Origin of the sequence: Actinomadura rupiterrae (assembly GCF_024172125.1) — a bacterium.
Classification (GTDB): Bacteria; Actinomycetota; Actinomycetes; order Streptosporangiales; family Streptosporangiaceae; genus Spirillospora; species Spirillospora rupiterrae.
In genome coordinates this window covers 167270-224028 of the sequence record NZ_JAMZEA010000017.1, presented here as the reverse complement: position 1 = coordinate 224028, position 56759 = coordinate 167270, and the positions used below count along the sequence as shown (strand labels likewise).

52 protein-coding genes (2 of these 52 running past the window's edge) are annotated in these 56759 nt (G+C 74.6%); 26 read left to right on the top strand and 26 right to left on the bottom strand.

What is annotated here, in order from left to right:
- On the top strand, window positions 1–904 hold the 3' portion of the coding sequence (locus tag FHU30_RS42650) for a tyrosine-type recombinase/integrase (protein WP_253883434.1). The gene continues 215 nt to the left of window position 1, outside the view; only the last 904 of its 1119 coding nucleotides appear in the window; its start codon lies off the left edge, out of view; the stop codon is at window positions 902–904.
- A 288-nt stretch (window positions 905–1192) separates the two neighbouring features.
- Here FHU30_RS42650 and FHU30_RS42645 read toward each other — a convergent pair whose 3' ends face one another.
- From FHU30_RS42645 to FHU30_RS42635, 3 genes are all read right to left on the bottom strand, one after another.
- On the bottom strand, window positions 1193–2017 hold the full coding sequence (locus FHU30_RS42645) for a pentapeptide repeat-containing protein (protein ID WP_253883433.1): 825 nt from the start codon (window positions 2015–2017) through the stop codon (window positions 1193–1195).
- A gap of 136 nt (window positions 2018–2153) precedes the next feature.
- Window positions 2154–2786, bottom strand: coding sequence for an HAD family hydrolase (locus FHU30_RS42640; protein ID WP_301324442.1), 633 nt, complete (start codon window positions 2784–2786; stop codon window positions 2154–2156).
- Between the two features lie 147 nt (window positions 2787–2933).
- On the bottom strand, window positions 2934–3413 hold the full coding sequence (locus FHU30_RS42635; protein ID WP_253883431.1) for a DUF1707 SHOCT-like domain-containing protein: 480 nt from the start codon (window positions 3411–3413) through the stop codon (window positions 2934–2936).
- A 279-nt stretch (window positions 3414–3692) separates the two neighbouring features.
- Here FHU30_RS42635 and FHU30_RS46745 point away from each other — a divergent pair, with 279 nt between their 5' ends.
- Window positions 3693–4655 carry a phosphatase PAP2 family protein gene (locus FHU30_RS46745; RefSeq protein ID WP_301324441.1) on the top strand — a complete coding sequence of 321 codons (963 nt, stop codon included), beginning with the start codon at window positions 3693–3695 and terminating at the stop codon, window positions 4653–4655.
- A 52-nt stretch (window positions 4656–4707) separates the two neighbouring features.
- Here FHU30_RS46745 and FHU30_RS42625 read toward each other — a convergent pair whose 3' ends face one another.
- On the bottom strand, window positions 4708–5328 hold the full coding sequence (locus tag FHU30_RS42625) for an IMPACT family protein (protein ID WP_253883456.1): 621 nt from the start codon (window positions 5326–5328) through the stop codon (window positions 4708–4710).
- 31 nt (window positions 5329–5359) lie between these two features.
- Window positions 5360–6157 (bottom strand): HAD-IIA family hydrolase, encoded by a 798-nt coding sequence (locus FHU30_RS42620; RefSeq protein ID WP_253883430.1) that lies wholly within the window; start codon window positions 6155–6157, stop codon window positions 5360–5362.
- A gap of 123 nt (window positions 6158–6280) precedes the next feature.
- On the opposite strand from FHU30_RS42620, the gene FHU30_RS42615 reads away from it, so the two are divergent.
- On the top strand, window positions 6281–6709 hold the full coding sequence (locus FHU30_RS42615; protein ID WP_253883429.1) for a RidA family protein: 429 nt from the start codon (window positions 6281–6283) through the stop codon (window positions 6707–6709).
- Window positions 6710–6788: 79 nt separating this feature from the next.
- On the opposite strand, the gene FHU30_RS42610 is transcribed toward FHU30_RS42615, so the two are convergent.
- Together FHU30_RS42610 and FHU30_RS42605 are read right to left on the bottom strand one after the other, a co-directional pair.
- The gene (locus FHU30_RS42610; protein ID WP_253883428.1) at window positions 6789–8738 is read right to left on the bottom strand and encodes an acyl-CoA dehydrogenase family protein; all 1950 of its coding nucleotides are present in this window, start codon (window positions 8736–8738) and stop codon (window positions 6789–6791) included.
- 251 nt (window positions 8739–8989) lie between these two features.
- The gene (locus FHU30_RS42605; protein ID WP_253883427.1) at window positions 8990–10300 is read right to left on the bottom strand and encodes an ACP S-malonyltransferase; all 1311 of its coding nucleotides are present in this window, start codon (window positions 10298–10300) and stop codon (window positions 8990–8992) included.
- A gap of 277 nt (window positions 10301–10577) precedes the next feature.
- Here FHU30_RS42605 and FHU30_RS46740 point away from each other — a divergent pair, with 277 nt between their 5' ends.
- Entirely contained in the window at window positions 10578–11675 is a 1098-nt protein-coding gene (locus tag FHU30_RS46740; protein ID WP_308211495.1) for a 3-oxoacyl-ACP synthase III family protein, read from the top strand.
- A 230-nt stretch (window positions 11676–11905) separates the two neighbouring features.
- Here FHU30_RS46740 and FHU30_RS42590 read toward each other — a convergent pair whose 3' ends face one another.
- Window positions 11906–13147, bottom strand: coding sequence for a helix-turn-helix transcriptional regulator (locus FHU30_RS42590; RefSeq protein ID WP_253883426.1), 1242 nt, complete (start codon window positions 13145–13147; stop codon window positions 11906–11908).
- 62 nt (window positions 13148–13209) lie between these two features.
- Here FHU30_RS42590 and FHU30_RS46735 point away from each other — a divergent pair, with 62 nt between their 5' ends.
- Window positions 13210–15732, top strand: a complete 2523-nt coding sequence (locus FHU30_RS46735; protein WP_301324440.1) for an ATP-binding cassette domain-containing protein — start codon at window positions 13210–13212, stop codon at window positions 15730–15732.
- Window positions 15733–15753: 21 nt separating this feature from the next.
- Here the strand turns inward: FHU30_RS46735 and FHU30_RS42570 are convergent, their stop codons facing one another.
- Both FHU30_RS42570 and FHU30_RS46730 read right to left on the bottom strand, forming a co-directional pair.
- Window positions 15754–17124 (bottom strand): hypothetical protein, encoded by a 1371-nt coding sequence (locus FHU30_RS42570; protein ID WP_253883425.1) that lies wholly within the window; start codon window positions 17122–17124, stop codon window positions 15754–15756.
- A 3-nt stretch (window positions 17125–17127) separates the two neighbouring features.
- A complete protein-coding gene (locus FHU30_RS46730; RefSeq protein ID WP_301324439.1) occupies window positions 17128–17547 on the bottom strand; it encodes a cupredoxin domain-containing protein in 420 nt (139 codons plus the stop codon).
- Window positions 17548–17723: 176 nt separating this feature from the next.
- Here FHU30_RS46730 and FHU30_RS42560 point away from each other — a divergent pair, with 176 nt between their 5' ends.
- The 3 genes from FHU30_RS42560 to FHU30_RS42550 are packed head-to-tail and all read left to right on the top strand — an operon-like array spanning window position 17724 to window position 20800.
- Window positions 17724–19712 carry a hypothetical protein gene (locus FHU30_RS42560; RefSeq protein ID WP_253883424.1) on the top strand — a complete coding sequence of 663 codons (1989 nt, stop codon included), beginning with the start codon at window positions 17724–17726 and terminating at the stop codon, window positions 19710–19712.
- Window positions 19709–19975, top strand: coding sequence for a hypothetical protein (locus FHU30_RS42555; protein ID WP_253883423.1), 267 nt, complete (start codon window positions 19709–19711; stop codon window positions 19973–19975). Before FHU30_RS42560 ends, FHU30_RS42555 begins: the two co-directional genes overlap by 4 nt.
- Before the next feature lie 12 nt (window positions 19976–19987).
- A complete protein-coding gene (locus FHU30_RS42550; protein ID WP_253883422.1) occupies window positions 19988–20800 on the top strand; it encodes an SDR family NAD(P)-dependent oxidoreductase in 813 nt (270 codons plus the stop codon).
- 67 nt (window positions 20801–20867) lie between these two features.
- On the opposite strand, the gene FHU30_RS42545 is transcribed toward FHU30_RS42550, so the two are convergent.
- The 7 genes from FHU30_RS42545 to FHU30_RS42515 all read right to left on the bottom strand — a co-directional run bounded on the left by FHU30_RS42545 (window position 20868) and on the right by FHU30_RS42515 (window position 31307).
- On the bottom strand, window positions 20868–21167 hold the full coding sequence (locus tag FHU30_RS42545; protein WP_253883421.1) for a 4a-hydroxytetrahydrobiopterin dehydratase: 300 nt from the start codon (window positions 21165–21167) through the stop codon (window positions 20868–20870).
- A gap of 61 nt (window positions 21168–21228) precedes the next feature.
- Window positions 21229–23382 (bottom strand): mannosyltransferase YkcB-related protein, encoded by a 2154-nt coding sequence (locus FHU30_RS42540; RefSeq protein WP_253883419.1) that lies wholly within the window; start codon window positions 23380–23382, stop codon window positions 21229–21231.
- A gap of 88 nt (window positions 23383–23470) precedes the next feature.
- The gene (locus FHU30_RS42535; RefSeq protein WP_253883418.1) at window positions 23471–25684 is read right to left on the bottom strand and encodes a glycosyltransferase family 39 protein; all 2214 of its coding nucleotides are present in this window, start codon (window positions 25682–25684) and stop codon (window positions 23471–23473) included.
- Window positions 25681–27087, bottom strand: a complete 1407-nt coding sequence (locus FHU30_RS42530) for a bifunctional glycosyltransferase family 2/GtrA family protein (RefSeq protein ID WP_253883417.1) — start codon at window positions 27085–27087, stop codon at window positions 25681–25683. Before FHU30_RS42530 ends, FHU30_RS42535 begins: the two co-directional genes overlap by 4 nt.
- A gap of 155 nt (window positions 27088–27242) precedes the next feature.
- Window positions 27243–28691, bottom strand: a complete 1449-nt coding sequence (locus FHU30_RS42525) for a HAMP domain-containing sensor histidine kinase (RefSeq protein ID WP_253883416.1) — start codon at window positions 28689–28691, stop codon at window positions 27243–27245.
- A gap of 79 nt (window positions 28692–28770) precedes the next feature.
- Window positions 28771–29484: a response regulator transcription factor gene (locus FHU30_RS42520; protein WP_253883415.1), complete on the bottom strand. Its 714-nt coding sequence runs from the start codon at window positions 29482–29484 to the stop codon at window positions 28771–28773.
- 80 nt (window positions 29485–29564) lie between these two features.
- Window positions 29565–31307 carry a hypothetical protein gene (locus tag FHU30_RS42515; RefSeq protein WP_253883414.1) on the bottom strand — a complete coding sequence of 581 codons (1743 nt, stop codon included), beginning with the start codon at window positions 31305–31307 and terminating at the stop codon, window positions 29565–29567.
- Window positions 31308–31621: 314 nt separating this feature from the next.
- Here FHU30_RS42515 and FHU30_RS42510 point away from each other — a divergent pair, with 314 nt between their 5' ends.
- The 5 genes from FHU30_RS42510 (at window position 31622) to FHU30_RS42490 (ending at window position 36570) form a co-directional block, all read left to right on the top strand.
- The gene (locus tag FHU30_RS42510; RefSeq protein ID WP_253883413.1) at window positions 31622–32296 is read left to right on the top strand and encodes a PadR family transcriptional regulator; all 675 of its coding nucleotides are present in this window, start codon (window positions 31622–31624) and stop codon (window positions 32294–32296) included.
- Between the two features lie 176 nt (window positions 32297–32472).
- Window positions 32473–33552 carry an ABC transporter ATP-binding protein gene (locus FHU30_RS42505; protein WP_253883412.1) on the top strand — a complete coding sequence of 360 codons (1080 nt, stop codon included), beginning with the start codon at window positions 32473–32475 and terminating at the stop codon, window positions 33550–33552.
- Window positions 33549–34370, top strand: coding sequence for an ABC transporter permease (locus FHU30_RS42500; RefSeq protein ID WP_253883411.1), 822 nt, complete (start codon window positions 33549–33551; stop codon window positions 34368–34370). The genes FHU30_RS42505 and FHU30_RS42500 overlap by 4 nt, the downstream gene beginning before the upstream one ends.
- Before the next feature lie 108 nt (window positions 34371–34478).
- A complete protein-coding gene (gene murJ / locus FHU30_RS42495; RefSeq protein ID WP_253883410.1) occupies window positions 34479–36053 on the top strand; it encodes a murein biosynthesis integral membrane protein MurJ in 1575 nt (524 codons plus the stop codon).
- A 67-nt stretch (window positions 36054–36120) separates the two neighbouring features.
- Window positions 36121–36570, top strand: coding sequence for a DUF6221 family protein (locus tag FHU30_RS42490; protein WP_253883409.1), 450 nt, complete (start codon window positions 36121–36123; stop codon window positions 36568–36570).
- A gap of 12 nt (window positions 36571–36582) precedes the next feature.
- Here FHU30_RS42490 and FHU30_RS42485 read toward each other — a convergent pair whose 3' ends face one another.
- Window positions 36583–37260: a helix-turn-helix domain-containing protein gene (locus tag FHU30_RS42485; RefSeq protein WP_253883408.1), complete on the bottom strand. Its 678-nt coding sequence runs from the start codon at window positions 37258–37260 to the stop codon at window positions 36583–36585.
- Between the two features lie 114 nt (window positions 37261–37374).
- Between FHU30_RS42485 and FHU30_RS42480 the strand changes: the two genes are divergently transcribed.
- Window positions 37375–38328: an NAD(P)/FAD-dependent oxidoreductase gene (locus FHU30_RS42480; RefSeq protein ID WP_253883407.1), complete on the top strand. Its 954-nt coding sequence runs from the start codon at window positions 37375–37377 to the stop codon at window positions 38326–38328.
- Window positions 38329–38449: 121 nt separating this feature from the next.
- Window positions 38450–40840, top strand: a complete 2391-nt coding sequence (locus FHU30_RS42475) for an ATP-binding cassette domain-containing protein (RefSeq protein WP_253883406.1) — start codon at window positions 38450–38452, stop codon at window positions 40838–40840.
- Here the strand turns inward: FHU30_RS42475 and FHU30_RS42470 are convergent.
- Together FHU30_RS42470 and FHU30_RS42465 are read right to left on the bottom strand one after the other, a co-directional pair.
- Window positions 40785–41951 (bottom strand): tyrosine-type recombinase/integrase, encoded by a 1167-nt coding sequence (locus FHU30_RS42470; protein WP_253883405.1) that lies wholly within the window; start codon window positions 41949–41951, stop codon window positions 40785–40787. The genes FHU30_RS42475 and FHU30_RS42470 overlap by 56 nt on opposite strands.
- A gap of 28 nt (window positions 41952–41979) precedes the next feature.
- The gene (locus FHU30_RS42465; RefSeq protein WP_253883404.1) at window positions 41980–42705 is read right to left on the bottom strand and encodes a TioE family transcriptional regulator; all 726 of its coding nucleotides are present in this window, start codon (window positions 42703–42705) and stop codon (window positions 41980–41982) included.
- A 77-nt stretch (window positions 42706–42782) separates the two neighbouring features.
- Between FHU30_RS42465 and FHU30_RS42460 the strand changes: the two genes are divergently transcribed.
- Window positions 42783–43970: an erythromycin esterase family protein gene (locus FHU30_RS42460; RefSeq protein WP_253883403.1), complete on the top strand. Its 1188-nt coding sequence runs from the start codon at window positions 42783–42785 to the stop codon at window positions 43968–43970.
- Window positions 43971–43994: 24 nt separating this feature from the next.
- On the opposite strand, the gene FHU30_RS42455 is transcribed toward FHU30_RS42460, so the two are convergent.
- Entirely contained in the window at window positions 43995–45008 is a 1014-nt protein-coding gene (locus tag FHU30_RS42455; RefSeq protein WP_253883402.1) for an aldo/keto reductase, read from the bottom strand.
- A gap of 126 nt (window positions 45009–45134) precedes the next feature.
- Between FHU30_RS42455 and FHU30_RS42450 the strand changes: the two genes are divergently transcribed.
- Entirely contained in the window at window positions 45135–45755 is a 621-nt protein-coding gene (locus FHU30_RS42450) for a TetR/AcrR family transcriptional regulator (RefSeq protein WP_253883401.1), read from the top strand.
- Window positions 45756–45770: 15 nt separating this feature from the next.
- Here FHU30_RS42450 and FHU30_RS42445 read toward each other — a convergent pair whose 3' ends face one another.
- Window positions 45771–46661, bottom strand: coding sequence for a LysR family transcriptional regulator (locus FHU30_RS42445; RefSeq protein WP_253883400.1), 891 nt, complete (start codon window positions 46659–46661; stop codon window positions 45771–45773).
- Window positions 46662–46745: 84 nt separating this feature from the next.
- On the opposite strand from FHU30_RS42445, the gene FHU30_RS42440 reads away from it, so the two are divergent.
- Window positions 46746–47711, top strand: coding sequence for an SMP-30/gluconolactonase/LRE family protein (locus FHU30_RS42440; protein WP_253883454.1), 966 nt, complete (start codon window positions 46746–46748; stop codon window positions 47709–47711).
- Window positions 47712–47730: 19 nt separating this feature from the next.
- On the opposite strand, the gene FHU30_RS42435 is transcribed toward FHU30_RS42440, so the two are convergent.
- Entirely contained in the window at window positions 47731–48966 is a 1236-nt protein-coding gene (locus FHU30_RS42435; protein WP_253883399.1) for an MFS transporter, read from the bottom strand.
- Between the two features lie 94 nt (window positions 48967–49060).
- Between FHU30_RS42435 and FHU30_RS42430 the strand changes: the two genes are divergently transcribed.
- Window positions 49061–50002 carry an ArsR/SmtB family transcription factor gene (locus FHU30_RS42430; protein WP_253883398.1) on the top strand — a complete coding sequence of 314 codons (942 nt, stop codon included), beginning with the start codon at window positions 49061–49063 and terminating at the stop codon, window positions 50000–50002.
- Here FHU30_RS42430 and FHU30_RS47510 read toward each other — a convergent pair.
- A complete protein-coding gene (locus tag FHU30_RS47510; RefSeq protein ID WP_253883397.1) occupies window positions 49997–50632 on the bottom strand; it encodes a CGNR zinc finger domain-containing protein in 636 nt (211 codons plus the stop codon). The genes FHU30_RS42430 and FHU30_RS47510 overlap by 6 nt on opposite strands.
- Before the next feature lie 104 nt (window positions 50633–50736).
- Between FHU30_RS47510 and FHU30_RS42420 the strand changes: the two genes are divergently transcribed.
- The 5 genes from FHU30_RS42420 (at window position 50737) to FHU30_RS42400 (ending at window position 53390) form a co-directional block, all read left to right on the top strand.
- A complete protein-coding gene (locus FHU30_RS42420; protein WP_253883396.1) occupies window positions 50737–51480 on the top strand; it encodes an arginase family protein in 744 nt (247 codons plus the stop codon).
- Entirely contained in the window at window positions 51477–51992 is a 516-nt protein-coding gene (locus tag FHU30_RS42415) for a hypothetical protein (protein ID WP_253883395.1), read from the top strand. The genes FHU30_RS42420 and FHU30_RS42415 overlap by 4 nt, the downstream gene beginning before the upstream one ends.
- Window positions 51993–52200: 208 nt before the next feature.
- Window positions 52201–52362 carry a DUF1427 family protein gene (locus FHU30_RS42410; RefSeq protein ID WP_253883394.1) on the top strand — a complete coding sequence of 54 codons (162 nt, stop codon included), beginning with the start codon at window positions 52201–52203 and terminating at the stop codon, window positions 52360–52362.
- Window positions 52359–52577, top strand: coding sequence for a DUF1427 family protein (locus FHU30_RS42405; protein ID WP_253883393.1), 219 nt, complete (start codon window positions 52359–52361; stop codon window positions 52575–52577). Before FHU30_RS42410 ends, FHU30_RS42405 begins: the two co-directional genes overlap by 4 nt.
- Window positions 52578–52586: 9 nt before the next feature.
- Complete coding sequence (locus FHU30_RS42400) at window positions 52587–53390, top strand: DAPG hydrolase family protein (RefSeq protein ID WP_253883392.1); 804 nt, start codon at window positions 52587–52589, stop codon at window positions 53388–53390.
- A gap of 81 nt (window positions 53391–53471) precedes the next feature.
- On the opposite strand, the gene FHU30_RS42395 is transcribed toward FHU30_RS42400, so the two are convergent.
- Entirely contained in the window at window positions 53472–54212 is a 741-nt protein-coding gene (locus FHU30_RS42395; RefSeq protein ID WP_253883391.1) for an SDR family NAD(P)-dependent oxidoreductase, read from the bottom strand.
- Between the two features lie 96 nt (window positions 54213–54308).
- Here FHU30_RS42395 and FHU30_RS42390 point away from each other — a divergent pair, with 96 nt between their 5' ends.
- Window positions 54309–54677 carry a MerR family transcriptional regulator gene (locus FHU30_RS42390; protein WP_253883390.1) on the top strand — a complete coding sequence of 123 codons (369 nt, stop codon included), beginning with the start codon at window positions 54309–54311 and terminating at the stop codon, window positions 54675–54677.
- On the opposite strand, the gene FHU30_RS42385 is transcribed toward FHU30_RS42390, so the two are convergent.
- Window positions 54571–56004: an MFS transporter gene (locus FHU30_RS42385; RefSeq protein ID WP_253883389.1), complete on the bottom strand. Its 1434-nt coding sequence runs from the start codon at window positions 56002–56004 to the stop codon at window positions 54571–54573. The two genes, FHU30_RS42390 and FHU30_RS42385, sit on opposite strands and share 107 nt — an antisense overlap.
- A 47-nt stretch (window positions 56005–56051) precedes the next feature.
- Here FHU30_RS42385 and pdxR point away from each other — a divergent pair, with 47 nt between their 5' ends.
- A protein-coding gene (gene pdxR / locus FHU30_RS42380) for a MocR-like pyridoxine biosynthesis transcription factor PdxR (RefSeq protein ID WP_253883388.1) crosses the window boundary here: on the top strand, window positions 56052–56759 show its start. 714 nt of this gene lie beyond the right edge of the window; 708 of the gene's 1422 nt are visible here — the first part of the coding sequence; it begins with the start codon at window positions 56052–56054; its stop codon lies beyond the right edge, outside the window.

The following is a 56759-nucleotide window of genomic DNA, read 5'->3' as shown; positions in this document are numbered from 1 at the left end:
GCGCAAACCCGACGGACGCCGCACCACCGACCCCCGCACCGCCCCCCGCACGGGCGCCCCTCGACCCTCGCGCAGCGGCGGCGCCGGACCGTCCCAGGAGCGGCGGGCGGGGGGTGCGGTGCAGAGCGCCGCCTCGCAGGCGCGGTTCCGCCGGTCGGTGTCGGCGCTGTTCCGCCACGCGGTGGTGTCCGGCTGGGTGCACCTGAACCCGATGGCCGCCGCGACCGTCCGCCCCAAGCACCGCGGCGGGCTCCGCGCCGAGCGACGGGCGCTCACCGCCGAGCAGGCCGGCGGGCTCGTCGGCGCCGCGCGCGGCCTGGCCGACTCCCCCGCCCCGCCCGCCGCCGGACGCTCCGACCAGCGCACCGAACTGCGCGACGCGCTGATCGTGCTGCTGCTCGCCGCCGTCGGGCCCCGCGTGTCGGAGCTGACCCGCGCCAACGCCGAGGACTTCTTCGTCAACGCCGGCGTCCGCTACTGGCGGATCTTCGGCAAGGGCGGCCGCACCCGCGACGTCCCGCTCCCCCGCCCCGTCGCCGATGTCCTGGACGCCTACCTCGCCGGCGGGCGCCCCCTGCTCGACCGCGGCCGCGAACCCAAGGCGCTGCTGCTGTCCTGGCGCGGCAACCGCCTCGCCCGCGGCGACGTGCAGGCCGTCATCGACCGCGTCCAGGCCCGCGTCGACCCCGAGCACCGCCGCACCGTCACCCCGCACGGCCTGCGCCACACCACCGCCACCCACCTGCTCGCCGCCGCGACCGACATGGACGCCGTCCGCCGCGTCCTCGGCCACGCCGACCTGTCCACCCTCGGCCGCTACCGCGACGAGCTCCCCGGCGAGCTGGAGGCCGCGATGCGCGTCCACCCCCTCCTCGGCCGCGTCCAAGCCACCGACACCCCCTGACACCCGACCCGCGAGAACGCGACACCAACGCGGCACCCCGGTCATCGGACGCGCCCCTCGGGCGCGCCCGGTCGTCGCACGCTTGGCCGTTGCACGCCTCGGTTGTCGCATGCCTGGCGCCCGGAACCTCCCCGGCTCGGAGATCACCCCGGCGCGGCTCGTGCACCACCGTCGTCGACCCGCGCGCGGCAGGCGCGACCCGAGACGCCGCCGGCGCGGTCCCAGCGGCGCACCGATCGGCCATGAGCCGATCAGGGGCCGCGATCAGCGGGCGCCGGCCCGGGCGGGTCAGGGCGTCCAGTGCGAGGGGCGGGTCAGGTCGGTGGGGATGCGGGTGGCGGTGTCGCCGCGGGCGGCGTTGAGCTGCGGCTGGGTGAGGAACAGCGCCGAGGACAGGTCCGCGCCGTCCAGGACGGTCGCGCGCAGGTCGGCGCCCAGCAGGTCCGCGTGCCGCAGGTCGGCGCGGGTGAGGTCGGCGCCGATGAGCAGCGCGCCGCGCAGGTCCGCCGCCTTCAGGTCCGCGCCGCGCAGGTCGCGTCCGGTGAGGTCGGCGCGCTGGTGGTCGCGGGGTTTCGGGTTGTGGCGGCGGCGTTCCAGCCGGCCGGCGGTGCGCAGCAGGTCCGCGGCGGCCGCGTGCAGCGCGGGCAGGTCCGCCTGGAGCAGCGTCCCGGCGTCCTGGCGGGTGAGGTCGTCCAGCTCGGTGAGCATCCGCTCGATCCGGCCGCGGACGGGCGCGGCGCCGGGGAGCGCGGCGGCGTGGTGCAGGTGCCACAGCAGCTCGTGCAGGTGCCGCATCCGCGGGTAGACCTCGGTCATCAGCGGCCTCAGCTCCGGATGGGCGCGCCAGTCGCGCCCGCCGAAGGTGTGCTGCGACAGCTTCTGCCCCGCGCCCAGGCACTCGTACACCGTGCAGCCGGTGAACCCCTTGTCCTTCAGCCGCGCGTGGATGCCGCAGCGGTGGTCGGCGGCCAGGTTCGGGCAGGGCTGCCCGGCGGCCTTGGTCAGCGCGAAGTCGCTGGACCGGGTGAAGGGCAGCACGACGCAGCACAGGCCGAAGCAGCGCGAGCAGTCGGCGCGCAGGTCGTCGAGCGGGATGCGGGATGTGGCGGGCACGGGCGGGGCCGTTCTGGACGGGACGCCGGGGACCAGGTCGTTCGTCCCCGGAGCCGGTGGGCGATGGCGGCCGGGGCGCGGGGCCCCGGGGCCGGTGGCGGGTCGGTGCGGCGCCGGTCCGGGCCGCACCCCCTTTTCATTGTGCCTGGTGGTCGCGGGTGAGCAGGGTGCGTCCGAGGGCGTAGGCGCCGGCGAGGTCGTCACCGCGGTAGTCCAGCGCCGCGATGTCGGCCAGGTGGTGGTCGGCGTTCACCGCCACCGTGTGCGGCAGGTGCCGGAACAGCGGCGCGTCCGACATCGAGTCCCCGTAGGCGATGCAGCGGTCCACACCGAGGCCGTGCCCGGCGCGGACCCGGTCGGCCACCGCGACCTTGTCCGCCGGGGTGAGGATGTCGCCCGGCTCCGGCGGCCCCGCCAGCGGCAGCGGCGGGAACCGCGACGCGACGACCTCGTCGAACCCCAGCTCCAGCAGGTGCCGCGCGAAGAAGTCCGGCGACATCGTGATCACCAGCGAGTGCTCCCCGCGCGCCCGGATGTCGGCGCAGACCTCCCCGATCCCGCTCAGCCACGGGCTGCCGGCGTAGGCGGACGCGACCGTCGCCGGGGTCAGGCCGTCCCGCCAGATCGCGTACAGCGCGGTCGAGAACGTCTTCGTGTCGATCTCCTCGGCGGCGAACCGCGCCTCCAGGGCGCGCAGCTGCGCCTCGGTCCCGGTGTGACGGGCGATCTGCAGGCTCGCGGTCGAGCCCGTCAGCAGCGTCCCGTCCATATCGAAAATGTGCAGGATTCCCACAAATCGAGCATTCTCCCAGGCCGGGGCCGCCCGCCGCGACGCGATTTTCCCCGAGCCAGCCGCGCAGACGGCCTGCTCAGGCGGCGCGGACGGGCTGCGCGGACGGTTCCGACCGCGGCGCGGTCAGGGGGCGCGGTCCTTCTTGTCGCGTTCGGGCCAGAACACATACGACAGCAGGATCGCGCCCCAGATCCCCAGCGGCCAGGCGGGCCAGTAGTCCTCTGCGCGGCCCGAGCTCAGCGACCCCGCCGCCCACAGCACGTTCATGATCACCGCGCCGCCGGCCCAGTAGCCGATCTCCTTGCGCCACCGCAGCCGGTCGGCGAGCCGCCGCTCGGTCGCCGCGTGCGCCGCCGCCCGGACCGCCGCGCTGCGCGACTCGGGCAGATCGGCGGTGAGGGCGTCCAGCTCGTCGCGGGTGGCGGCGCCGAGCGCCCGGTCCAGGCGCGCCTGGTACTCGGCGGCCGACAGCGCGCCGTCGGCGAGCGCGTCCCCGAGGCGTTCGGCGGTCGCGTCGCGCTCCCGGTCATCGGCGCGCACACCGGTCCGCGCGGACGGACCGGCAGGCGGCGGAAAAGGCGGCTGGACGGGCGGCTGGGTCATGTTTCTCCTGCTCGGACGGCTCTCCCCCAGTCTCGCCCCGGCACCCCGGCGCGGGCATCGTCGGCGGTGACGAACCGGCCGTACTGCTTTCGATGTACCGCGCGCCCCGCGTGACCGACCGGACCGTCCCAAAACGGGACAGCAGTGACTTAGGTCGCGTTGTCGTGAACACAGCGTGAACTCCCGCCGTCTGATAGATGATCAACAGGTTCCCGGGGCCGCCCCTCGGGACCGCGCCGCCCCGGGTCAGGAGGCGGCGCCCGGACGAGAAGGGGGAGCATGCGAGCACCGGGAATCAGCGTCGAGGTGTACCGGTCGATCACCGAGTTCGCGCACGGCACGCCCGGCTGGGTGCACACCGTCGCCGAGGTCGGCACCGACGCGGGCCTGCTGGCGTTCGTCGCGCTGTTCGCCGCGGGCTGGTGGCGCGCCCGCACCCGCGACGCGCGCTCGATGGCGCTGGCGCTGCTCGCCCCGGTCGCGATGGCCTGCGCCTACCTGGCCAGCTCCAACGCCAAGGACGTCCTGCAGGAGGAACGCCCCTGCCGCGCCGTCCCGCACGCCATGAACATCGCCGCCTGCCCCGCCCCCGGCGACTGGTCCTTCCCCAGCAACCACGCCACCATCGCCGCCGGATCGGCCGCCGCGCTGCTCATCGCCTGGCGCGCCCTGGCCCCCTACGTCCTGCCGCTGGCCGCGCTGATGGCGTTCTCCCGCGTGTTCGTCGGCGTCCACTACCCCCACGACGTCGCCGCCGGCTTCCTGGTCGGCCTCACCGCCGCCTCCGCCGTGTCCCTGCTCGCCGCCCGGCCCCTCACCCCGGCGGTGGAACGCCTGCGCCGCTGGGACCCGCTCGGCCCCCTCGTCCTCGGCACCCCCGCACCCGCACCCGCGGGCGGCTACGGGAACGGACATGGACACGGCGCGGACATGCCCGTCGCCGGACGCACCCGCCCCGCCGCAAAACCCCGCGCCCCGCAGCCGCAGCCGCAGCCCGGAGCGTCCGTCACCGTCCCCGACCTGCCCGTCCTGGACGGCCCCGGCCCGCACACCCCGCCCGTCCCGCAAGCCCGAGTCGGCCAGCCCCGCCCCGCAGCGCCCTCCACCCGGCAAGCCCCCGCAGGCCCCCACGCACAGCAAGCCCCCGCGGCTCCAGACCGGCAGTACGGTCCGGCAGGCGCGCCGGGGAACGCAGGCCCTTCCGAGGCGGGCGGCCCGGCCGGACGGCACCGCCGCGCCTGAACCGCCGCATCCGATCCACCGAGCCGGCGCGGACGACCCCGGCACCTTCCGGCTAGGAGGGGACGGGGACCTCGGTGTGGCCGGTGCCGACCGTCCGCAGCCGCGCCTGCCCGGCGTTCACCTCGGCCGCCCACGCGGTGAAGTCCTCCAGGCCGTCCGCCGGGACCGACACCCGCGCGTGGACCGCATCGCCGTACCGGACGTCCCCCGGCTGCGGACCGCGCGCGTGCAGATCGCCCAGGAACCGGCCCGCCAGAGCGGGCCCGACCGTCACCTCCACGTGCACGACCGGACGCAGCTCCACCACCCCGACCGCGTCGACCGCCTCCGACACCGCCTGCGAGTACGCCCGCACCAGCCCGCCCGCGCCGAGCTTCACACCCCCGAAGTAGCGCGTCACCACCGCCGCCGTCCCGGTCAGGCCGCGCCGGACCAGCACCTCCAGCATCGGGATCCCCGCCGTCCCCGCCGGCTCCCCGTCATCGCTGCTCTTGGTCAGCTCACCGTGCTCGCCCACCACGTACGCCGAGCAGTTGTGCGTGGCGTCGCGGTGCGCGCGGCGCTGCGCCGCGACGAACGCGGCCGCCTCGCCCTCGTCGGCCACCCGCGCCAGCGTGCACAGGAACCGGGACCGGCGCACCTCCAGCTCGTGCGAACCGGACACGGCGATCATGCGCAGCACGGCAGCACCTCCCGGCCGCCGGTCAGGAACCGGACGCGGGCGCGACCATGTCCACGACGTCGGCGATCGAGTCCAGCACGTGCGAGGCGCGGAACGGGAACCGCTCCACCTCGTCCTTGCGCGTCACCCCCGACAGCACCAGGATCGTCTCCAGCCCCGCCTCGACCCCCGCCCGCACGTCGGTGTCCATCCGGTCGCCGATCATCACCGTCGACTCGCTGTGCCCGCCGACCCGGTTCAGCGCCGTCCGCATCATCAGCGGGTTCGGCTTGCCGACGAAGTACGGCTCCACCCCCGTCGCCCGCGTGATCATCGCCGCGACCGCGCCGGTCGCCGGCAGCGACCCCTCGGTGGACGGCCCGATCGGGTCCGGATTGGTCGCGATGAACCGCGCGCCCCGCTCGATCAGCCGGATCGCGCGCGTGATCGAGGAGAAGCTGTAGGTGCGGGTCTCCCCCAGCACCACGTAGTCGGGGTTCAGCTCGGTCAGCACGTACCCGGCCTCGTGCAGCGCCGTCGTCAGCCCCGCCTCGCCGATCACATACGCCGACCCCGACGGCCGCTGGTCCGACAGGAACTGCGCGGTCGCCAGCGCCGACGTCCAGATCGCCTCCTCGGCCACCGGCAGCCCCAGCGCGTGCAGCCGCGCCGACAGGTCCCGCCGCGTGTAGATCGAGTTGTTGGTCAGCACCAGGAACCGCTTGCCCGAGGCGGTCAGCCGCCGCAGGAACTCCTCCGCGCCGGGGATCGGGTGGCCTTCGTGCACCAGGACCCCGTCCATGTCCGTCAGCCACGACTCGATCGGCCTGCGCTCGCTCATACCGATCATTGTCGCAGCCCACCGGGCCCCCTCGCGCCCCGACCCGCCACGCCCCCGGCCGTGCTGCGCCGCCCGGCCCGGCCGGTGGCGCGGGGACGCGGACGGGCCGGTTACCGTGGCGCAATGAGCGATCATGAACTGCGCGCCGGGACCGGCATCCGCCAGATCGACCCCGCCGCGCTGCCCGCCGGCCCCGGCTACAGCCACGGCATCTCCGTCGAGGTCCCCGGACGGCTCGTCATCGTCAGCGGCCAGGTCCCCATCGACGCCGACGGGGCCCTCGTCGGCCCCGGCGACCTCGCCGCACAGACCCGCCAGGTGTTCCGCAACATCCAGACCGTCCTCGCCGACGCCGGCGCCACCTGGGAGCACGTGGTGAAACTCGGCTACTACCTGCGCGACGCCACCGGCGTCGGCGCCGTCCGCGACGCCCGCGCCGAGTTCGTCCCCGCGCACATCACCCCCGCCGCGACCCTGGTCGAGGTGTCGCGGCTGGTCCGCGAGGACTTCCTCGTCGAGATCGACGCCATGGCCGTCGTCCCCGTCCGCTGACCCGCCCCGGCCGGGCACCGGCCCCGCACGAACGTGCGGCGTGGTCCCGCCCGGGGACGCCTGGACGGGCGCGGACGGCTCAGAGCACCGGTTCGCGCGGGGTGGTCGGGGCGGCGACCGGCGCGGGCGTGTCGAGCGCGGCCGCCAGGTCCCCGACCCGCCCGGCCAGCGCGTCGCAGGCCCGGCGGCGCTCGGCGCCCACCCGCTCCAGCAGCCCCGGCTCGGCGACGCGGTGCTCCAGCAGCAGCGCCGCGCGCCGCTCGATCCAGTCCAGCCCGTAGATCCGCAGCAGCGGCGCCAGCAGCGCCCCGGCCGCATTGGGCACCGACCGGGACGACTCGTCCACGATCCGCAGCACGATCCCGTCCGCCGCGATCCGCGCGGTCGTCGCCGCCAGCGCCAGGTTGTCGTTCCACGCCGTGAACACCTCCTCGGCGTCCGGCGCGTCGCCGGTGGCGGTGCGGTCGGCGAGCCGGACGGTCAGCGCGCGCTCCAGCGACGCCGCCAAGCCCCGGCACATCGCCACCGACCCGAACTCCGACCCGTCCTCCCCGAACTCCGACCCGTCCTCCGGCACCGGGCCGGTGCCAGCGGGCGGGTCGGCGGCCAGGGCGCGGGCGGTGTCGAACAGGATCAGCTCGTTGTCCCCGCCGGCGCTCTGGTAGGCGTGCGCCAGCCCCCGGTACCCGTTCAGCCGGTGCGACGCGGCGAACCCCGGCGCGCCCGCATGCACCCGGCACGCGCCGACCACGTCCTGGGTGTGCGCGGTCACCGCCGCCTTCAGCAGCGCAAGGTCCCGGTCCACCGCCGACCACGGCGCCCACGCCGCGCCTGCGCTGCCCGCCCCCGCAGGCTCCGCCTCCGCCGCCCGCCCGAGCGGACGCGGCCCCTTCACCCGGTCGGCGACCAGCGTCAGCGCGTACGCCGACGCCAGCGCGCCGAGCATCGCCTCCTGCTGGTTGCGGTAGTCCCCCAGCGGACGGCGCGGAGCCAGCCGCCCGAGCGTGGCGCGCCCGGCGGTGTGCGCGACCAGCGTCACCGCCGACGCGCGCGCCAGCGCCGCGCACACCGACACCACCGCCCGCCACACCGGCGGCGCGATCCCCATCGACCGCACCAGCCGCTCACCCGGCCCGCCCACCGGATCGTGGAACCCGCCGCCCGGCTCCAGCCGCGCGCCGTCGCCCAGCCACGACTCGAACGGCACCCTCACGCCGGTGAGCGTCACGGCGGCGTAGTCCACCATCAGCCCGAACGTGTCGGGCGCGGGCGTGATCTCCACGCCCGGCGGGGTGGAGCCGTCCGCCGCGCGCAGCGGCACCGTGAACACGAACACCCCGCGCTCGCTGCCGCCGTGCTCCAGCGTCGCGTACACCGCCGCGACCTTCGGCACGTCCGGATGCGCGGTGTTGGTCGGGAACTTGGCCGCCGCCGCGTCCGGCGTGGACAGCACGAACCCGCCGGTCTCCGGATCGTGCCGGGCCAGCGTCCGCGGCGACAGGTGGCTGTTGCTGCGCCCGATCTCGGTCATCAGCAGCGTCCCGGCCGCCGCCATCGACTCCAGCGCCTCCCGGTCGGCGCGCGGACCCGGACCGTCCGGCGGGGTGAACCTCACGATCGGGCCGAGCGCGAGCGTGTAGTGCAGCATCAGCACGTGGAACAGCGCCGGATCGGCCACCGCGCACCGCTCCAGCAGCCCGCACAGCAGCGGCGGATCCTCCAGCAGCTCGGCCGCCGGCGGCGCCGCAAGGCCCGCCGCCCGCATCCGCTCATACGTCAGGCCCTGCCGCTGCGACAGCGTCAGCCCGTCGGGATAGCCGAAGTACGCCGCCGGGACCGCCTCGGCGATCATCAGCCGCTCCTTGGCCTCCAGCCGCCCGTCCGGCACCGTCCCGCGCATCCACCCCCGCAGCGCCGACGCGTCCGGCGGCAGCTCCACCGGCCCCGCCCCCGGCTCGAACACCACCCCCGACGCATCGGCCTGCGGAACCGGGGACGGGGCGGAGGACGGATCGGACGGTCGGGTCATGATGCGCTCCTGTCACGAGAACGGAACCGGGCAGAACAGCGAACGAACCGGGAGCCGAACAGCAGCCGAGGCCCGGCCGCGCGGCGGCGCCCGAGGACGAAGCCGAGAGCAGCAGCCGAGAGCACGAGGCCAGGCCGGTGACCAAAGCGCGGGGCCGGGCCGGTGACCGGGCACAGGGCACGACCGGCGGTGCCAGGCCGGCGGCCGGGACGCGACGAGCCCCTGGCCACCGGCCGGAGGCGGCGGGCGGCCTAGTGGTCGGGCGCCTCCTCGCGGGCCTCGGCACCGGACTCGGCGCGCGGCTCAGCAGGGCTCCCGGCGTGCGGCTGCGGGCGCGCGGGCAGGCGGACCGGGGCGTCCTCGGGCAGCACGCCCGGCGCGGACTTGCCGACCGGCGGCGTCGCCCCCGGCCGCGGACGCTCGCGCAGCGGCGCCAGCGTCGCCACGTCCGGGACGGTCAGCCGCGCGCACCGGCACAGCGCGTCGCCCGCGCCCGCCTCCACGAACACCGTCGCGCCCGCCTCGGCGACCTCCCGCAGCGTGGCCGGCAGCCGCACCGGGCGCACGATGCAGTCCGCCAGCGCACGGTGCAGGTCGTCGTCGTCGCGGTAGGCGCGGCCCCGCACCGGCGAGTGCACCCGCGCCTGAAGCGGCCGCTGCGGGAACCGGCGGATCGTCTCGTACCACTCGTGGTCGGCGCCGGCCATCGCCGGATGGTGCGACAGGTACGGGACGGCGAGCCGGACCGCGCGCACGTGCCGGTCGCGGGCCGCCTCCAGCACCGCCTCCAGCTCGGCGTCCGGCCCCGACACCACCGTGGCGGACGGCGCGTTCAGGCATGCCACCACCACCGTCCCCGCGGCCGCCGCGCGCGCCGGGACCCGCCCGCCCGGACGGACCCGGTGCGCCCGCCGCACCGCCTGCCGCTCCCGGACCGCGCGGGCCTCCCGCGCCGCCTCGGCGATGATCGCCAGCGTGTCGTCCTCGGACGCCTCCAGCAGCCCCATGCCGCCCCCGGCGCCGCGCCGCGCCAGCACGTCCACCAGCGTGAACGCCATCCGCGCTCCGTCACCGACCGAGAACGCGCCCGCGCAGACCAGCGCCGCGATCTCTCCGAAGCTCTGCCCGACGGTGAAGGCGGGAACGGTCCCGGCAGCGCGCAGCACCCGGTCGACCGCGACCGAGGCGGTGTAGGCGGCCAGCTGCGCCACCCCCGGCGCGCGCGCCGCCGCGCGGTAGTCGTCCGGCTCGTCCAGCAGGATCCGCCGCATCGACGGCCACCCGCCCGGCACCGGCACCCCCTCCGCCGCCCGAGTCACGGACAGGCCCGCGGACGAGCCCGCCGGCGGACTCGCGGACGGGCCGGAGGGTTCGGCGGCGGGCGGCGGCAGCGCCTGGTCGACCGCGTCCAGGACGTCGTCGACCGCCCGCGCGTAGACGGGGCCCGACGCCGCCAGCGCGCGCAGATCGGGCGCGCCGGCGGCACCGGTACCGGGGAACAGGAACGCGCAGACCTCGTCGTGATCGAGCCGCGAGGTCCACGGGGGCGGGGTGGGGGTCACTCCGCACTCCTAACCGGGAAGGCACACTTCCACTTCTCGACAGACAAACGCCACACAACAAGTAGATATGGAACGTGAGTTAAGAAATGGGATTATTCACTCATGGAATCGGGGCGGCGACAAGCGGTTCCCCGCCCACCCGACCGGCGGGCCACCACACACCGACTCCACGGCAACCCGACCTGAAAGGACGAACCAACACAAACCACGACAAATGCCGCGCCGCACACCGACCACCAGGATCCGGCCGCCCCCGGCCGGATGGGGGGAGAACGACGTGACGATCCCGTACGCCATCCGCGGCACCGGCGCCTACCTGCCCGAGCAGCGGATCACCAGCACCGACATCTCCACCGGCCTCGGCCTCGACCCCGGCTGGATCGAGGACCGCACCGGCATCCGCGCCCGGCACCGCGCCGCACCCGACCAGGCCGCCTCCGACCTCGCCGCCCGCGCCGCCCGCCGCGCCCTCACCGACGCCGGCATCGACCCCGCAGACCTCGACCTCATCGTCCTCGGCACCTCCACACCCGACGAACTCGGACCCGCCACCGCCTGCCGCGTCCAGGCGCTCCTCGGCGCCCACCGCGCCGCCGCCTTCGACGTCGCCGCCGCCTGCACCGGCTTCGTCCACGCCCTCCAGACCGCCACCGCCCTGCTCACCACCCGTCCCACCACCACCGAGCCCCGGCCCGCCGGACCCGGCGGGACCGAACCGCCCGCCTCCGAGACCGCCCGGAACGCTCCCCCCGGCGGCCCCTACGCCTTGGTCATCGGTGTCGAGGTGTACTCGCGTTTCCTCAACCCCCGCGACCGCGCCACCAGCGCCCTGTTCGGCGACGGCGCCGCCGCCGCCGTCCTCGGCCCCGTCCCCGCCCCCTACGGCATCACCACCATGGGCATGGGCGCCGACGGCACCCGCGCCGACGACGTCCTCATCCCCGCCGGAGGCAGCCGCCTGCCCGCCACCCCCGAGACCATCGCCGCGCTCGACCACACCATCCACATGGACGGCGCCGCCGTCCGGTCCTTCATCGCCGAGATCCTGCCCCGCCTGGTCTGCGAGGCCACCGACGCCGCCGGCGTCAAACCCGCCGACCTCGCCCTGGTCGTCCCGCACCAGCCCAACCCCAAACTCGTCGCCGCCCTCGCCCCCACCGCCGGACTCGACCCCGACCAGCTCGCCATCGCCGGACACGACGTCGGCAACATCGGCGCCGCCAGCCTCCCCTACGCCCTGCACCGCGCCCTGCGCGACCACCGCGTCCGCCCCGGCGACCAGGTCCTGCTCGCCGGCTTCGGCGCCGGCCTCACCTGGGCCCACACCCTCATCACCTGGCCCCCGCCCGACCGACCCCACCCCGACACCCGCTGACCGGCACGAACCCGTCAACCATCCCGGCCGACCGTCCGCCCCCGCGCGGGCGGTCGGCCCGTCTCGCCCCCGGGGCCCGCGGACGCGGCGCGGGCGAACCCGCCCCGCGTTCGCAGACTGGCGCGGGTTCACGCCGCGGGGCCGGGGCCGGGGCCGGGGTCAGGGCCGGCGGCGCAGCAGGCGCGCGCCGACCTCCCGCAGCCGACCGGCCGCCGCCGACCGCCTCACGTTCAGGCCGTGGCGTCGGGGTCCGGCGCGGCGGCGCGGAGCAGGCGGGCGCCGACCTCGCGCAGCCGGACGGCCAGCTCCGGCGGCTCCACCACCGTGAAATCCACCTCCAGATGCGCCAGCCGCATCGCGACCCACTCCAGCGAACCCGGGACCGTCCGCAGCAGGCACGTCCCGTCCTCCAGGGGCTCCACCTCCTCCCGGCCCACCCGCAACCGGTCCGCCAGCACCTCCGCCGAAGCATGCACCCGCAGCACCGCCCGCACCAGCGGCGCGCCACCCGCCTGCGCCCGCCGCACGAACGCCCCCGCATCCCCGCCCGGCACCTCGCGCCGCTCCCCGCGCACCCCCGTCAGCAACAGCTCCTCCACCCGATCCAGCCGAAACGTCCGCCAAGCCCCCGCACCGCGACCGCCTCGGCCCGCCCCATCACCCCGGCCTGTCCGATCACCCTGGCCCGGCTGACCGCGCCGGTCGGCGGGCTTGCCCACAGAGGCCCGGCCGGTCGGATCGTCCTGGGCGCTTGGGGCGGCCTCGCCGGCCGAGTCGGCGCGGGCGGCGGAGGCGTCGTCGCCCAGCGGGACGTCGCGGGCCCCGGGGTCGAAGGCGACCAGGTACCAGCGGCGGCTCGACGCCACCAGCGCGGACGGCTCGACCAGCCGCCGCGACACCCGGCCCTCCCGGTCCCGGTAGCCGAACCGGACGCGCTCACCGTCCCGGCACGCCCCCGCCAGCGCAGCCAGCACACCCGGATCCACGCGCGGGCCCGCGTCCGGGCCGTCCACCGGCACCGTCGCCTCCACCACCGCCGCGACCCGGCGCCGCAACCGGCCCGGCAGCACCCGCTCCAGCTTCGCCAGCGCCCGCAGTGCCGCCTCCCCGTCCCCGCCATCGGGCTCACCGGTGCCCACCGCGCCGGCCGCGCCCGCCGCCGTCCCGCCCGAGGCCGCCGCGACCAGACCCACCGCGACCGCGACGGCCTCCGCATCCTCCAGCAGCAGCGGCGCGACCGCGGCACCCGCCTCCAGCCGGTACCCGCCCACCGGACCGGCCGCCGCCCGCACCGGGTACTCCAGCACCCGCAACCGGTCCACATCCCGCCGGACGGTCCGCACCGACACCCCCAGCCGCCGCGCCAGCTCCGGCCCGCTCCACTCCCGCCGCGCCTGCAGCAACCCCAGCAGCCGCGCCGCCGTCCCCGACGCGCCGTCCACCTCCGGCATGTGCTCCGGCTCACCGTCCATACCCCCAGCATGCCCGCCAACGAGGACAGGAACTGACCTCATCGCCGCCTACCGTCACCGGCATGCACCACCACGACGCCATCACCATCACCGGAGCCCGCGAGCACAACCTGCGCGACCTCACCCTCGCCCTGCCCAGGCACCGCCTCGTCGCGATCACCGGCGTGTCCGGATCGGGCAAGTCGACCCTGGCCTTCGACACCCTCGCCGCCGAGGCGAACCGGCAGCTCGCCGAGACGCTCCCCTGGTTCGTCCGCGACCGGATGCCCCGCCACCCCCGCCCCGACGCCGACCTGATCGACGGCCTCACCCCCGCCGTCGTCGTCGACCATCGGCCCCCGCGCGGCGGCGCCCGCTCGGTCGTCGGCACCGCCGCCGACATCCTCCCGGTCCTGCGCGTCCTGTACTCCCGCTGCGCCCACCCCGACCCCGCCCACGCGGCCGAACGCCCCGACGCCCGCGAAACCGAGCACGAGGCCGGGCACAAGGCCGGGCACGGCGGTGAACGCGGTGGCGCGGACGGCAGCGAGCCCGCCGCGGGGCGCGGGGGTGAGCCTGCGGCGGGGCCGGCGTCGGCGTTCTCGTTCAACGAGCCCGACGGCATGTGCCCGGCCTGCCACGGCCTCGGCGCCGTCACACGCCTGGACCTGGACGCCTTCCTCGACCGCGACCGCTCCCTGGACGACGGCGCGATCCGCTTCGCGCCGTTCGGCACCGGCACCTGGGTCTGGCAGACCCACGCCCGCTCAGGCCTGTTCGACCCGACCGTTCCGCTGCGCGACTACACCCCCGAGCAGTGGCACACCCTCCTGCACGGCAAGGGCTTCAAGGTGTCGCGGGACGGCGGCGTCGGAGGCGACCGCGGCAACACCTACGAAGGGCTCGCCGACCGGTTCGAGCGCATGTACCTGCGGCGCGACACCGCCGACCAGCCCGCCTCGCACCGCCGCGCCGTCGCCGCCGTCACCACCCGCGGCACCTGCCCCGACTGCGGCGGCGACCGCCTCAACGCTGCTGCCCGCACCGCCCGCATCGCCGGACGCACCCTGCCCGAACTCACCCGCATGGAGACCACCGAGCTCATCGGTGTCCTCACCGGCATCGCCGAACAGCAGGGGCCCGTCGCCGCCGCGATCGCCGAGCACGCCCTCACCCGCCTGCACCGCCTGGCGGACGCCGGGCTCGGCTACCTCACCCTCGGCCGCCCCACCCGCACCCTGTCGGGCGGCGAGGCGCGGCGGCTGAAGGCCGTCCGCTACCTCGGCTCCACCCTCACCGGCCTGACCTACCTGTTCGACGAGCCGTCCACCGGCCTGCACCCCGCCGACGTGGACCGCCTCACCGGGCTGCTGCGGCGGCTGGTCGACCGCGGCAACACCGTCATCGCCGTCGACCACGACCCCGCCGTCATCGCCGCCGCCGACCACGCCGTCGAGCTCGGACCCGGCGCGGGCGAGGACGGCGGACGGCTGCTGTTCAGCGGCGACCTGCCCGCCCTGCGCGCCGCCGCCACCCCCACCGCCCGCGCCCTCACCCGTCCCGCCGTCCTCAACACCGCGCCGCGCCGCCCCACCGGATGGCTCACCGTCGACACCACCGCCGACCTCACCGGCCCGGACGGCCCGGTCCCGCACAACCTGCACCCGGCGACCGTCCGGTTCCCCACCGGCGTGCTCACCTGCGTCACCGGCGTCGCCGGAGCGGGCAAGACCACCCTGGCCGCGCGGCTACTGCCCGCCGCGCACCCCGCGGCGACCGTCGTGGACCAGTCGCCGATCAACGCCTCCCGCCGCGCCAGCCCCGCCACCCACCTCGGGCTGCTCGACCCGATCCGCCGCCTGTTCGCCGCCGCGCACGACACCGACCCCGGCCTGTTCAGCCACAACTCCACCGGCGCCTGCCCCGGCTGCGACGGCGCCGGGACCGTCACCACCGACCTGGCCTTCCTCGACCCCGTCACCACCGCCTGCCGCACCTGCCACGGCACCCGCTACCGCCCCGAGACCGCCCGGTACCCGCTGCGCGGCCACACCATCGCCCAGGTCATGGCCATGACCGCCGCGCAGGCCGCCGAGATCTTCCCCGAACCCGCCGTCCAGGCCCGGCTCACCGCCCTCGACCGCGTCGGCCTCGGCCACCTCACCCTCGGCCGTCCCCTCACCACCCTGTCCGGCGGCGAACGCCAGCGCCTCAAACTCGCCGCCCACCTCCACCGGACCGGACACGCCAAGAACGGGCACGCCAACACCGGGCACGCCAACACCGGACGCGGCGGGACCGGCGCCGCGGCCGGCCTCTACGTCCTGGACGAACCGACCGCCGGACTGCACCGCGACGACGTCACCGCGCTCCTCGCCCTGCTCGACCGGCTCGTCGACGACGGCGCGACCGTCATCACCGTCGAGCACGACCTCGACGTCATCGCCCACGCCGACCACATCATCGAACTCGGCCCCGGCGGCGGCACCCGCGGCGGACGCCTCACCTTCACCGGCCCGCCCGCCGCCCTGCGCGACGACCCCGACTCGCCCACCGCCCCCCACCTGCGCAACGCCACCCGCCCCGCAGGCCGGCCCGCCGCATGACCCACGGGCACGAGCACGGCGTCAGCCGCTGAGCAGGGCGAACAGGCCCGCGCAGGTCAGGCACACCATCACCACCGCCAGCGGCGCCTGCCCCGCCAGCCGCCGCCCCGCCGGGACGGTCCGCAGCGCCAGGTCGTGCGCCGTCGCCGTCCCCGCCATGTGCCCCAGCACGATCGCGTTCACCTGCACCAGCGCGATCACCGACGGCGTCAGCAGCCCGTAGTCGACGACATGGCCCGTCGAGCCCAGCAGGTCCCAGCCCCGCCCCAGCGGATCGCTCGCCAGGATCACCGTGGTCTGCCCCTCCAGCAGGAAGAACGAGAAGTAGTGCGCGACCGTGTACCCCAGCGCGATCGGCAGCAGCGATCCCGCGAACCGGCCCGTCCACTCCCGCGCGTCCTGCCCCGACAACCGCGCACCCGACCACATCGCCGACCAGTACAGCCCGGCGACCACACCCACCGACACCAGCAGGCCCGCCGTCCCCGCCGGGATGTCGGCGGGGTTCACGCTGTCGCGCCAGTACGTCGTGCGCGTCACCCCGTCGAAGCCCGTCGACCCGATCAGCACGCACGCCGCCGCGGCCAGGCCCGGCTCACCCGCCCCGCCGACCAGCCCCGTCAGCGGCGTCCGCCACACCAGCACCCCGTCCGGACGCCGCCCGACCGGGCACATCCGCGCCATCAGCGACGAGTACGCCTCGAACCCGTCGCCCCGGGTGAACCAGTCCCGCCCGAACCACACCGCCAGTCCCGTGTTCACCGCCGCGTACTCGACGACCAGCCACCCGACCAGCCGCGGATCGCTGCGATGCGGCGCGACCAGCTCCAGCCACACAAACCCCAGCAGCCACCCCGCCGCCGGCCACCAGCCCAAACGCTTCGGCAGCGCCCGCACCCCGGCCGGATCCACGCGCGCGACACCGCACAGTGCCGCGTGCAGCGTCCGCAGCGGGTTCACCCGCCGCCACACCGGCCCGAACACCACACTGACCGGCACCAACCCCACCCAGAACGTCACGAACAGCGCCCACGGCGCCAGGTTCCGCGCGTCCGAGGACGGACCCGCGAACGCCACCGCCACCACCGCCGCGGTCAGCACCAGCGCCGCCCAGCGGCCCGCCCAGGTCAGCCACGGCGCGTCCAGCAGCCGCGCCCACCCCGCCGGCAGCGGACGGCCTCCGTCCGGACGCAGCCGCGGCCGCGTCCACGCCACCGTCAGCGCCAGGAACGACACCGCCACCGCCGCGCCACCGCCCGCGATCGCCGTCACCCCGTCCATCGGCAGATCCGTCCGGCCGCCGAGCCCGTGCGCCAGCACACCCCCGCCGCCGCCCGACCCGGCCAGCCGCACGCCCGCCGCGCGCAGCGTCGCCTCGGCGACAACCCCCACGGCTCAGCCCACCTGCAGCTCGAACACGCGCGCGCCCGAATGGTGCAGCTCGGCCTCGAACACCCCCGGCACCGACGCGACCAGCCGCAGCGTCCCCGGACGCCCCGGAGCCAGCTCCAGCTCCCGGTCGTAGCCGTGCAGGTGGAACTCCTCGGCGGCGTCGCTGGTCACCGTGATCTGCACCGTCGCGCCCCGGTGCACCTTCACCGTCCGGGACGGCGGGACGACCCGGCCCTTCACCACCGACACCCGCACCTCGACCACCCCGGCCCCAGCCGGCGGCGCTCCCGAAGGGCTCACCGGCGCCGGCGCGGAACCCGAAGGCGCGACGCCGCCGTCCGCATGCGGAGCGGGCTTCCCGCACCCCGCCGCCAGCAGCAGCACCAGTGCCCCCGCCGTCACCGGCCCTCTCAACGCACGCACGAGGCTCCTCCTCCGACTGAACCGAAAACCACCGGGCGGTGACCGGAACGGAAAACGCCCAGGTGCCGCACACCACACGATGTGACACTAGACAATGACACATTCGATGCTGGCATACTCCGGCCGGTGGGTGGAATCACACCCCCACACGCAAGGAGCAGGCAAAGGGAGCAACCGTGCTGGACCAACTGACCCACAGCGGCGCGCAGGCCGCCGCGCGCGCGATCGGCCACCCGGCCACCGCGCACCTGGCGCGCCACCTCCTCGCGCACCCCGCCCTGGCCGAACAGGACAAACCCGCCGGCGGCGCCGCCGTCGACCAGGTGTTCATCGCCTCCGGCGCCGCCGCCGTCCTCACCGCCGTGCTGCTGGTGCTCGGCTGGGGCCACCGCAGCGGACGCCTCACCTGGCTCACCCGCGCCGCCGCCCTCGCCGAACGCGGCCCCGGCCGCGGACTGCCCGGCTGGGCCGCCCTGCCCACCGCGTTCGCGCTCGGCTCCCTGCTCACCGCACTGCTCGGCATGTACTGGGACATCTCCCTGCACATCTCCCACGGACGCGACGTCGGCCCCCTGGCCAACATCGCCCACTACCCGATCCTGCTCGGCCTGTTCGGCATCTTCACCTCCGGCGTCCTCGCCGTCGTGCTGCCGCTGAACGGCGAACGCCCCGGCACCGCCGCCGTCCGGATCACCCGCACCTGGTACGCGCCCGCCGGCGGCGTCCTGCTCGCCGGAACCGGCTTCTACGCCCTGCTCGGCTTCCCCCTGGACGACGTATGGCACCGCATCTTCGGCCAGGACGTCACCCTCTGGGGCCCCACCCACCTGATGCTCATCGGCGGCGCCGGGCTCTCCCTGGTCGCCATGATGATCCTCGAACGCGAAGGCCGCCGCGCCCACGCCGCCGCCAAACCGGCCGCGACCGGGAGCACCACGACCGGGGAGGCCGCGACCGGGGGCGACGTGCGGCCGGACGCGCCCGCCTGGCTCCGCTGGGTCCGCCGCGGCATGCTGTCGGGCGGCCTGCTCATCGGGCTGTCGGTGTTCCAGGCCGAGTACGACTTCGGCGTCCCGCAGTTCCGGCTCGTCCACCAGCCGCTGCTGATCGCCGTCGCCGCCGGATGCGCCCTGGTCTGCGCCCGCCTGTGGGCCGGACGCGGCGCCGCGCTGTTCGCCACCGCGTTCTACATGCTCGTCCGCGGCGGGGTGTCACTGGTCGTCGCCGGCGTCATCGGCGAGCTGTGGGCCGCCGTCCCGCTGTACTTCGCCGAGGCCCTGTGCGTCGAGATCGCCGCGCTCGCCCTGGCCCGCCGCCCGCTCGCCCTCGGCGCGGTGTCCGGCGTGCTCATCGGCACCGCCGGGTTCGCCGCCGAGTTCGCCTGGACGCACCTGGCGTTCCGCCTGCCCTGGACCGGCGACATCGCCGCCGAGGGCGCCGCCATGGCGGTCGTCGGCGGCGTCGCCGGCGGCCTGTGCGGCGCGCTGCTCGCCGAAGGGCTCCAGGGCCGCCTTCCCGGACGCCGCGCCCCCGGACGCAACACCCCCGCCCTGGCCCGGACGCTGTTCGCCGCCTCCCTCGCCGCGTTCGCCGCCGCGATGGCCAACTGCCAGGTGTTCATCGTCCCGCACGGCCAGACCGCCACCCTCACCCTCACCGGCGTGCACGGCACCGGCCTGGACCGCACCGCCGACGTCCGGCTCGAACTCACCCCCCGCACCGGCATCGACCACCCCTCCTGGGTCGCCATCACCGCCTGGCAGGGCAAGGGCCTGCACGTCGAGCAGCTCCACAAGGACGCCCCCGGCGTCTACCGCACCCGCGTCCCCGCCCCCATCGGCGGCCAGTGGAAGACCCTCATCCGCTTCCACGACGGACGCGAACTCGCCGCCGTCCCGGTCTACCTCCCGCACGACAAGGCCATCAACGCCCCCGAACTGCCCGCCCAGCCGCACGTCACCCGCCCCGTCACCGGCGAGCGCCACATCCTGCAGCGCGAGCTGAAGACCGGCCTGCCGCCGTGGCTGTGGGCCGCGTGCTCGGCCGTCGTCCTCGCCTGCACCTTGATCCTGCTGATCTCGCTCGGCTGGGGCGTCGCGCGCATCGCCCGCATCCTCCCCGAACCCGCCCGGCCCGCCCGCACGCCCGAGAAAGTCGGCACATGACCGCCGCGCCGCTCGCCACGCACTCGGCCGTCACCGCCATCCCGTTCTTCATCCCCACCTTCGTCGTCGTCGCGGTGATCGCGTTCATCATCTGGCGCGACCGCCGCACCCCCGACGACCCCGACACCACCGAGACCGCCGAGGCCGCCGAGGCCGCCGAGGCCGCCGAGGCCGCCGAGACGTCAGACGCGCCCGAGGCTGCGGACGGCCACGAAGATCATTCCGGTGAGGGCGGTGGCCCGGACCTGCGCACCCTCTCGTAGGGTGGGCGTTCCATGAGCACCAACGCACCCTCCGGACCCGGCCCCGGCGCGTCCGGGAGCTACCTGGACGGCCTGTTCTCCCTCCGCGGCCGGGTCGCGGTGGTCACCGGCGGAAGCTCCGGCATCGGACGCGCCATCGCCGAGGCGCTCGCCCGCGCCGGAGCCTCCGTCGTCGTCCTGGCCCGCCGCGAGACCGAACTGGATGCCACCGTCGCCGACCTCACCGCCCTCGGCTGCCGCGCCGCGCGCGTCAGCGCCGACCTGGCCGACCGCGACGCGCTCGCCGCCGCCGCCGACCGGGCCGCCGAACCGTTCGGCGAACCCGACATCCTCGTCAACGCCGCCGGGATCAACCTGCGGCCACCGATGGGCGACCTCACCCCCCAGGTGTGGGACACCACCATGGCCGTCAACCTCGACGCGCCGCACCTGCTCAGCCAGCGCTACGCCCCCGGCATGGCCGAACGCGGCTACGGACGCCTCATCCACCTCACCTCGCAGCAGGCCTACCGGGCGTTCGTCTCCAGCGGCGCCTACGGGGTGTCCAAGGCCGGACTCGCCGCCCTCGCCCGCTCCCAGGCCGAAGCCTGGTCACCGCACGGCGTCACCGCCAACACCCTGGTCCCCGGCTTCGTCCTCACCCCGCTCAACCAGCGCCTCCAGGACGACCCCGACCTCGTCCAGGCGCTCGCCGCCCGCACCTTCACCGGACGCAACGGCATCGCCGAGGACTTCGCCGGAGCCGCGGTGTTCCTCGCCTCCGCCGCGTCCGGCTACGTCACCGGGCAGGCGCTGTTCGTCGACGGCGGCTTCTCCACCCACTGACACCCGCCCGGCACCACCGGCCCGCCCGACCCCGGCGGACCGCCCGGACGACGCCGCCTCGCCCCGCTCAGCGCGCGCCGTGCTCGACGGCCAACCCGTCGATCCGGCGCGCCGCGTCGAAGTCCAGATGCGTCAGCCCGCCCTCGCTGTGCGTGCTGAGCGTGAAAGTGACCTTCGTCCACCGCACGTCGATGTCGGGATGGTGGTTCGCCTCCTCGGCGTCCGCCGCCACCGCCACCACCAGCTCGATCCCCGCCGCGAACGACGGCGCCTCGAACTCCCGGCGGATCTCCCGCCCGTCCAGGCTCCACCCCGGCAGCTCCTTCAGCCGCCCGGCGACCGCGGCCTCGTCCAGCAGGTCCGGCATCGTTCCCCCTTCGCCGACGCGGCGACCGCCCCGGCGGCGGCCGCCCTCCCTCCCGAGTACATCACCCGCGCGCCGTCAGGTCGTAGACCGTCACCCCTCCCAACGTCCGCGCGGTGAAGTTCGCCTGCACCCACGCGGCTATCCGCTGCGCGTCATCGCTCCCGCCGGACGACCCGCCCCCGCGCATCCCCGGCATCGCCCCGCCGATGAAGTAGTGGATCCGCTCGGCCGCCACCAGCTGCCGGAACCGCTCCAGCGACGGCGCCGGATCGGTCCCGTTGAACCCGCCGACCGCCATCACCGGACGCCCCGACGCCAGCTGGTACCCGGCCGCGTTGTTCGACCCGACCACCGCAGCGGCCCACGTGAACGACGACGCGTCCTGCCTCAACGCCGACACCAGCGCCGCCGGCGGCCTCGCCGCGCCCAGCAGACCGCCCGGACCACCACGCATCCCACGGCCCGGCCCTCCGAACGCCGGCCGCGTCGATCCCTGCTGACCGGGCGGCGGGCCGCCGAACCCTCCGCCCGGTAGCGCCTGCGAACCAGCCCCCTTGAAGCCTCCGCCGCCAGGCATCACGTTCGGCACGCCAACCGGCGCCCCGCCAGGTGCGCCGCTGCGGCTCCAGGGGCCCTGACCGCCGCGCTTCCGCATCCGGACGCCGAACCCGCCCGGCCCGCGCCCGCTGGACGGACCGGCCGTCACGATCGCACCCTCATGCGGCGTGGACGCGGTGTCCAGCGCATACGCCACCGGCCCCGCGAACACCGTCACCACCGACGCCGCCACCATCCCACCGGCCAGCACCCGACCCGCGCGACCGCTCCTGAGCTCACGCTCGTCCGACGCCGACACCGCGATCAGCACCAGGGACGCCAGCGCCGCCACGACCACCACCGCCGTCAGCCAGGAGTGCCACCGCGGCGTCCGGTGCAGCAGCACGCACGCCCACACCGCCGACACCACCACCGTCCCGGCCAGCACCCCCGCCCACGCCGGGACCCGGCGGCGCGGCCACAGCAGGCCCGCGCCCAGCCCCATCAGCGCCGCGACCGCCGGAGCCAGCGCCACCGTGTAGTACTCGTGGAAGATCCCGCGCATCAGGCTGAACACCAGCCCGGTCACCAGCAGCCACCCGCCCCACACCAGCAGCGCCGCCCGCGCCGGGCCCGTCCGCGGCGACCGCCGCACCGCCCGCAGACCCGCAGCGAGCAGCATCAGCGCCGCCGGGAGCAGCCACGCGACCTGCCCGCCGACCGAAGGCCCGAACATCCGCAGCCAGCCCGCGTCCTGGTCGGTGTTGCCGAGCCCGCCGGTCTCGTTCCCGTCCAACCGACCCAGCCCGTTGTAGCCGAGCGCCAGCTCCAGCACGCTGTTGTGCTGCGACCCGCCGATATAGGGCCGGGACGACGCCGGGACCAGCGCCACCACCGCCACCCACCAGCCCGCCGACACCACCAGCACCCCGGCCGCCGCCACCAGCTGCCACAACCTCCGGCGCAGCGGCGCCGGCGCCGCCAGCAGGTACACCAGCGCGAACACCGGCAGCACCAGGAACGCCTGCAGCATCTTCGCCAGGAAACCCGACCCGACCGCGGCCGCCGCGACCAGCAGCCACCCCGTCGAGGCGCGCTCCTGCGCCCGCACCAGCGCATAGGCGCCGACGCTCAGCAGCAGCACCAGCAGCGCGTCCGGGTTGTCGAACCGGAACATCAGCACCGCCACCGGCGTCACCGCCAGCACCGCCCCCGCCAGCAACCCCGCACCGGACGCGACCCCACGCCCGACCTCGCCCACCAGCGCCCGCCGCACCGCCGCATGCACGACCGCGACCGTCCCGACGCCCATCAGCGCCTGCGGAACCAGCAGGCTCCAGGCGTTCACCCCGAACACCCGCGCCGACAGCGCCATCGGCCACAGCGCCAGCGGCGTCTTGTCCACCGTGATCGCGCCCGCCGCGTCAGACGCGCCGAAGAACATCGCCTTCCAGCTCACCGACCCGGCCTGCGCCGCCGCCGCGTAGAACGCGTTCGCCCACCCCGAGGCGCCCAGCCCCCACAGGTACAGGACGGCCGTCGCCGCCAGCAGCACCCACAACCCCGGACGCCCCCACCCCGGATCGTCCCTATCACCGCGCAGCACGCGCCGCGCCCACGCACGCCGCCCGCCGTCCGGACGCACCGCCGCGTTCTCCTGCGCCACCGTCGCCGTCATCTCGTCCCCTCCTGTCATGACCGCGCGGGCCCGGCTCCGCCACGACGCCCCGCACCGGACGGAACCGGACCCGCGCACCGATCCACGCTCAGCCGAGCCGGTACAGCTGCGCCGACCCGCCTCCCATCGGCCCACCAGCACCAGGCGCCGAGGACGTGGAGGTTCCGCCGTACTCGGCGGGCTGCACGAGCGTCCCGTGCTGCCGCACCCACGCCGCGACCGCCTCGGACGTCCCGCGCCCGCCCGGGCCCATCCCGCCCTCCGACAGCACGATGTAGCGCAGCTTCCCGCTCCGCACGTAGGACTGGAGCTTGCCCACCGTCATCGCGTTGTCGGTCCCGGTGAACCCGCCCATCGCGATCACCGGACGCCCGGTCCGCAGGATGACCGACGCCGCCGCCTGCGCGTTCCCGACCGCCACCAGCCACTGCGCGCCGTCCTGGTGCTTCCGCAGGTAGGCGACCATCTGCTCGCTCACCTCACCACCGGGCCCGCCGAACCCGCGCCGTCCGCCCAGCGACGGCCGCTCACCCGAAGCCGCCCCGCCTGGCGGCTGCCCGAACCCCGGGAAACCCCCCTGACCAGGCTGCCCCGGCTGGCCGCCTTGGCCGGACGAGCCGTTCTGACCCGGCCAGCCGTTCGAGCCCGGCGGCATAGGCATGCCGCCGAAACCGCGCAGGAACCCCCGGCCCGCCTTACCGCCCGGCCCGAACCCGCGTCCGGAATCCGGACCGGCCAGCGGATTGGTCCCCTCCACCGGCTTGGACGCCGCCGACGCCGCGAACGCGCCCGGCCCCGCCAACCCCGCGACCAGCGCCAACGCCAGCCCGGCCAGCATGAACGGAACCCCCGCACGCCGCATCAACCGCCCTGCGGCCAGGTTCGCCACCGCCAGCACCGTCACCGCCGCCACCAGCCACCGCAGCGCCGGATACCAGTGCGGCGTCCGGTCCAGCAGCACGAACGCCCACGCGCCGGTCGCCGCGACCGCAGCCACCAGCACCCACGACCACGCCGCCGACCGCCGGTACGCACCGACCAGCAGGACCGTCCCGCCGCCCACCAGCGCCGCGACCGCCGGAGCCATAGCCGTCGTGTAGTACGGATGGAAGGTGCCCTCGGAGAAGCTGAACACCACGAAGTGCACCGCCAGCCACACGCCCCACAGCACCAGCGCCGCCCGCACCAGATCCGTGCGCGGACGCCGCCACACCAGAACCAGCCCGGCCACCAGCGCGATCGCCGCGAACGGCAGCAGCCACGAGATCTGACCGCCCAGCTCGGCCGCGAACATCCGGCCGATACCCGACCGCCCGCCGAAACCGCCGCCGAAACCGCCCCGCGGACGGTTCTGCGCCGCGTCCCCGGCCCGCTGCGCGAACTCCCGGAACGCCTCCGCGCCCGCCCCGCCGCGCCCGCCGCGGTCCTGGCCGAACACCCGGCCCAGACCGTTGTAGCCGATCACCAGGTCCCACACCGTGCCGTCGGTGCTGCCCCCGATGTAGGGACGCTTCGACGCCGGGATCAGATCGACCACGACCATCCACATTCCCGCCGACACCACCAGCGCCGCGCCCGCCGCCAGCAGGTGCAGGACGCGCCGTCCCAGCGCCGGCGGCCCGAACAGCAGGTACGCCACCGCCAGCGCGGGCAGCGCGATGAACGCCTGCAGCATCTTGGTGTTGAACCCGCAGCCGACGAAGAACGCCGCCGCGACCAGCCACCGCAGCCGCCCGTCCTCCAGCGCCCGCATCGTCGCCCACGCCGCCGCGACCAGCAGCAGCGTCAGCAGCGTGTCGGGGTTGTCGTCCCGGTTGATCGCCACCGTGATCGGCGTCAGCGTCAGCACCCCGGCCGCCAGCAGCCCCGCCGCCGGACCGAACGCCCGCCGCACCGTCACGTGAAGCAGCGCCACCGCCGCCACACCCTCGACCACCTGCGGCAGCAGCAGGCTCCACGACCCGAACCCGATCACCCGCGCGAACAGGCCCATCACCCACAGCGCCATCGGCGGCTTGTCGACGGTGATGAACGACCCGGCGTCCAGCGAACCGAAGAAGAACGCCTTCCAGCTTTGCGTCCCGCTCTTCACCGCCGCCGCGTAGTAGGAGTTCGCATCGCCGCTCTTGGACAGCCCCCACGCATAGAGCACGGCCGCCAGAGCCAGAACGGCCCACAATCCCGGACGCACCCACACCGGATCGTCCTGCGGCCCGAGCAGCAGCCGTCCCACCCGTCCGCGCCGGGAGGCAGCCGCCCGGGACGCCCCCTCCGACGCACCGGCCGTCACCGTCGCGCTCATCGCCCAGCCTCCTCAACGCCCGCCCCGGCACCGGCCCCAGCCGAGTCAGCGCCACCGGAAACGTCCACACTGGTCACGTCCACACCAGACACGCTGGCCGTGCCGGACACGCCGGACGTGCCGGGCGGACGGGGTGCGCGGCCCTGGCGGCGCGGATGGAAGATCCATGCGCGCATCAGCAGGAACCGCACCAGCGTCGCCAGCGCGTTCGCCACCACCATCGCCGCGACCTCCACCCACCGGGACGGACGCGTCACCGTCGCATGCAGCAGCGCCAGCCCGCCGGTGCTCAACCCCAGCCCGAGCAGGAACGTCAACCCGCCCTCGACCTGGTGCCGCACCGCCCGGTGCGCCCCGGTCACCCCGAAGGTGAACCGGCGGTTCGCCGCGGTGTTCCCGACCGTCGTCACCACCAGCGACAGCGCGTTCGCCGCCAGGGGCCCCATCACCAGCCGCAGCAGCACGAACAGCACCAGCTGCGCGACCGTGCTCACCACACCGATCACCGCGAACACCGGAAGCTGCCGCCGCATCCCCGCCGGAAGCCCGCCCTCGCCCTCGCGCGTCCGGGCGTCCGGCCGGCCCGGCACCGGGGCGCCGAAACCGCCGGTCAGCATCCGGCGTCCCACCCGCGCCATCCCCCTCAGATCGTCCAGCGCCGTCCGCAGCACCTCCACCCGGCTGTCCGGATCGTCCACCCAGTCCACCGGCACCTCGTGGATCCGCAGCCCGGTCCGCTCGGCCAGCAGCAGCAGCTCGGTGTCGAAGAACCACTCCTGGTCCTCCACCACCGGCAGCAGCGCCTGCACGACCTCGGTCCGGCCCGCCTTGAACCCGCACTGCGCGTCGGAGAACCGCGCCGCCAGCGTCGCCCGCAGCAGCAGGTTGTAGCAGCGCGAGATCACCTCCCGGCGCGGCCCGCGCACCACCGCCGACCCGCGCGACAGCCGCGACCCGATCGCCAGGTCGCTGTGCCCGGAGATCAGCGGCGCCACCAGCGGCAGGAACGCGTCCAGATCCGTCGACAGGTCCACGTCCATGTAGGCGACCACGTCGGCGTCCGAGTCAGACCAGACCCGGCGCAGCGCCCGGCCCCGGCCCTTGCCGTCCAGGTGCACCGCCCGCACGTGCCGCAGCTCGGCGCCCAGCTCCTCGGCGAGCCGCCACGTCCCGTCGGTGCTGGCGTTGTCGGCGACGGTGATCCGCCACCGGTAGGGGAAGGTGTCGCTCAGGTAGGCGTGCAGCCGCCGGACGCTGGCGGCCAGCACGCGCTCCTCGTTGTGGACGGGTATCACGACCTCGACCAGCCGCCCCCGCCCGCCCGGCTCCCCCTCGGGACGCCCCGCAGCAGGCGGCGCCGCGGCCGGGCCGGCCGTGCTCCGCGTGGTGACCAGGTGACTCATGCGACCACCGTCGGCACCCGGCGTGGGAGGCCGCTGAGGCCCGCCTTAACGGCACATGAGAAAGCCGCCCCCGCCCGGACGAGCCCCCTCGGGACTGGACGACCCGCTCAGGATCAGCCGGGTCCGACCGGGACCGCTCGGGGCGCGGAGCGGGATCAGTCCGGACGGACCGGGCGGCCCGGCAGCACCACGCGCGCCAGCGTCCCGCCGCCGTCCGCCGGTTCCAGGGTCACCCGCCCCCCGCCCTCCCCGACGACCCGCGCCACGATCGACAAGCCCAGGCCCGACCCCGGCAGGCTGCGCGCCGACGGCGAACGCCAGAACCGCTCGAACACGTGCGGCAGGTCCTCCGGCGCGATCCCCGGGCCCTCGTCGCGGACGGTCAGCTGCCCGCCGTCCAGCCGCACCCGCACCCGGCCCGACGGCGGGCTGAACTTCACCGCGTTGTCCAGCAGGTTCACCACCGCCCGCTCCAGCTGCCCCGGATCGCCCCGCACGAACCACGGCGCCACCTCGGCGTCCACCGCCAGGCCCGGGCCGCGCAGCCGCGCCCGCTCCACCGCGCGCTCCACCACCTCGTGCAGCGCCACCGCCTCGCGCGCGGGCTGCCCCTCGGCCGGACGCGCCAGCTCCAGCAGGTCCCCGACCAGGCTCGACAGCTCCACCATCTGCGCCTTCACGCTCGCCAGCAGCCGCCGCCGCGTGTCCGGCGGCAGCTCCCGGCCGGCGTCCTGCGACCGCATCAGCAGGTCGATGTTGGTGCGCAGCGAGGTCAGCGGCGTGCGCAGCTCGTGCCCGGCGTCGGCGATCAGCTGCTGCTGCCGGTCCCGCGACCCCGCCAGCGCCCGCGTCATCGTGTTGAACGCCCGGCCCAGCCGCGCGATCTCGTCGTGCCCCTCCTCGGGGATCCGCGTGTCGAGGTCCTCGGTGCGCGCGATGTGCTCGACGGCGCCGGTCAGCCGGTCCACCGGACGCAGCGACGCCCGCGCGATCATCAGGCCCGCGCCCGCCGACAGCAGCACCCCCGCCGCCGTCACCGCCACCAGCAGCAGCGCCAGGTTGTCCAGCGGCCCCTCCACCTCGTCCAGCGGAAGCGCCGTCGACACCGCGAACAGGTACGGCGAACCGTCCGCCCGTATCCCCCGGTAGCCCCGCGTCAGGACCCGCACCCGCACCTTCGCGCCCTGCGCGTCCACGCCGTCCCCGTCGTGCAGCGCGCTCGGGCTCCGGCCCGCCGCGACCCGCGCGTCGGTGCCGGTGACCGTCAGCGCGCCCCGGCCCGGGATCACGCACCCCTTCCCGTCGACGGTCACCGCCTGCTGGATGACGTACGGCGTCGGGAAGCGCGCCCCGGTCTCACCGACCGGCGACGCCCCGCACGACATCAGCGCGTCGCGGATGTCCGGCCAGCCGCGCGGACGCTGGTCGTCCATGCCGGGACCCGCCGGCGGCCCGCTGGTCATCGCGCGCAGGCGCCCGTCCAGCTCCCGGTACAGCTGCCCGCGCACCAGGAACCAGCTCACCGTCGCGCACGCCGCCACCGCCACCGCGACCGCCAGTGCCGTCAGCAGGGCCAGCCGTCCCCGCAGCGGCAGCCGCGTCATCAGCCTCCGCACGACCCCGCCGCCTCCACCAGCCGCGGCCCGGCCGGGCCGGGGCGCATGCGCTGCGCGGTGCGACCGGTCACGACGAACCCCGCAGGACGTAGCCGACGCCGCGGACGGTGTGGATCAGCCGCGGCATCCCCGCCGCCTCGGTCTTGCGCCGCAGGTACATCACGTACACGTCCAGCGAGTTGGACGCCGGCTCGAAGTCGAACCCCCATACCGTCTCCAGGATCTGCTCCCGGGTCAGCACCTGCCGCGGATGCCTCAGGAACAGCTCCAGCAGCATGAACTCGGTGCGGGTCAGCTCCAGCGGACGCCCCGCCCGCACCACCTCGCGGGTGCGCGGGTCCATCCGCAGGTCCTCGAACGCCAGCGCCCCGCCGTCCGGACGCTCCGCCCGGCCGTAGTCGGCGGCCCGCCGCAGCAGCGCCCGCACCCGCGCCAGCAGCTCGTCCAGCTCGAACGGCTTGACCAGGTAGTCGTCGGCGCCCGCGTCCAGCCCGGTCACCCGGTCGCCGACCATGTCCCGCGCCGTCAGCATCAGCACCGGCATCGTCGCGCCGCGCGCCCGCATCCGCCGGCACGCGGTCAGCCCGTCCATCCGCGGCATCAGCACGTCCAGCACCACCAGGTCCGGACGCTCCCGCTCGACCGCGTCCAGCGCCAGCAGCCCGTCGGCGGCCGCCCCGACGTCGTAGCCCTCGAACTCCAGGCTGCTGGTCAGCGACTCCCGCACCGCGGGCTCGTCGTCCACGACCAGGATCCGCCCCCGCGCAGCACCCGACTCCATCCGCCCACGGTAACCGCCCGCGCCGCGCTCACCGCTGTGACCAGCGGATTCTCATGGATCTTTCAGAAACGCCGGAGCGCTCAGGACGCCCGCCCGGACGCGGCGCCGCCCTCCGGCGCACCGCCTCCCTCGCGGCTGCCGGGCCGCGCAGGGCCGGGCTCGGGCGCGCCCGCAGGACGCGCGGGACGGACGGCCGCCGACGTCGCCTCCCCGGTCGCCTCCGTCACCACCGTCATGATCGACACCGGCGGCGCCTGCACCGGACGGTCCTTGGCGTCCGCGCGGCGCACGCCGACCCGGTACCGGGAGGCGTTGCGCAACGTGCTCACCGCGATCCGCGGCACCACGCGCGGCGCCGTCCGGGCCGTGACCCGCACCGCGATCCCGGACGCCGACCCGACCACCGCGCCGGTCGCCGGATGCGTCACGACCGCCTCCATCGTGGCCCGCGCGACCCGTCCCACCAGGTCAGTGAGCGACACCTCACCCCGCCCGCGCCCGGCGTCCGCCGTCGTGCCACTCGGACGAGCGGCGTCCGCGCCACCCGCACCCGAGGTCGCCGGGGCCGTGCTGGTCGGGTCAGGGCGCAGGGCGGTGGAGAAACCGGTGCGGACGGACTGGACCACCACCTCGCGGGACACATCGAACATCAGCCCGCGCAGCGACTCCCGCAGCGCGCGCTTCAGCGCCTCGCGCATCAGCTCACGCATGATCGTCTCGACCGTGAAGGCCAGCGCGCGGTCGGCGACCTGACCGGCCAGGCCCCGCGCCGAACGCGCAAGCGCGCTGCCCGCCGCAGCCTTCCAGAAGCCGCCCGCCGCGCGCGCCGCCTCGCCGGTGCCGAGGTCGCGTGCCACGTCCAGGACGAACGAGGACGCCAGGTCGGCGCTCGCCGCCGCCACCGGGCTCGCCGCCGCGACCCGGCGGCCCTGCGCGCGCACCCCCGACGCCAGCTCCCGCGCCGCCTCCTTGGCGGCCTCCTGCGCGACCGTGCGGACCACGTCGGTGATCACGTCCCGGCCCACGTCGAACGCCACGTCCACCGCGATGTCGGCGACCGCGTCGAGCGTGGTGTCGACCACGGCCCGGGTCGCGGCCTGCACCACCGGCGCCGACGCCGTCCGGCCCGCCACGTCGGCGACCGCGTCCAGCGCCGAGGCCGTCGCGGCCCGCGCGAACGGGCTGCGCGCCGCCAGCCGCCGCGCCGCGGCCGCCATCGGATGCTGCGCCGCCTGCTCGGCCAGCGTCACCGCCGTGCCGGTCAGCGCGCTGGTGACGTCCAGGGCCGTCCCGGCGAGCGGGTTGGAGCCCGCCACCGTCCGCGCGACCGACCGCGCCTCCAGGACGGCCTCGCGCACCGCCTTCTCGGCGGCCGCTCCGGCGATCTTCACCGCCGCGTCCCGCGCGGCGCGCTCCACCGCGTCCATGGCCGAGGTCCGCGCCAGCCGCTCGACGACCTGCGCCGCAGCCTGGTCGGCGGCCCGCCGCGCGATCACCCGGACCGGCTCGGCCGCGGCCGACGCCTGCCGCGCCGCGCGCCCGGCCACCGGCGCAAGGCCCGCGATCCCGCCGGACGCGGCACGGTCCAACCGCGCCACCACACCGGAAACAGGCTCGGACTCGGACGCCGGCCCGGCCGTCAGCGCGGGCTTGGCCGCCGATTCGAGTTCGACGACGGGCTCGGCGCCGGGTTCGACGACGGGTTTGGTGCCGGGTTCGGCGGCGGGCTCGGCGGTGGGTTCCGGTGGGGACGCGGTTTCCGGGGACGTCTCGTCGCCGGTCGAGCCGCCGCCTCTCGCGCCGCTCCCGGTCCGGTCGGTCATGTCCGTGCCCCCAAACCCGCCCACGTCCTGCCTTCCAGACTAACGATCGTCCTGCCGTTTCGTTCCCCGCCGGGCGGCGTCCGCACCTGGCCCGGGCATGGCGAAGGGTCTGGATCGGCCGGGCCCTCCTTCGGCAGGCGGCACTCCTCATTCGGGGCAGGCCGGAACCGGGTCGTCCGCAAGAGGTTCCGGCGAAGGGCTGGACAACCCGCCCCGCAGGCGTATATTCGAAAGCGAGTACTCGTCCACGAGTACTCGCAAGCGAGTGGGCGGCGGGACGAGCCGCCCGGACGGAACGGGCGGAGGTGGTCGCGGTGGCCAAGCGGCGGAAGGTCGCCAACCTGCTGGCGCTGCCGGTGCTGAGCACGCTCAGCGAGCGCCCGATGTACCCCTACGAGATCGCCTCCACGCTGCGGCGCCGCGGCAAGGACGCCAGCGTGAAGATCAACTGGGGGTCGTTCTACACCGTCGTGCGGAACCTGGAGAAGCACGGGCTGATCAAGGCGACCGGCACGGTCCGGCAGGGCAACCAGCCGGACCGGACGGTCTACGCGATCACCCCCGAGGGCAGCGCCGAGCTCACCGACTGGCTGCGCGAGCTGGTCGCCGTCCCCGAGCGCGAGTACCCGCGGTTCGAGGCCGCGCTCGCCGACATCGCCGGGCTGGACCCGCGCGAGTTCACCGTGCTGCTGCGGCGGCGGCTGGAGGCCCTGGACGCCGACCTCGCCGAGCAGGAGCGCCAGCTCGCCGAGGCCCGGTCCTGGCTGCCCGAGCTGCTGCTGATCGAGGCCGACTACCACCTGACCCTCAGCCGCGCCGAGACCGGATGGGTCCGCGCCCTGCTGGCCCGCCTGGAGGACGGCACCATGCCCGGCCTCGCCGACTGGACCCGCTTCCACGAGACCGGCGAGGTCCCGCGGGAGATCGACTGGCTCCAGAACCAGGAGCGCCAGAACCAGGAGCGCCAGGAACGCCAGGAGGAGGGCTGACACCACCCCCACGGACGTGAGAAGGCCCCGGCCGGTGCGGCAACACCGGGCCGGGGCCCCAGAGCCAGAACGCCGATCCGCGGCAACGGAACCAGCGACCTGGGTGACACAACAAGGTTAGCCGGACTCACCGCGCCGCCGGATCGCCCCACCGATCCACGAACCGGGAGAGTCCCGTGACCATCCGAGGCACCACCACCGACCCGTGCGCCGTGCGCGCGCACGACCTCGGCAAGACCTACTCCGTCCGCGGCGTCAAGGGCGGCGTCCGCGCCCTGGACGGCCTGGACATCGCGGTCGAGCGCGGCATCGTGTTCGGCCTGCTCGGCCCCAACGGCGCCGGCAAGTCCACCGCCGTCAAGGTCCTCACCACCCTCACCCGCCCCGACCGCGGCAGCGCCGAGGTCGAGGGCGCCGACGTGCTGCGCAACCCGGGCCGCGTCCGGCGCCTCATCGGCGTCGTCGCGCAGCGCTCGGGCAGCGACCCGCGCGCCACCGGCCGCGAGAACCTGATCCTGCAGGCCCGGATGCACGGCATGGGCGGGCACGCCGCCCGCACCCGCGCCACCGAGCTGCTCGACCGGTTCGACCTCACCGAGGTCGCCGACCGGCTCGTCAAGACCTACTCCGGTGGCACCCAGCGCCGCCTGGACGTCGCGCTCGGCCTGGTGCACCGCCCCGCCGTGCTGTTCCTGGACGAGCCGACCACCGGCCTGGACCCCGAGGCCCGCGCCGCGATGTGGACCGAGATCCAACGGCTCGCCTCCGGCGACGGCCTGACCGTCGTCCTCACCACCCACTACCTGGAGGAGGCCGACCGGCTCGCGCAGCGCCTGGCGATCGTCGACCACGGGCACGTCGTCGCGGGCGGCACCCCCGACGAGCTGAAGGGCGAGCTGCGCGGCGACGCGGTCCACCTGGAGCTGGCCTCCGGGTCCGTCCCCGCCGAGGTCCGCGCCGTGCTGGAGGCGCTGCCGTCCGTCCGGGAGGTCCGGGTCGCCGGACGCGGCGTCAGCGCCCGCAGCGACAACGGCGCCGCCGCGGTGCCCGCCGTCCTGGCCGCGCTGGAGCGCGCCGGGATGCCCGCAGCGGCCGTCACCGTCGCCCGCCCCAGCCTGGACGACGTGTTCCTGCGCTACACCGGCCGCCGCTACACCCCCGACAACGGCCAGGACACCCCCGCCACCCCCGGCACCCGCCCCAGCGGCGACGTCGCCGACACCGACCCGACCGTCCGGCAGGAGGCCGCGAAATGACCACCGCACCCCTCACCGCGCCCGCTTCCCGCAAGCTCGCGATGCCGCGGCTGCTCGCCGACACCTGGTTCCTGACCGGACGCCGCCTGCACGCGCTCGCGCGCCAGCCCGCCGTCATCGTCGGCAACCTCGTCCAACCCGCGATCTGGCTGTTCCTGTTCGGGTCGCTGTTCCGCCGCGTCGTGGACATCCCCGGCTTCGGCGGCGGCTCCTACCTGGGGTACCTGGTGCCCGGCGTGATCGCCATGAACGCGATGAACGCGAGTATGTGGGCCGGCGTCGGGATGATCGAGGAGATCGACCGCGGCACCCTGAACCGGTTCCTGACCTCCCCGGTCAGCCGCGTCGCGCTGATGACCTCCGGCGTCGCCGACCAGGCCGTCACCACCGCGCTGCAGTCCGTCGCGATCCTGCTGCTCGGCCTGCTCGGCGGCGCGCACTACCCCGGCGGGATCGGCGGCTGCGCCGTGGTCGTCGCCGCGGGCGTGCTGCTCGGCACGGTGTTCGGCGCGCTGTCCAACGCGATGGGCATGACGCTGAAGCAGCGCGAGGCGATCATCGGGTTCAACGTGCTGCTGATGCTGCCGCTGACCTTCCTGTCCTCGGCGTTCATGCCGAGCACGCTGATGCCGCACTGGATGCGGGTCATCACCGCCTGCAACCCGCTCGACTGGGCCGTCCGCGCAGGCCGCTCCGCGCTCGCCACCGGCACCGACTGGGGCTCGGTCGCGGCGCGCGGCGGCGGGCTGCTCGCCCTGGCCGTGGTGTGCATCGCGATCTCGGTCGCCACCTTCCGCTCCTACCAGAAGTCCGTCTGACACCGGCCCAGAAGTCCGTCTGACACACCCGGTGAGGTGCGGCGGTCCGGATCCGAACGGTCCGGGCCGCCGCGCCGTCTAACCTGGCGGGGACGAGAGGGGCCGACGATGAGCGAGATGCTGCGGACGGGACGCGCGATGGCGGTCGCGACCGTCGTGTCGCGGATCACCGGGTTCGTCCGCTCGCTGGTGCTGATCGCCGCGCTCGGCCTCGGCACCCGCCTCATGGACGCCTACACCGCCGCCAACGTCACCCCCAACACGATCTACGAGCTGGTCATGGGCGGCGCGCTCGCCTCGGTGATCGTCCCGCTGCTGGTCCGGCAGGCGTCCCGGCCCGAGGCCGACCTGTTCGCCCAGCGGCTGCTGTCGCTGGTGGTGTACGGGCTCGGCGCGGTCGTGATCGTCACCGTGGTCGCCGCGCCGCTGATCGTGGACGCGACCGTGTCGGGGTTCAAGCCATCCCAGCGGCACCTGGCCGTGCTGTTCACCCGCTTCTTCATGCCGCAGATCCTGTTCTACGGCGTCAGCGCCACCCTGGCGGCCGTGCTGAACGCCCGCGGACGGCTCACCACACCGCTGTGGGCGCCGGTCGCCAACAACCTCGTCGTGATCGGCACCGGGCTGGCGTTCGTCCTGGTCGGCGGCACCGGCGGCGCCACCTCGCTCAGCACCGCGCAGACGCTGCTGCTGTCGATCGGCACCAGCGCCGGGGTCGCCGCGCAGATGGCCGTGCTCGCCGTCGCCGGACGCCGCGCCGGGTTCCGGTTCCGGCTGCACGCCGACCCGCGCGGCATCGGCGTCCGGCGCATCGCCGCCATGGCCGCCTGGACACTGGCGTCGGTCGCCGCCGCGCAGGCGGTGTTCGTGGTGTCCACCAACCTCGCCTCGCACGCCGGACAGGGCATGCTGTCGGTCTTCACCAACGCCTCCATGGTGTTCCAGCTCCCCTACGCGGTGATCGCGGTGACCGTCATGACCAGCGTTCTGCCCCGGATGAGCCGCGCCGCCGGACGCAGCGACCTCGCCGGCGTCACCGCCGACCTGTCCCGCTCGCTGCGGCTGACCGGCGTCGCGCTCGCGCCCGTCGCCGCCGCGCTGATCGTCCTCGGGCCCGCCCTGACGACGCTGATGTTCCGGCACGGCGGCACCTCGCTGGAGGCGGCCCGGCTGGCCGGGCAGACGCTCGCCGTCTACGGGTTCGCGCTCGTCCCGTTTGCCGGGTACCAGATCATGCTCCGCACCTTCTACGCCCTCGGCGACACCCGCACCCCGGCGCTGGTCAGCGTCGGAGTCTCGGCCGCCACGGCCGCGTCGGCGCTGGTCGCGGCGCAGGTCATCGGAGGCGCGCGGCTGGTGTTCGCGCTGGCCGGCTGCACCGGCCTGGCCTACGCGGGCGGACTGGTCGCCGCCGCGCTGCTGCTGCGGAACCGGCTCGGCCGGGTCGACGGCCACCGCCTGCTGGACACCCACCTGCGCACCCTGGCCGCCGCGACCGCCGCCGGCCTGGCCGCCGCCGCGGTCGCCCGCGCCGTGGACGCCCCGTTCGGCGCCGGGCCGTCCAGCGCCGCCGTGGTGATCGTCGCCGCGTCCGCCGCGGGCGGCCTGCTGTACGCGCTGGCGGCGCGGATCCTCGGCGTCGCCGAGGTGCGCACGCTGACCTCCGCACTGCGCCTAGGCTGACCCGCGCTGCGCCCCGGCTGACCCGCGTGGGGTGCGGCGGGCCGCACCGGGACTGCACAATGGCCGGGTGGACGACCTCGTCGAGTTCCTACGCGCCCGGATCGCCAAGGACGAGCAGATCGCCCGCGCCTGCTCGGGCGCGGCCTGGCGGCCCTCCCCGCCGGGCTCGGTCAGCCTCGACACCCCGTCCGGCGAACCGTCCGCCGACACGTCCGGCGGGTCCGGCGCGTCGGGCGCCCCGGGCCAGGCGCCTTCCGGACGGCCCGGATTCGTCGCCGAGGCCGAGAACGAGACCTACGCCGAGCACATCGCGCGCCACGCCCCCGCCCGCGTCCTGCGCGAGGCCGCCGCCAAGCGCCTCATCCTCGACGAGTACGCCAAGGCCGCGTGGCTGCTGTCCAGCGGGCACCGCTCGGACGCCGCCGAGGCCGCCCAGACCGTCCGCGTCGCCGCCCTGCGCGCGCTGGCCTCCGCCTACGCCGACCACCCCGCCTACCGCCCCCAATGGGCGATCTGACCGGCGGACGGCTCAGTCGGCGGACGCGCCCGGACGGCGTGACCTAGGTGCCGCGCGCAGGTGGAAGCGCTCGCCCTGGCACCCGAACAGGCTGAGCAACTCCACCGCCTCGGTGCCGGCCGGGCCGAACCAGTGCGGCAGTCGCGTGTCGAACTCGGCCGCCTCGCCGGGTTCCAGCACCAGGTCGTGGTCCCCGACGATCAGCCGGAGCCGTCCGGCCAGCACGTACAGCCACTCGTAGCCCTCGTGCGTCACCGGGTTCGGCTCGCAGCGCGCCTTCGCCGGCAGGATCGTCTTCCACGCCTGCAGCGGCCCGGGCTGCCTGGTCAGCGGGATCACCGTCCGGTCGCCGCCGTCGCGCGGCGTCAGCCGCACCCGCGGATCGCCGACCTCCGGCGCGCCGACCATCTCGTCCAGCGGCACCTGGTACACCTGCGCGAGCGGCAGCAGCAGCTCCAGGCTCGGCTTGCGCTGGCCCGACTCCAGCCGCGACAGCGTGCTCTTGGAGATCCCGGTGGCCTCGGCGAGCGCGCCCAGGGTGACGCCGCGCTCGGCGCGCAGCCTCCGCAGCCGCGGACCGACCTCGGTCAGGGCCCGGTCGATCGCCGCCGACGGGTCGTCGCCGCCGGAGTCCGCGACGGTCTCGGGGACGGTGTCGGTGCTGGTGGCGGGGCCGCGAGGACGTTCCATGGCCCCATTCCACCCGACGCGTCCCAGAAATGGCAACAAACGTTGCCGGGCGTTTGGGGCCGCTCGCATCCTGGATCCGCAAGTGACCAGCTCAACGACCTGCGGACGGTAGATATGACCGACAACGACCGGTACGACGTGGTGATCGTGGGCGGCGGCGCCGCCGGGCTCAACGCGGGCCTGCAACTGGCCCGCGCCCGCCGCCGCATCGCGATCCTGGACACCGGCTCCCCGCGCAACGCCCCCGCCGCGCACATGCACGGTTTCCTGTCCCGCGACGGCATGCCCCCGGCCGCGCTGCTGGAAGCCGGCCGCGCCGAACTCGCCCGCTACGGCGTCCGGCCCATCGCGGCCCGCGCGGACGAGATCATCCGCGAGACCGGCGGCGCGGAAGCCCCCTCGTTCACCGTGCGGCTCGCCGGAGGGGCGTCGATGCGGACCCGGCGCGTCCTGGTGACGACCGGGCTGCACGACGAGCTGCCCGACCTGCCCGGCCTGCGGGAGGGCTGGGGACGGCACGTCCTGCACTGCCCCTACTGCCACGGCCACGAGGTCCGCGACGAGCCGGTCGGGGTGCTGGCGCTGCAGCCGCACGCCGTCCAGCACGCCCTGATGATCAGGCAGTGGTGCCCCGACCTCACCCTGTTCACCCACACCCTGGACCCCTCGCCCGAGGACCGCACCCGCCTGGCCGCGCGCGGCATCACCGTCGTCGAGGGCGAGGTCAAGCGGCTCGTCGCCGACGACGCGGGCCTGCACGGTGTGGAGATGGCCGATGGACGCGTCGTCGCGCGCACCGCCCTGTTCGTCCAGTCCACCCTGGTGCCCCGCGACGGCCTGCTCACCGCGCTCGGCTGCGAGCTCGGCGAGGACGGCCTGGTCCGCACCGACGGCATGGGCCGCACCAGCGTCCCCGGCGTCTCGGCGGCCGGGAACGTCGTGGACGGGCACGCCCAGGTGATCGTCGCCGCGGCGCAGGGCTCGGTCGCCGCCGCGATGCTCAACGGCGACCTGGTGGAGGAGGACGTCGCGGCCGCCGTGGCCGAGACCGTCGGTGCCGTTGGGTAACGTCCGGGAGGAGCAGATCCCTGCCGCCCGGAACCGACGAACGGAACCGGTCGCCAGGGGCCAGAGACCGCGACCCAAACGCCGGACGCACCCCCGGCGACCGAAACGGGAGACACCGACGATGAGCCAGGCCACCGGGCCGGACCCGCAGGCGCCCGCACCGCACGCCGCGGACAGCCACGAGCTGATCCGCGTGGTCGGGGCGCGCGAGAACAACCTCAAGGACGTCAGCGTCGAGCTGCCCAAGCGGCGCCTGACGGTGTTCACCGGCGTGTCCGGCTCCGGCAAGAGCTCCCTGGTGTTCGCCACGATCGCGGCCGAGTCGCAGCGGCTGATCAACGAGACCTACAGCGCGTTCGTGCAGGGCTTCATGCCCACCCTCGCCCGCCCCGAGGTGGACGTCCTGGAGGGCCTCACCACCGCGATCATCGTCGACCAGCAGCGGATGGGCGCCGACCCCCGGTCCACGGTCGGCACCGCCACCGACGCCAACGCGATGCTGCGGATCCTGTTCAGCCGCCTCGGGCAGCCGCACATCGGCTCCGCGCAGGCGTTCTCCTTCAACGTCCCCTCGGTCAGCGGCGCGGGCGCGATCACCGTGGAACGCGGCGGCAAGGAGGTCAAGGAGAAGCGCTCCTTCAGCGTCACCGGCGGCATGTGCCCGCGCTGCGAGGGCCGCGGCACCGTCTCCGACATCGACCTCGACCAGCTGTTCGACAGGACCAAGTCGCTGTCCGAAGGCGCGATGACCATCCCCGGCTACAAGGCCGGCGGCTGGAACTACCGGCTCTACGCCTCATCCGGCTTCTTCGACCCCGACAAGCCCATCAGCGCCTTCACCAAGAAGGAGCTGGACGACTTCCTCTACCGCGAGCCCACGCGGATGAAGATCGAGGGCATCAACATGACCTACGAGGGTCTGGTGCCGCGCATCCAGAAGTCCATGCTCGCCAAGGACCGCGAGGGCATGCAGCCCCACATCCGCGAGTTCGTCGACCGCGCCGTCACCTTCACCTCCTGCCCCGAGTGCGACGGCACGCGGCTGGCGGCGCCCGCCCGCTCGTCCAAGATCGACGGGATCAGCATCGCCGACGCCTGCGCCATGCAGATCAGCGACCTGGCCGAATGGGTCGCCAAGCTGGACGAGCCCTCGGTCGCGCCGCTGCTGGAGTCGCTGCGCCACACCCTCGACTCGTTCGTGGAGATCGGCCTGGGCTACCTGTCGCTGGACCGGCCCGCCGGCACCCTGTCGGGCGGCGAGGCGCAGCGCGTCAAGATGATCCGCCACCTCGGCTCGTCCCTCACCGACGTCACCTACGTCTTCGATGAGCCGACCGTCGGCCTGCACCCGCACGACATCCAGCGCATGAACGAGCTGCTCCTGCGGCTGCGCGACAAGGGCAACACCGTCCTGGTCGTCGAGCACAAGCCCGAGGCCATCGCGATCGCAGACCACGTCGTCGACCTCGGACCCGGCGCGGGCTCGCTCGGCGGCACCGTCTGCTTCGAGGGCACCGTCGAGGGCCTGCGCGCCAGCGGCACCGTCACCGGACGCCACCTGGACGACCGGGCCGTCCTGAAGGACGAGGTCCGCACGCCCACCGGGAAGCTGGAGATCCGCGGCGCGACCTCCCACAACCTCCGGGACGTCGACGTCGACATCCCGCTCGGCGTGCTGACCGTCATCACCGGCGTCGCGGGCTCGGGCAAGAGCTCGCTGGTGCACGGGTCGGTCCCCGCGTCCTCGGGCGTGGTGTCGGTCGACCAGACCGCCATCCGCGGCTCCCGCCGCAGCAACCCCGCCACCTACACCGGCCTGCTGGAGCCGATCCGCAAGGCGTTCGCCAAGGCCAACGGCGTCAAGCCCGCGCTGTTCTCGGCCAACTCCGAGGGCGCCTGCCCCACCTGCAACGGCGCCGGCGTGATCTACACCGACCTGGCGATGATGGCCGGCGTCGCGACGGTCTGCGAGGAGTGCGAGGGCAAGCGCTTCCAGGCGTCGGTCCTGGAGTACCACCTGGGCGGACGCGACATCAGCGAGGTCCTGGCGATGTCGGTCGCCGAGGCCGAGGCGTTCTTCGGCTCCGGCGACGCCCGCACCCCCGCCGCGCACGCCATCCTCGACCGGCTCAACGACGTCGGCCTCGGCTACCTCACCATCGGCCAGCCGCTCACCACCCTGTCCGGCGGCGAGCGCCAGCGCCTCAAGCTCGCCACCCACATGGCCGACAAGGGTGGCATCTACGTCCTGGACGAGCCGACCACCGGCCTGCACCTCGCCGACGTCGAGCAGCTCCTCGGCCTGCTCGACCGCCTCGTCGAGTCGGGCAAGTCGGTCATCGTCATCGAGCACCACCAGGCCGTCATGGCGCACGCCGACTGGATCATCGACCTCGGCCCCGGCGCCGGCCACGACGGCGGCCGCATCGTGTTCGAGGGCACGCCCGCCGACCTGGTCAAGGCCCGCTCCACCCTGACCGCCCAGCACCTCGCCGACTACGTAGGAGCCTGACCGGCGCACCGCCACGTCCACCGCGCTCCCGCCGCTGACCGACGCGCTCGGTCAGGGGCGGGGGTGGGGTGGACGGGGCGACCAGGGCGGCCAGTTGGTAGGCCGGGGAGCGGTCCAGGGCGTCGCGGTCGCGGTCGTAGCGGCGGGTGGTGCGCGGGTCGGCGTGGCCGGCGAAGTCCTGGACGACGTGCAGCGGACGGCCCTCGCCTAGCGCGATCGTGATCGCCGAGTGGCGGAACGAGTGCGGGCTGATGACGAAGTCGACCCCGCACTCGGCCGCGACGCGGTTCACCAGCTTCCACACGTACGACTGGACGAGCGGACGGCCCGTCCGGCTGACGAAGATCGGGCCCGAGCCGGGACGGCCGCGCTCGGCGAGGTAGCGGTCCAGCGCGGCGACGGCGGGCGGCGGCAGCGCGAACCGCTTGCTCTGGCCGCCCTTGGCGACCACGTCCAGCACGCGGTGGCCGCTGTCCTCGCCGAGATCCTCGATCCGCGCCGACAGCAGCGAGCCGATGCGTCCGGCGGTCGCGAACATCAGCCACAGCAGCGCGTACGTGCGCGCGGACTCGTGCTCGGACGCGTAGGACAGCACGTCCGCGACCTGCTGCTTGGACAGGCCGCGCGTGCGCGAATGCCTGGTGTCCATGCGCGGACGCTCCGCACCCTCGAACGGATTCACCGGCGCGCATCCCTCCCGGACCAGATACCGGTACCAGGACGAGACGGCCGCGACCCGCCGGTTCACGGTCGCGCGCGCCAAGCCCGAGGCGACCAGATCGGCAACATACAGGTCGGCGTCGCGCGGGGTCGGCGCCTGGGCCTGGACCAGGCGCGCCGTGCACCACCACACCCACCAGCCGACGTCCCGCAGGTAGGCGGCCTGCGTGTGCGCGGACGACCGCCGTCCCGACACCAGCCACACCCCGGTGGCCCGCAGCGCCGACTCGTCCATCCTGGCGGCCCGCATCAAACTCGCCAGCTCACCGGCCACCCGCGCGGGCGGCGTGCCGCGAAGGGGTAGTTCGGGTGCGGAGGGGATCGCCAGGTCGGCCACCGAGGCGCCTTCGACCCGCGCATCGGTGGTCGTCTCAAGATCGGCCTGTGCCACGCCTGCAGCTTAGGCCCGTCGTCGCCGCTCACCCACCGGCCCCGCCGTCCAGGTAGTCGTCGAGGGTCGCGGCGGCTTTGAGCAGGGCGCGGCCGCGGGCGGTGAGGCGGTCGTGCCATTCGCGCAGGGCCGCTTGCAGGGGTTCTGGGCCGCCAGCCGTCCGCATGTGTTCCAGCACCTGCGCGATCTGTTCCAGGCCGTAGCCGCCGCGCCGCAACTGGTGTGCCATCAGGACGTCCCGGACGTCGGCCTCGCTGTAGACGCGGTACCCGGTATGCGCGTCTCGTGCCGGGACGACCAGTCCGGCGCGTTCCCACTTGCGCAACGTCGCCGGCCGGACGCCCAGCCTCCGCGCCAGCGGACCAATGAACATCGGGCCCTCCGCGTTCTGCGACCGTCTCGCTGCGCCTTCCGGCGGGACGGCCGGCAGTGTCAGGTCGTGCAGGGCGCGTTCGACAGCTTCCAGGGTGCGGCGGTCGCCGGCCAGTTCGGCGTGGCCGTCGTCGATGAGGCGCAGCGCGTCGTCGAGCGCGCCGCCGTTCACCGCACGCATGATCGCGGTCGCGGTGGCGTGGCCCTGCGCGGGGACGAGCGCCAGGAACGTCCGCAGGGCCGCCGCGTGCCGGGGGCCGTAGGAGCGGTAGCCGTGCGGCGAGCGCTCCGAAGGCGGCAGGATGCCCGCCTCCTCGTAGTTGCGCACCGCCTGCGTGGACAGCCCGTGCTCCCGCGCCAGATCGACCGGCCGCAACCCCATTTTGAGACTTCACCCCTAGTTCCGCCTGGGATAACGCTCAAAGTTTACACCGCAGGTTCAACGATACGGTTGAAGGTATGACGGCACAGATCCGGGACGCCGTGCGTCCCTTCACCTGCGAGTCCCTCACCGCGCTCCTGCCGCCGACCACCCGCCTGCTCGGCCTCGGCGAGCCCACCCACCGCGTCGAGGCGTTCCCCGAACTGCGCAACGAACTGTTCAGGCACCTCGTCCAGCACGAGGGCTACCGCTCGATCGCCCTGGAGACCGACTGCCTGGCCGCGCTGGTCGCCGACGCCCACGTCACGCGCGGCGAGGGCGACTTCGAGGACGCGATGAAGCGCGGCTTCAGCCACGACTGGGACACCATCGCCGCCAACCGCGACCTGGTGGCCTGGATGCGCGCCTACAACCAGGGCCGCCCACCGGCCGGACGGCTCCACCTGTACGGGATGGACGGCCCGCTGGAGATCACCGGCGCCGCCAGCCCGCGTCCGGCGCTGACCGCGCTGTACGACTACCTCGCCGCCCACCTCGACCTGCCGTGGAGCCGGGACGAGCTGGACGAGCTGCTCCGCAAGGACGAGCTGTGGACCAACCCGGCCGCCATGATGGACCCCGCGCAGTCCATCGGCCGCACTCCCGACGCCGAGGACCTGCGGCTGATCGCCGACGACCTGCACACGCTGCTCGCCGCCAACGCGCCGCTGCTGATGGACGCGACGTCCCGGGACGACTGGTGGCGCGCCGACCTGCACGCCCGCACCCTCTCGGGCCTGCTGCGCTACCACGCGGGGATGGCCGACCCGGGCCCGGCGCGCATGAACACGCTGCTGTCGCTGCGCGACACGATGATGGCGAGCAACCTCGACGCGATCGTGCGCCGCGAGGCAAGGCGCGGACCGACGCTGGTGTTCGCGCACAACGGCCACCTGCAGCGCGACCGCAGCAGCATGCGCATGCGCGACCTGCACACCGAATGGTGGAGCGCCGGGGCGATCGTGTCCAGCCACCTCGGCGACCGGTACGCGGTCGTGGCGAGCAACTTCGGCCGGCGCGGCTCCGACGTCCCCGGCCCGGACACCCTGGAAGGCATGCTCGCCGGCCTCCCGGACGACCGGGTCGTCGCCGATCCCGCCCGGCTCGCCGGGGTCCTCGACCGGACGCCGGTCCGCCGCGTCCCGGCCGACCACACCTACGCCTCGCTCGACCCGTCCGCCCTCACCCGGGCCGACGCCCTGGTCTTCCTCAAGGAGATCTCCTGAGCCGGGCCCGAGGCGGCGGCGGTGTCAGCGCCGCCGCAGGGAGGCGTCCAGCAGCGCGGGCGGGGTGTCGTGCTTCTCGTGCGCGGCCAGGTCGACACCCGGCGCCACGATCTCGTCGATCGCGTCGAGCACGTCGGCGGGCAGGACGGTCTCGGCGGCGGCGAGCTGCGAGCGCAGGTGGTCCAGCGTGCGCGGGCCGATGATCGCGCTGGTCACGGCCGGGTGCGCGGTGACGAACCCGAGCGCGAGCTGGATCAGCGTCAGGCCCGCCGCGTCCGCGACCTTCGCCAGCCGCTCCACGGCCTCCAGCCGGACCTGGTTGACCGGCAGCGACATGTCGAACCGGTCGGGCATGAACGTCGAGCGGTGGGTGGCGACGTCGCGGCCCGCTCGGACCGCGCCCGACAGCCACCCCGAGGCCAGCGGGCTCCACGCCAGCACGCCCATCCCGTACTCCTCGGTGACCGGCAGCACGTCCGCCTCGATGCCGCGCTGCAGGATCGAGTAGCTGGGCTGCTCGGTGACGTAGCGGCCCAGGTTGCGGTCGTGCGCGGTCCACTGGCCCTGGACGATCCGGTAGGCCGGGAAGGTCGAGGAGCCGAAGTAGCGGATCTTCCCGGCCCGCTGCAGGTCGGTCAGCGCGGCGAGGGTCTCCTCGTCGCTGGTGGACGGGTCCCAGCGGTGCATCTGGTACAGGTCCACGTGGTCGACGCCGAGGCGGCGCAGGCTGTCGTCCAGCGCGGTGACCAGCCAGCGCCGGGACGCGCCGCGGTGGTTGGGGTCGTCGCCCATCGGCATGACCGCCTTGGTCGCCAGGACGATGTCGTCGCGGCGGCCCGCGATGGCCTTGCCGACCATCTCCTCCGACTCGCCGTACATGTCGGCGGTGTCGATGGTGTTGATCCCGGCGTCGAGCGCGGCGTCCACGATGGCGGTCGCCTCGTCCTGGGTGGTGTTGCCGATGCGGCCGAAGTTCATCGCGCCGAGCACCAGCGTGCTCACCTGGACTCCGGTGCGTCCCAGGGTGCGGTACTGCATGGTCGATCTCCTCTTGATCAGGCATGTTCAGGCGCCGCCCCCGCCCGCTCATGGCATGATGAGCAAGCGGAACGACGTTCCGATTAATATACGGAACCATGTTCCGTTTAGCAACGGAGGACTGTGATGACCGACGGCGCGACCGGGAGGCCCGCACCGCGCAAGCACGCCGAGGCGCCGCAAAAGCAGGCCGAGGCGCCGCGCAAGCGGGCGGACGCGCGGCGCAACGAGCGGACGCTGCTCGACGCCGCCGCCGCGGTGTTCGTGACCTCGGGCGTCGAGGCCCCGGTCCGCGACGTCGCCGCCAGGGCGGGCGTCGGCGTGGCGACGATCTACCGGCACTTCCCGACCCGGGCGGACCTGATCATCGCCGTCTACCGGCACCAGGTGGAGGCGTGCGCCGAGGCGGGCCCGGCCCTACTGGCGAGCAGCCCGTCCCCGCACGACGCGCTCGCCCGCTGGGTCAACCTCTTCGTCGACTTCCTGGTCACCAAGCACGGCCTGGCCGCGGTGCTGCGGTCGGACGACCCGGGCTTCGAGGCCCTGCACGCCTACTTCCTCGACACCCTCGTCCCGGTGTGCGGGCAGCTGCTGCGGGCGGCCGCCGACGCGGGCGAGATCGGCTCCGGCGTGGACGCCTACGAGCTGATGCGCGCTGTCGGCAACCTGTGCATCGGCGCCGACGAGGACCCGCGCTACGACGCGCGCCGCATGGTCGCCCTCCTCGTCGCGGGCCTCCGGTACTAGCGGAACCTTGTTCCGTTAGTCCTGGTCGACATCCTCCGGTGCGATGCCCAGCTCGCCGAGGAACGCCGTCGTCGCGGGAGACGGCGGGAACCTGCTCCAGACCAGGTGCTCCATCCGCGCGGGCGCGTCCCTGATCTCCAGGACGGCCAGCCCGGTCAGCTGCGGGACGAACGAGGCGGGCATCAGCCCGATCCCCAGCCCCTGCCTGATCAGCCGCGCCATGAAGTCGGCGGTGGAGATCTCGAACGCCACGTCGCGGCGGACGCCCGCCGCCGCGAACGCCTCGTCCGTCTGGGCCCGCGCGGCGGTTCCGGACGGGAAGTCGACGAACGGCTCGTCCGCCAGGTCGCGCAGCTCCACGCGCTCGCGCCCGGCGAGCGGATGGCCGAGCGCGGTAACGCCGACCAGCTCGCCGCGCGCCAGCTCGCGGCCGTGCACCCCCTTCGGACGCGCGTTGACCGGAATGCCGAGGAACGCCACGTCCAGGGTGCCGAGCCGCACCCGCTCGACCAGCTTCTCGCTCGCGCCCGAGCGCAGGCTGATCCGCACGTGCGGGTGCCGCGCGTGGAAGCGTTCCAGCAGGCCGGGCAGGTCGACGGCGGTGACGGTCGGGATCGCGCCGATCGCGACCTGCCCGCGGATCTCGCCGGACGCGGCCGCCACCTCGGCGCGGGCGCGCTCGGCGGCGTCCAAGGACTGCCGCGCGGCCGGCAGGAACGCCTCACCCGCCGGGGTCAGCCGGACCCGGCGGCTGGTCCGGTCGAACAGCCGCGCGCCCAGCTCGCGTTCCAGCCGCGCGATCTGGTGGCTGAGCGCGGACTGCACGACCAGGCACTGCTCGGCGGCGCGGGTGAAGTTGCCCGTCTCCGCCACGGCGACGACGTAGCGCATCTGCTGGAGTTCCACGCGCGCAATCGTGGATCACGATCGTTGTCGATGACAAGCATGTGTTGGACTCATCGATCGCCGCTGCCCGAGGCTGGACGCGTGATGACACCACCTGAGAAGCACATCGTCCGGCGCCGCGCGGTCTCGTCCCTTGTCGTCCTCGGCCTGGCCGTCGCCGCGGCCTCCCCCGCCCAAGCCGCCGTTGGTGACCTGAGCGAGGGCCGGGCCGCGTTCCCGGCCAGGATCCGCCTGCCGGACGGGTTCCAGCCCGAGGGCATCACGCCCGTCCCCGGGACCCGCCCGGCCGCGTTCGTCAGCTCCATGCGCGACGGCTCGATCTACCGCGCCGACCTGCGCACCGGACGCGGCAGGATCTTCAGCGAGGGCCCAGGCACGCCGTCCCTCGGCCTGAAGACCGACACCCACGGGCACCTGTTCGTGGCGGGCGGGACGGGCGGCGACGCGCGGATCGTCGACACCCGCACCGGACGGGTCCTGGCCCGCTACCGGCTGGCCACCGGCCCGACCTTCGTCAACGACATCATCCTCACCCAGGGCGCCGCGTGGATCACCGACTCCACCAGCCCCGTCCTCTACAAGCTGCCGCTGCGCGGCGCCGGACTGCCCACCACCGTCAAGCGCATCCCCCTCACCGGCGACATCAAGTACGCCGACGGGTTCAACGCCAACGGCATCACCCCGACACCGGACGGGCGGGCGCTGCTGGTCGTCCAGTCCAACACCGGCGCGCTGTTCCGCGTGGACCACGCGGGGGTGACGCGCCGCGTGAACCTGCACGGCGACTCGCTGGTGTGGGGTGACGGGCTACTGCTGCGCGGGCGCACCCTGTACGCGCTGCAGAACAAGTACAACACCCTGGCCGTCCTGCGTCTGAACGCGTCCGGGACCGAGGGGCGCGTGGTGAAGCGGGTGCGCTACCCGAAGCTGTTCCACGTGCCCGCGACCATCGCCGAGTTCGGGTCGCGGTTCTACATGCCCAACGCCCGCTTCAACACCACCCCGACGCCGACGACGCGGTACGACGTCGTCGCCATCCCCCGCCCCTGAGCGCTCCTGAACGCCGAGTTCAGTCCGCCGCCTCGATGGTCGTGAGGCGGCGGACGGGTGAGAAGAACGCGATCGTCCAGCGCAGCGCCAGGCCGGTGACCCCGATCCACAGCGCCGCGCGGACGGTCGCGTACTCCCCGACGAGCCCGCCGACGGCGCCGCCGACCGCGAGCGCGCCGGTGAGCAGGAAGCGGAAGGTGGCGTTCATCCGGCCGAGCATGGCGTCCGGTGTCGCGCGCTGGCGGTAGCTGACCAGCAGCACGTTGTCGACGCCGACCTTGAACAGGCAGACCATCCAGCCCAGGCCCGCCAGCCACAGCATCGGCCCGCGCGCCACCAGGGCGGCCAGCGGCCCGAACGGCGCGATCACCATGCCCGCGAGCCACAGCGTGCGGCCGAGGCCGAGCCGCCGGGCCAGCACCGGCGCGGCGGTCGCGCCTAGGAACGCCCCCGCGCCGCCCGCGGCCAGGAACAGCCCGAGGACTCCGGCGGGGAGCTTGAGCTCGCTGGTGAACAGCACCAGGAACGCGACCTGGCAGATCTGGATGCTGAGGTTGGTCAGCGCGCCCTCCAGGACCACCGGGCGCAGCACCGGATGGCCGAGGACGAACCGCAGCCCCTCCGCCGTCCCGCGCCGTCCGGCCGGGTGCTCGGGCTCGACCGCCCGCACGTTGCGCAGGAAGCACGCCGACCACAGGTAGCCCGCGGCATCCGCCAGGACGGCGCACGGCGCGCCGAGGCCCTGGACGACGAAACCGCCGATGCCGCGTCCGGAGACGTCCGCGACGGTGGTGAGCCCGGCGAGCGCCGAGTTGGCCGCCACCAGCCGGTCGCGCCCGACCAGCGCCGGGACGAGGCTGAGGTGCGCGACGTCGAAGAACACCGTCGCGACGCCGGTGAGCAGCGTGACCGCATAGAGCTGCGGCAGCGTCAGCACGCCCAGCGCCCAGGCCGCCGGGACGGACCCGACCAGCCCGGCGCGGACCAGGTCGGCGGCGACCAGCACGCGGCGCTTGCGCATCCGGTCCACCCAGGCCCCGGCCGGGAGCCCGACCAGCAGGAACGCGACGGTGCTCAGCGCCGCGAGCAGTCCCACCTGGCCGGGCCCGGCGTGCAGGGCGGCCTGCGCGAGCACCGGGACGGCGAGCGTGCCGAGCTGCGTACTGATCTTGGACGCGGCGTCCGCGGTGAACAGGAGCCGGAAGTCGCGGTCGGCCAGCACGGGCCGCCGGACGCTCCGCGTGAGGGTCGTCATGCCCGGAACCCTCGCCGAGGCACCACGCCCCCCTCGACGGATTTAGCCTGGACCGAATCCGATGGGACTCGCGTGCGAATCCGAAGGGGCCCGCGTGCTCGAACTGACCTTCTCGGCCGACGACCTGGCCTACACGCGCTTCGCGATCTCACCGCTGTGGGAGGCGGTCGCGGCGGCGCGGGTGCTCAAGCATCCGGCCGAGCACCCGCTGCACCGCCGCTGGGCCGAGGCCGTCCGCCCCCGCCTGGACGGCGTCCGGCTCGCCCCATTGCTGGAGCTGATCGGGCCCCGGGTGATCGCCGCGTTCGCCTGCCCGCCGCCCGCCTCGCCCGCGCCCGACCTGGACCTCGAACTCGCCGCGCTCCGCCTCCAGCCGCACGAGCGCGTCGTCCGGGACCGCGCCACGCTCGGCCTTCCGCCCTCGTCCGACCCGCAAGCCGACCTCGACCAGCTGGCCGACACCGTCGCCGCGTTCTGGGACGCCGCGCTCGCGCCGTATTGGCCGCGCGTCCGCACTCTGCTGGACGGCGACATCCTCTACCGCGCCCGGCTGCTGGCGTCGGGCGGAGCGCAGCGCCTGTTCGCCGACCTCAGCCCCGGCGTGTCCTGGATCGGCGACGGGTTGCGCGTGCCGCGGAACAGTCCCGGCGCCGTCCCGCTGGACGGGCGGGGTCTGCTGCTCGTCCCGTCCGCGTTCACCTGGCCCAAGCTGTTCTCGCTCACCGCGCCCGGTTGGCAGCCGCTGCTCCGCTACCCGGCGCGCGGCGTCGGCACCCTCTGGGAACGGACCGACCGCAACACCCCCGAGGCCCTCGCCCGGATCCTCGGCCGCTCCCGCGCGCGGCTCCTGACCCTGCTGGACGAGCCCGCCTCCACCGGTGACCTGGCCGTCCGCACCGGGATGTCGCCGGGCGGCACGTCCCAGCACCTCACCGCCCTGCGCGACGCCGGGCTCGTCTCCGCCCACCGCGCGGGCCGCTACGTCCTGTACGCCCGGACGCGGATCGCCGAAGCCCTCCTCGACCCGTCCTCATGAGGCCGACTTGCGTTTGCGCTGGTAGTGGGTGCGGCCTTTGGCGGCGTTCCCGCAGGTGGCCATGTCGCACCAGCGGCGGCGCCCGCCCCGGGAGCCGTCGATGAACACCCAGCCGCAGCGGACGCCGGGGCAGACGCGCGTGCGTTCCGCTGGCAGCGACCGGAGCAGGTCGAACGCGTCCAGGACGAGCCGGTGGCTGAGGTAGTCGAGCCCCGAGGCCGCGACGTCGACCTGCAGTTCCGCGCCGTTCTCCGCGATGGCGAGGTGCGCGCTGGCGGCGGCGCGCTTCCACTGCCACTCGACACGGCGAACCGCCTCCCCAGGAACCGGATCGTCCTGCTGGACGAGGGCCGTGACGACGTCGTGCAGGTCTTCGCGCAGCTCGCGGATGCGATCCAGGGCCCGCTCGGCCCCGGCGGGATCGGCCTCGGCGAGCCGCTCCAAGGCGGCGAGTGCGTCGGGATCGAAATGGCCGGTGAGGGCGGCCCACTCCAGCAGCCGCGGGTAGCCGTCGAGCCAGTCGACCGGCTCGGCATTGCGCGCCGTCACCGTGTTCAGCAGGTCGATGACCACGTGCCCGCCGACGAGATCGCGGGGCCTGAAGTCATGGGCCTGGACGGCTCCCGTCACGCCTGACCGCCTTCCTGCTCACCCGAGCCCTGTTTGCACGAACCTATCCAACCGATGTACTGATGTTATCCGGTTGGACTACTTCTCGCTGAAAGGAGACGGCCTTGGCTGCCGCCGTCGAGCTCATCGCGGCCCCCTGGAACCTCGGCCAGGCGCCCCCGGCGCCGGGACGCGAGCCCGAGGCGTGGCGCGGACCGCAGGCACTGCTGTCGGCGGGACTGGAGGAACGGCTGTGCCCGGCCCGGACGGTGGAACTCGACCGTCCGCCGTACGACTTCGACCCGCAGCCGGCCACCCGCATCCGCAACGGGGTGCCCCTCCGGGAGCACACCCTCCGGCTCGGCGAGGCGGTCCGCTCGGCGCTCGCGGCCGCGCGGTTCCCGGTCGTGCTGGGCGGAGATCGCAGCATCCTGCTCGGATCCCTGCTCGGCGCGCGGCGCGCCGGCCGCTGCGGCCTGGTTCACCTCACCGCGCACGAGGACGTCCGGGTGTCCGGATCGTCCCTTGCCGCGGCGGACGCCATGGCCCTCTCCCTCGCCACCGGTCACGGCGAACTGCTGCTGAGCCACTGGCCCGAAGTGGGAACCCTGGTCAGCTCGGACGAAGTGCTCCAGAACAGCGACGCCGCCCGCCTGGAACGGCTCGGACCGGATCGCGTCTGGCTCCACCTCGACCTCGACGTCCTCGCGGCGAACGACCCGGCCCAGCTCACCGGCCTGATCGGCACCGGACGGGTAGTGGGGCTCGACATCGCCGTCCCCCACCCGGACGGCGTGGACGCCGCGCGCGCCGTCGATCTCCTCACCTCCGCCCTGTCCCCGCTCGCGTCCCAGGAGGCGCACGCATGAAGACGCTGCTCGCCGACGGCCCCAGCGCCCAGTACCCGGCCGAGATGGAGCAGTTCGGACGCCTCGCCGGGCAGTGGGCCACCAAGATCACCTACCACCCGGCCGACGGCTCGCCGTCCCGCACGATCAGCGGCGAATGGGAGTTCGGCTACGCCCTGGAGGGCCGGGCCGTCCTGGACGTCTGGCGGTGGCCCGGCCGCGAGGACCTGCCCGCCACGGGCCGCACCCCCGACCAGGAATGCGGCCTGTGCGTGCGGATCTGGGACCCGCGCCTCCAGCTGTGGCGGTTCACCTTCCACGGCACCGCCCGCGGCGACCTGCTGCACATGTACGCCCGCCGGATCGGCGACGAGATCGTCATGGAACGCGCGGCCGGCGGCGACCTCGTCCGCTGGACGTTCGGCGCCATCACCGCCGACACCTTCCACTGGCGCAACGAGCGGTCGTCCGACGGCGGACGAACCTGGCGCCTAGACCAGGAGGTCCACGCCCGCCGCCGCGCCGCCGACTGAACGGGAGCCCTTTGCCCTGAGCGGCCTGAGTCGGCGGAGGCGAAACCATAAGTAGCCCTTGGTCAGGAAAGGTTTGTTTAACGGGGCAGTCGTCTTGCGGTTCTTTGCCGGGGCAGGAGACCGGTGAAGGAAGAGAGGCGGCTCGCGCCTTCCGGAAGGGCTTCCCTGCGTCATCGGGGCGGGGCGCGCGACGCTCTGACCGCAGGAGGTGAACGGGGTGCTCGCGTACCTCGAAGGGTTCGGCGCCGGGATCGTGGTCGGCATCGGCTACGCGCTGATCAGGGTGAAGTCGCCCGCGCCGCCCACGATCGGCCTGGTCGGCCTGGCCGGGATGCTGATCGGTTTCAGCCTCCTCAAAGCGGTCGCATGAAAAGCGTCCTGCGCAACTACGCGATCTCCCTCGCCGCCGGCGTCCTCGCCGGTTTCCTGTACTGGATCATGCATGTCCCCACGCCCGCGCCTCCTTGGCGTGCGCTGGTGGGGCTGCTCGGCATCCTCGCGGGCGAGTCCGGTACACGCCTGCTCATCACCCGGCTGCGGCGGCGCGGCGCTTCGTCCGACTCCGCCGGCGCACACCGCAATTAAGGAAATCTGATGCTTCCCGTGACCTATTACCCGGTCGACACCCAGGAACTGTTCCGGAGCAATGCCGAGCGGATCACGAACAAGCCGTACGCCAAATACTTCAACGGCGACCTGTGGCTCCATGACGACGTGATGCCGGCCATCAAGGAGCCGATGCCTGCAGACGCGGCCATCGGCAGTTCCGCCGACGACCTCGACACCCTCCTCGACCCCGGCTACCACAAGGTCGAGACGGGCTTCTGCGTCACCGACGACGGCCACCCGTACGTCACCAGCCTCACCCGCTTCCCCGGCTGCACGCCGGAGATGTTCACCTGGTGGTTCTGGTGGCACTCGGTCGAGCCCGAGCGCTACTCGCTGTGGTACCCCTACAACCACCAGCAGGCCGTCCCCCGCGACAAGGACGTCCTCACCCGCCCGGGGGTCGCCGACGTCGACCGCTACATCCACAACAAGCACGACGTCGTCGAGTACATCGGGCCCATGCGCTCGGAGATCACCATCACCTTCGCCGAGCCCGGCGAGCTGGGCTTCGACGCGAGCCGCCTGGACGAGGCCGGCATCCGCGCCCACGCCTGCGGCAGGCTCAGCATGAACAACGGCATCATGATCCACCTCGTCCGGGACACCGCGGACGGCTTCGAGCTGCGCAGCCGGTACATCTTCGACCAGGGCAAGACCTACAGCACGGACGACGAGCGCAGCGAGGCGATCAAGTTCGCCTACGAGATGGTCCTGCACGACCAGACCGAGTTCACCCACCTGTCGACGTTCCTCGCCGACATCTACGGAGAGTTCGGGCAGGGGAGCTGACAGCGGTCGCCGCCGGACGGGCGGCGTCCGGTGCGGCGTGCTGCCCGTCCGCTCTGGGTGAGCGGACGGGCGAGGCCGGGGTCAGGTGGTGTAGCCGCCGTCCACGGCCAGCGCGGTGCCGGTGATGTAGCGGCCGCCGGGGCCGGCCAGGTAGGAGACGGCGGCGGCGATGTCCTCGGCCTGGCCGTAGTGCCCGAGGGCCGTCAGGGAGCGCTGGAAGTCGGCGGAGTCGCCGGTCGCCGGGTTCATGTCGGTGTCGATCGGCCCCGGGTCGACAAGGGTGGCCGTGATACCGCGCGGGCCCAGCTCGCGGGCCAGGCCCTTGGTCAGGCCGATGAGGGCGGACTTCGCCGTCGCCTGGAGGACGAAGTTCTCGCCCGGGACGCGTCCGTTGAAGCACGAGCCGATGCTGATGATCCGTCCGCCGTCCTCCATGTGCCGCGCCGCGGCCTGCGCGGACAGGAACACCGAGCGGACGTCCACGGCCAGGACGCGGTCGAGTTCCTCGGTCGTCACGTCCGCGAGCGGGCCGTAGGTGAGGAAGCCGGCGTTGTTGACCAGGATGTCGAGGCGGCCCAGCTCGCGGACGGTCTGCTCCACCATCCGCTGCGCCGCGTCCGGACGGGTCAGGTCGGCCTGGACGGCCACCGCGCGTCCGCCCTCGGCCTCGATCTTCTCCGCGACCTCGCGGGCCTGGTCCGCGGCCTGGACGTAGGTCAGCGCGACCGCCGCCCCCTCGCTCGCCAGCCGCAGCGCCACCGCAGCGCCGATGCCGCGGCTGCCGCCGGTCACCAAGGCGACCTTGCCTGAAAGCGTGCTCATGTGACGTCTCCTTCGTAGCGGTGTTCTCGCCGTCGTCGGGATGGTAGAAGTTGACATCAGCGTCAGATTCAAGTCGTTCGCGGGCGAGGTGCGGGAATGCGGATCGGTGAGCTGGCCCGGCGCAGCGGGGTGAGCGAGCGCTCGCTGCGCTACTACGAGGCCCAAGGGCTGCTGCCCGCCGAACGCACGCCAGGCGGCCACCGCGAGTACGGCGAGTGGGCGGTGGACCGGGTCGTCCGGATCCAGACGCTGTACGCGGCGGGGCTGAACAGCGCGAAGATCGCCCAGCTGCTGCCGTGCATCAAGGACGCCGACGGGCGCCCGAGCGCGGTCGCCACGCCGAAGCTGGTCAGCGAGCTCACCGCCGAGCGCGCGCGGATCGACCGGCTGATCGGCGACCTGCTCCGGTCCCGGGACGTCCTGGACGAGGTGATCGACACCGCGTCCTCACCCGTCCAGCGGTAGTCCGCCGGGACGACGCCGCGGTGAGCGCGACCGCGGCGACCAGCGCCGCCAGCGGCAGGAGGAACGCCTGCCGCACGGCTGTCCCGATCCCTGCGTGCAGGCTTCCCTGAAGTAACGCGCCGACCGCGGCGCCGCCCAGGACGCCGCCGATCCGCTGGCCGGTGCTGAACACCCCGGACGCCGCGCCGGTCATCGCCGGTTCGATGTCGCGGATCGCCAGTGTGAACGGGCCGCCGTAGACGACGCCCATCCCGGCTCCGAACACCGCGAGGCCGGGGAGCGGAGCGCGCAGGGAGGCGACCGTCCAGGCCATGCCGGCCGCCATCAGCGCCATCCCGGCCAAGGTCACCGGCTTCGCGCCGAACCTGTCGTTCCAGCGTCCGGCGAGCATCGCCAGCGGGACGGACACGGCGGGCGCGAGCGCCAGCGTCAGCCCGGCGCGCGCGGCCGACATGCCCATGCCGGACTGCAACCACATCGAGCACAGCAGCATCACGCCGGCCACCGCGCACGGCAGCGCTCCGGTCGCCAGCGTCAGGAGCGTGAAGTCGCGGTTCCGCAGGACGGCGAAATGCAGCAGCGGACCGTCCTGCTGGCGTCGGCGCTCGACCGCGGTGAAGGCGGCGAGCAGCGCCGCCCCTGGGACGGCCAGCGCCGCCAGCCGCGGATGCGGGGCCGACTCCAGCAGCGCGCACGTGACGAGCGTCAGCCCGCCCGCGAGCAGGCCCGCGCCGAGCAGGTCGAGGCGTTCGCGGACGCGTGTCCGCAGGTCGGGGGCGAGCCGGGCGAAGAGCGCGAAGACGGCCGCGGCGATCGGGACGTTCACCCAGAAGATCGAGCGCCAGCCGAGGACGGCGACCAGCAGCCCGCCGAGCGTCGGCCCGGCCGTCACGCCGAGTCCCGCGACCGCGCCCGACAGGCCGAGCGCGCGGCCGCGCCGCTCGGGCGGGAACAGGCGGGTGGTGAAGGCCAGCGACTGCGGTGTCAGCAGCGCCGCCCCGAGCCCCTGGACGACGCGCGCCGCCAGCAGGACGTCGATGTTGCGGGCCAGGGCGCAGCCGGCCGATCCGGCCGCGAACAGCCCGAGGCCCGCCAGGAACATCCGCTTGGGGCCGTGCAGGTCTCCGAGCCGTCCGGCGATGACCATCGTCGCGGCCAGGACGAGCTGGTAGACGGCGGCGATCCAGAGCACCCGGTCGAGTCCGGTGTGCAGGGCGCGGCTCATCGCGGGGATCGCCAGGTTGACCGCGTTCGCCTCCATCAGCGTCATGAAGACGACCGCCGACAGCATGCCCTGGACGGTCCATGCGCGTGTGTTCTGATTCATGCCGAAGAGCCTGGCCCGGCTCCGACCTGGGTTTATGATCCACTTTCATGGCGGCGGACTGGTCCACTTTGCGCGAGCTGCTGCTGCCGGTCCCGGGCGCGCGGCGCCGGGGCTTGGAGGCGGCGCTGCGGGACGCCGTGCGGACGGGCCGGTTGCGTCCGGGCACGCGCCTGCCGTCCAGCCGCGACCTGGCGGCGCAGCTGGGACTGGCCCGCGGAACCGTGACCGCCGCCTACGACCAGCTCGTGGCGGAAGGCCGTCTCACGACGCGGCACGGCTCGGGCACCTGGGTCGCAGAACACCCGCCGTCCGAGCACGGCCCGCGCGCGTCGGGCACCGTGAACGGCTCGGGCGCGTCGGGCACCGGCAACGGCTTGGGAGCGGCGGCTTCGCGAGGATGGCGTTTCGACCTCGGGCCCGGCCTGCCCAGCCTCGCCGCGTTCCCGCGGGCCGAGTGGAACGCCGCGTCCCGCGCCGGGTTGGCCGCGCTCTCCGACGCCGAGCTCGGCTACCCCGACCCGGCGGGCCATCCCCCGCTCCGCGCCGAACTCGCCGCCTACCTGGGTCGCGTGCGCGGCGTGACGGCGCGTCCGGACGAGGTGGTCGTCACCAACGGCACGTTCGAAGCGCTGGCCCTGCTCGCCGCGCTGCTCGTCGCGGACGGCCATACCGCGGTCGCCCTGGAGGATCCGGGTAATCCGGAGCAGTTCGAGCTGCTGCGGTTGCACGGCCTGCGTCCGGTCGCCGTCCCCACG

Bases quoted from the DNA above. Each gene is read 5' to 3' on its own strand.
- FHU30_RS46745 (WP_301324441.1), top strand. From the start codon at position 3,693: ATGCGAGCACCGGGAATCAGCGTCGAGGTGTACCGGTCGATCACCGAG.
- FHU30_RS42540 (WP_253883419.1), bottom strand. From the start codon at position 23,382: ATGACGGCGACGGTGGCGCAGGAGAACGCGGCGGTGCGTCCGGACGGC.
- FHU30_RS42535 (WP_253883418.1), bottom strand. From the start codon at position 25,684: ATGAGCGCGACGGTGACGGCCGGTGCGTCGGAGGGGGCGTCCCGGGCG.
- FHU30_RS42615 (WP_253883429.1), top strand. From the start codon at position 6,281: ATGAGCGATCATGAACTGCGCGCCGGGACCGGCATCCGCCAGATCGAC.
- FHU30_RS42440 (WP_253883454.1), top strand. From the start codon at position 46,746: ATGACACCACCTGAGAAGCACATCGTCCGGCGCCGCGCGGTCTCGTCC.
- FHU30_RS42635 (WP_253883431.1), bottom strand. From the start codon at position 3,413: ATGACCCAGCCGCCCGTCCAGCCGCCTTTTCCGCCGCCTGCCGGTCCG.
- FHU30_RS42555 (WP_253883423.1), top strand. From the start codon at position 19,709: ATGACCGCCGCGCCGCTCGCCACGCACTCGGCCGTCACCGCCATCCCG.
- FHU30_RS42475 (WP_253883406.1), top strand. From the start codon at position 38,450: ATGAGCCAGGCCACCGGGCCGGACCCGCAGGCGCCCGCACCGCACGCC.
- FHU30_RS42590 (WP_253883426.1), bottom strand. From the start codon at position 13,147: ATGGACGGTGAGCCGGAGCACATGCCGGAGGTGGACGGCGCGTCGGGG.
- FHU30_RS42385 (WP_253883389.1), bottom strand. From the start codon at position 56,004: ATGAATCAGAACACACGCGCATGGACCGTCCAGGGCATGCTGTCGGCG.
- FHU30_RS42530 (WP_253883417.1), bottom strand. From the start codon at position 27,087: ATGAGTCACCTGGTCACCACGCGGAGCACGGCCGGCCCGGCCGCGGCG.
- FHU30_RS42400 (WP_253883392.1), top strand. From the start codon at position 52,587: ATGCTTCCCGTGACCTATTACCCGGTCGACACCCAGGAACTGTTCCGG.
- FHU30_RS46735 (WP_301324440.1), top strand. From the start codon at position 13,210: ATGCACCACCACGACGCCATCACCATCACCGGAGCCCGCGAGCACAAC.
- FHU30_RS42610 (WP_253883428.1), bottom strand. From the start codon at position 8,738: ATGACCCGACCGTCCGATCCGTCCTCCGCCCCGTCCCCGGTTCCGCAG.
- FHU30_RS42450 (WP_253883401.1), top strand. From the start codon at position 45,135: ATGACCGACGGCGCGACCGGGAGGCCCGCACCGCGCAAGCACGCCGAG.
- FHU30_RS42620 (WP_253883430.1), bottom strand. From the start codon at position 6,157: ATGAGCGAGCGCAGGCCGATCGAGTCGTGGCTGACGGACATGGACGGG.
- FHU30_RS42500 (WP_253883411.1), top strand. From the start codon at position 33,549: ATGACCACCGCACCCCTCACCGCGCCCGCTTCCCGCAAGCTCGCGATG.
- FHU30_RS42405 (WP_253883393.1), top strand. From the start codon at position 52,359: ATGAAAAGCGTCCTGCGCAACTACGCGATCTCCCTCGCCGCCGGCGTC.
- FHU30_RS42460 (WP_253883403.1), top strand. From the start codon at position 42,783: ATGACGGCACAGATCCGGGACGCCGTGCGTCCCTTCACCTGCGAGTCC.
- FHU30_RS42415 (WP_253883395.1), top strand. From the start codon at position 51,477: ATGAAGACGCTGCTCGCCGACGGCCCCAGCGCCCAGTACCCGGCCGAG.
- FHU30_RS42435 (WP_253883399.1), bottom strand. From the start codon at position 48,966: ATGACGACCCTCACGCGGAGCGTCCGGCGGCCCGTGCTGGCCGACCGC.
- FHU30_RS42545 (WP_253883421.1), bottom strand. From the start codon at position 21,167: ATGCCGGACCTGCTGGACGAGGCCGCGGTCGCCGGGCGGCTGAAGGAG.
- FHU30_RS42395 (WP_253883391.1), bottom strand. From the start codon at position 54,212: ATGAGCACGCTTTCAGGCAAGGTCGCCTTGGTGACCGGCGGCAGCCGC.
- FHU30_RS42485 (WP_253883408.1), bottom strand. From the start codon at position 37,260: ATGGAACGTCCTCGCGGCCCCGCCACCAGCACCGACACCGTCCCCGAG.
- FHU30_RS42640 (WP_301324442.1), bottom strand. From the start codon at position 2,786: ATGGACGGGACGCTGCTGACGGGCTCGACCGCGAGCCTGCAGATCGCC.
- FHU30_RS42525 (WP_253883416.1), bottom strand. From the start codon at position 28,691: ATGACGCGGCTGCCGCTGCGGGGACGGCTGGCCCTGCTGACGGCACTG.
- murJ (WP_253883410.1), top strand. From the start codon at position 34,479: ATGAGCGAGATGCTGCGGACGGGACGCGCGATGGCGGTCGCGACCGTC.
- FHU30_RS42625 (WP_253883456.1), bottom strand. From the start codon at position 5,328: ATGATCGCCGTGTCCGGTTCGCACGAGCTGGAGGTGCGCCGGTCCCGG.
- FHU30_RS42515 (WP_253883414.1), bottom strand. From the start codon at position 31,307: ATGACCGACCGGACCGGGAGCGGCGCGAGAGGCGGCGGCTCGACCGGC.
- FHU30_RS42550 (WP_253883422.1), top strand. From the start codon at position 19,988: ATGAGCACCAACGCACCCTCCGGACCCGGCCCCGGCGCGTCCGGGAGC.
- FHU30_RS42520 (WP_253883415.1), bottom strand. From the start codon at position 29,484: ATGGAGTCGGGTGCTGCGCGGGGGCGGATCCTGGTCGTGGACGACGAG.
- FHU30_RS42455 (WP_253883402.1), bottom strand. From the start codon at position 45,008: ATGCAGTACCGCACCCTGGGACGCACCGGAGTCCAGGTGAGCACGCTG.
- FHU30_RS42465 (WP_253883404.1), bottom strand. From the start codon at position 42,705: ATGGGGTTGCGGCCGGTCGATCTGGCGCGGGAGCACGGGCTGTCCACG.
- FHU30_RS42390 (WP_253883390.1), top strand. From the start codon at position 54,309: ATGCGGATCGGTGAGCTGGCCCGGCGCAGCGGGGTGAGCGAGCGCTCG.
- FHU30_RS42480 (WP_253883407.1), top strand. From the start codon at position 37,375: ATGACCGACAACGACCGGTACGACGTGGTGATCGTGGGCGGCGGCGCC.